Genomic DNA, 57,671 nt, shown 5'->3' on the forward strand with positions numbered 1-57,671 from the left:
CGAGAGTCTGGGAGGTCTCCGCGGTCACGACGCCTCTCCCTCTTTTTCGGTGAGCGGCGGTGACTCTCACGGGGTGGAGCGTCGCCGGTCCCACGGCAACGCACGGAGAGGCCGCCGGTAGCGGCCATGGCACCGGCTGCGCTCCCGCGGCGGCGCTGCCACGGAGCGTATCGATGCGGGGACATTAGCGAGCGGGTCCGCTCAGCGGAAGAGCTCGTCCAGAATCCGGGCGCCTACTGCCGGTTTATGCCGTTTTTCGTTCGAGAGCGGTGTCAATTCGTGATCTCCTGACCCCTCGAAACTCCTCTCGCCCCTTTAGCCTGAGCACGTTCAAAAACTTATGGACGGCAGCCCCTAAACGGCGGTCCAGGCCGCCGTTCAAGCGGCTGCGCAGAGGAGAAAAGCACCAATGAAGCTCAAGCGCATGGCCGTTGTCGCCGCCGCCGCGGTGGTCGGTCCGACGGTTTTGATGACCACCCCCGCGATGGCCGACGAGGCCCGCGAAACGGCGGTCACGACCCCGGACTCGGCCCCGAAGGACGACACGGCCTCCGCGCCGCAGAACCCCGAGGCCCCGGCGGCGGACACCGCCGCGGCGCCGCAGCCGGCCCCGGCCGCGCAGCCGAAGCAGGCGCCCGCGCCGGCGCCGGCCCCCGCGCAGCCGAAGTCGCAGCCCCAGCCGAAGACCCAGCCGCAGGCGCCGGCACCCTCCCTCCACGACGGGGCCGAGGAGGACGGCGACTTCGACCTCGACCTCGACGAGCAGTGGCGCGGCGGCCCGGACCTCACGATCCAGGGCGTCCCGAAGTCCTTCACGCCCGGCGCCGCGCTCACCCCCCTCAAGGTGACGGTCGACGCCGGCGACGAGAAGGCCGACGTCAAGGACTACGTCCTCGGCATCGGCGTCAGCGACTTCGACGGCACCCTGAAGAAGAAGCAGGTCAAGGCCGAGGTGCGCGGCGCGGATGGCACCTGGAAGCCGGCCAAGGCCGTCAGCCTGGGCTTCGACACCAACACCATCGAGATCCAGTTCGCCCCGACCACCATCAAGGCGGGCACGACCCGCACGTTCGAGCTGCGCATCGGCTTCACCGCCGACACCCCGGACGCCACCATCGAGGTCTACGGCTACGGCGAGGGCAAGGACGCGGCCGGCCGGGTCATCTCCCCGTACGCGTTCCACCAGGCGGACATCGGCGCGGGCTCGGAGCACGACGAAGAGGGCGAGCACAACGCGGTCGAGGGCCCGCGGATGACCCTGGACGGGGTGCCCGCCGCCGGTTTCAAGGCGGGCGGGGACTGGCAGAACCTCACCCTCACCCTGGACAACACCAGGCTCGGCCCCGTCGACGAGTACCTCGTGGCGATCGTGATGGGCCGCCCGATGGGCTACGGCTCGTCCGTGAACGCCTCGCAGGTCCAGGTCCAGGTCAAGGACGGCAAGGGCTGGCACGACATCGAGCTCGGCGGGTCCGACGAGGTCCTGGGCGGCGACCTGGGCACGTACGCGTTCAAGGCGGGCGAGAAGAAGACCGTCGAGCTGCGCATCAAGTTCGCGGCCGACGCCCCGGCGGGCCGCTTCCACATCGGGTCGTTCGGCTACGCGCCGACGGAGGACCCGGAGGGCGACTTCGTGTCGTCCATGTCGGCCAACCACAAGACCAAGATCCTCGCGGCCGACCCCACCACGGGCGGCGGCACGGGCGGCGACACCGAAACCGGCACCGGCACGGGCACGGGCACCGGCACCGGCACCGGCACCGGCACCGGCACGGAGAACACCGGAACCGGAACCGGAACCGGAACCGGCAACACCCCGGCCCCGAACGGCGGCGGCGCCACCCCGATCGGGAACACCGGCGGCCGGCTCGCCGAGACCGGCGCCGACGCCGCCACCAGCTGGGCGCTCGGCGCGGGCGGGGTCGCCCTCGCCATGGGCGCGGCGCTCGTCGCCGGCACCGGCCGCCGCCGTCGCCCGACCGCCTAACGCACGCGAGTACACACGTACGAGGACGGGGTCCGTGCGAACCTCCGCACGGACCCCGTCCCCACCTCGTACGAACCGTCAGGTCAGCGCATGCGGGTGGCCCACTCCTGCACCTTCTTGATGCGCTCCCGCAGCTGCCCGGCCGTCGCCTCGGCGCTCGGCGGCCCGCCGCACACCCGGCGCAGCTCGGTGTGGATCACCCCGTGCGGCTTGCCGCTCTGGTGGACGTACGCCCCCACCATCGTGTTCAGCGACTTCCGCAGCTCCAGCAGCTCCTTGTGCGAGACCACCGGCCGCCGGTCCGCCGGCAGCTCCAGCAGGTCCGCCTGATCGTCCGGCTTGCGGCGGCTGTGCGCGATCTGCCGCGACTGCCGCTTCTGGAGCAGCATCTGCACCTGGTCCGGCTCCAGCAGCCCGGGGATGCCGAGGTAGTCCTGCTCCTCCTCGCTGCCGGGGTGCGCCTGCATGCCGAACTCGGCGCCGTCGTAGAGCACCCGGTCGAAGACGGCGTCGGACTCCAGCGCCTCGAAGGACATCTGCTCGTCCTCGCCGGTGTCCTCGTCCTCCAGCTTGTTCGCCTCGTCCATTTCCTTCTCGGACTCGGCGTACGGGTCTTCCTCGCCCTGCTTCTTCGGCTTGTCGAGGACGTGGTCGCGCTCGACTTCCATCTCATTGGCGAAACCGAGGAGATACGGAATTGTCGGAAGAAACACCGATGCGGTCTCGCCGCGCCTGCGGGAACGCACAAATCGCCCGACAGCCTGTGCAAAGAACAAAGGCGTGGAAATGGTGGTGGCATAAACCCCCACCGCGAGCCTCGGCACGTCGACGCCCTCGGACACCATGCGGACCGCGACCATCCAGCGGTCGTCGTTGGCGCTGAAGTCGTCGATCCGCTTCGAGGCGCCGGTGTCGTCGGAGAGCACGACCGTGGCCTTGGTCCCGGTGATCTCCCGGATCAGCTTCGCGTACGCGCGCGCCGAGTCCTGGTCGGAGGCGATGACGAGGCCGCCGGCGTCCGGGATGCCCTTGCGGACCTCGGTCAGCCGCTGGTCGGCGGCGCGCAGCACGTTCGGCATCCAGTCGCCGCGCGCGTCCAGCGCCGTGCGCCAGGCCTGCGAGATGGCGTCCTTGGTCATCGGCTCGCCGAGCCGGGCGGCGATCTCGTCGCCCGCCTTGGTGCGCCAGCGCATGTTGCCGCTGTAGGACAGGAAGATCACGGGCCGGACGACGCCGTCGCCGAGGGCGTTCCCGTAGCCGTAGGTGTAGTCGGCGGAGGACCGCCGGATCCCGTCGTTCCCTTCCTCGTACGTCACGAAGGGAATGGGATTGGTGTCGGACCGGAAGGGCGTACCGGTCAGCGCCAGGCGGCGGGTCGCCGGGTCGAAGGCTTCCAGGCAGGCCTCGCCCCAGGACTTCGAGTCACCGGCGTGGTGGATCTCGTCGAGGATCACGAGGGTCTTGCGCTGCTCGCAGCGGTTGCGGTGCAGCATCGGCCGCACCCCGACGCCCGCGTACGTCACGGCGACCCCGTGGTACTCCTTGCTCAGCGGACCCGCGGAGTACTCCGGGTCCAGCCGGATGCCTATCCGGGCTGCGGCTTCCGCCCACTGCTTCTTGAGGTGCTCGGTCGGCGCGACGACCGTCACCTGCTGGACGACGTGATGGTGCAGCAGCCAGGACGCCAGGGTGAGCGCGAAGGTGGTCTTTCCGGCTCCGGGCGTCGCGACGGCCAGGAAGTCGCGCGGCTGGGTCTCCAGGTACCGGTCCAGCGCACCCTGCTGCCAGGCACGGAGCTTGCTGGCGGTACCCCAGGGCGCGCGGCCGGGGAAGGCGGGTGAGAGGTGGTGGGAGGCGGTAGTAGTCACGGTCTCCGGTTCGGGCTCTCGGCGGCGGTCGTACGTAGGACAACCGGGCCACCCTACCGGTGCCCGCCGACCCCTCGCGGAGGGACAGGCCCGTGACCTCGGCGGGTGCGGCGAGGGTCACACGCGGCGCGGCCGCTCGGCGATCCGCGCGACGCCCGCGTCGGCTCCGGAGGCCACGCCGATGACCAGCTCGTGGGCGGTGTCCTGATCAACTCCCCCGAGATCCACGGCGTTCACGGCGAGGAAGGTGGCGGCGGCGAGCCGGGCGGTGCGCTGGTCGCCGCCGACGAGGGGGTGGTTCCCGGCGATCGCGTGCGGCAGCGCGGCCGCCCGCTCGTACGGGTCCTGATACGCCGGCGGCCTCCGGTCAGGCGGCCGGTTCGCGTTCGTGCAGCCGCGTCGCCACCCACGCCCCCACCAGCGCCACGCAGGCCATCGGCAGGAACACCACCACGAACGCCCCGGGGTGCGACACCCCGCCCCCGCCCTCGAAGGCATGGGCGGCGCCCACCGCCCCGCCCCCCAACGCGGCGAACGCCGCCCCGCCGCCCGCCAGCAGCACCACGTTCGCCAGCGCGTCCGAAATCTGCAGCGCGGCGGAATTGGCCCCCGCCTCCTCCGGCGCGGACAACTGCATCAGCAGCACGCTCGTGGACCCGATCACCAGCCCCATCCCCAGGCACCCCACCGCCCAGGCCAGCGCCAGCGTCCACACCGGCACCGACTCGATCAGCACCGCCGGCGCCCCCGCGATCGCCACCGTCACCATGAGCATGCCCAGCACCATCAGCCGCCCCCGGTACGGTTCCACCCGCCCCTGCGACTGGATCCACGACCCCAGCGCCCACGTCACCCCGCCCAGCGCCAGCGAGAACCCGGCCAGCGTCGGGCTCAGCCCCCGCTGGGTTACCAGCATCAGCGGTACGAAGGTCTCCGCCGCGATGAACGACCCCGCCGCGACCCCGCGCAGCAGCACCACCGACGGCAGCCCGCGCCGCGCCCGGTACGTCCCGCGCGGCAGCAGCCCCAGTACGGCCGGCACCAGCAGCGCCGCGCCCACGACGCCCGGCACCAGCGACAGCCAGCGCAGGTCCTGCGCCGCGTACTGGAGCAGGCCCGCCCCGATCGAGATCCCGAGCGCCAGCCGGATCCGCCGCCGGTCGAAGGCCTCGGCCGGGGCGTCCGGATCGACCGGCCCGGACGCGCTCCGCCGTATCGCCGGCAGCGCCACCACCAGCGGCACGACCACCAGTACGGGGATCCCGAGGAACACCCAGCGCCACCCGAGGTGCTCGGTGACCGTCCCGGAGGCCAGCGGTCCGACGATCGACGGCACCACCCAGCTCGCGGCGAAGGCCGCCATGATCGCGGGGCGCAGCCGTTCCTCGTAGGCCCGGCTCACCACCACGTACAGCGCGACGATGACCAGCCCGCCGCCGAACCCCTGCACGGCCCGGCCGAGTACGAACACCCACATGGCGCCGGCGGTCCCGGAGCACACCAGTCCGGCGGCGAAGGCCCCGATCCCGACGGTCAGCGGCCGCAGCGGCCCTTGCCGGTCGGCCCACTGGCCCGCCAGGACCATCCCGAAGAGGCTCGTCGTGAAGTAGGCGGAGAAGGCGAAGGCGTAGAGCCCGATCCCCTCCAGCTCCCGGGCGGCGACGGGCATGGCCGTACCCACCGCCGTCGCCTCGAAGGCGATGAGGAAGACGACGGAGATGATCCCGAAGCTGAGCGTCCGGTACGCGGCGCCCATGATCCCGCCCTCGGGCGAGGCCGGGGCCGGGACGGGGACCGGTGCGGTTCTCTGGGGGGCGCGGGGCTCAAGGGCACTCATCGCCCCAGCGTAAGGTGCGTAGCCCGCTCGCGACCCTGTCACTTGGGCGGATTCCGCCTCGGCCCTCAGCCCTAGGTCTGTGAACGGGGCATGGCAGTCACGTTGCGGAGGCGGCGTCCCTCTTCCCCACCCTCGGCGGGCCCTCGTACGGTCATGCACATCACCACCACACAGCCGTGTGCCCGAGTGGTTGAGGGACTCGCCTGCAAAGCGGGTTACGCCGGTTCGATTCCGGTCACGGCTTCGCGGCGGGCCGCTCAGGGGAAGGCGCACCCCTGAGCGGCCTTCGCCATTTGTCAGGAGACCCGCTGACGCCGGGTCCGATGCCGGGGAGCCCCGCGCCGGCGGAGCCGGTCCAGGAGTGCGTCGACCGGCTTCTCGCAGCCGGTCACCGACTCTTACTCGGCCTCTTGCGCCTTCACCCCGTGGAGACCGCCGCCGACGGCCGGATCGGGAGCCGGTTGACGGGGCGGCCCGTCGCCGCGCGGACCGCCGAGGCGACGGCCGCCGGGGTGGTCACCACCGGGACCGCGCTGGCCGCCTTCGCGCCGAACGGGGCCACCACGTCGCGCTCCTCGACCAGCTTGACGATGCGGACCGCCGGGGCGTCCAGCGACGTCGGCAGGGCGTAGCCCGTCAGGTCCGGGTGGCGGACCAGGCCCGAGACCGAGCGGAGGTTCTCCGTCAGCGCCGCGCCCACGCCCTGGGTGACGCCCGCTTCGATACGGGCCTCCAGCTGCCGGGGGTTGAGGATGCGGCCCACGTCCTGCGCCACGGCCAGTTCGACCACGCGCACCGAGCCCAGCTCGACGTCCACGTCCACCACCGCGCGGATCGCGCAGAACGCCAGGCCGACGAACGCGTCGCCCTGGCCGTCCCCGTCCAGCGGTTCCGTCGGGTGCGGGCGGCACTGGGCCGTCGCCCAGAGTTCCTTGCCCGCCATGGCCTCCGCGACCGTCGTGGAGAAGGCCCCGTCGTACGACGTGATGCGGCCGTCCTGGATCTGGAGGAGCTCCGTGGACATGCCGAGCTTGTGCGCCATCGGCTGGAGGAGCTGCGTACGGACCATCTTCGCGGCCCGCTCGACCGCGCCGCCCGAGACCCACGTGTGCCGGCCGTGCGCCGACGGGCCCGCCGGCGGCTGGTCGGTGTCGACCGGGGCCGTCACCACCTCGTCCACGCCCAGGATCTCCTGGACGATCTGGCGGGCGAGCGTCGAGAAGCCCTGCCCGGTGTCGACCGCCGCGCAGATGACCGTCGCGGAGCCGTCGACCACCTTCACGGTGGCGGTGGCCACCTCGTCCGTGCCTTCGGCGCCGAGCATGTGGACCATGCCGACCCCGTACCCGACCCCGCGCCGCACCGCGCCGGGCTCGCCCGCGCCCTCGGGGCCGCCGGGCAGCAGCCACTCGTCCTCCGGGGTGTCCTTGGGGAGGGAGGGCAGCGGGTAGTCGCGTACCGAACGCAGCAGTTCCGCGACCGGCGCCGGGCAGGTGACCGTCTGGCCGGTCGGGAGCAGGTCGCCGGTGGCCAGCACGTTGCGCATGCGCAGTTCGGCGCCGTCGATGCCGAGGGCGGCGGCGAGTTTGTCCATCTGGCCCTCGTACGCGGCGCAGACCTGCATAGCGCCCTCGCCCCGGACGTGGCCCGACGGCGGGTTGTTCGTACGGACCGCCCAGCCTTCGACGAACGCGTGCGGGACGACGTACGGGCCGCAGGCGAAGGCAACGGCCGCCGCCAGGGACTCGGACGAGGCGTCGGCGTAGGCGCCCGCGTCCATCAGGATCTGGGCCTCCACCTTGACCAGCCGGCCCTCGGCGTCCGCGTGGTGGCGGTAGCGCAGCAGCGTCGGGTGGCGGTGGGCGTGGCCGAGGAAGGACTCCTCGCGGGTGGCGGCCAGCTTGACCGGGCAGCCGGTGCGCAGCGCGAGCAGGCCCAGCGGCAGCTGGAAGGCGGCGTCCTCGCGGTCGGCCGTGGCGCCCGGAACGCCGGTGACGACGACGCGGACCCGGTCCGGTTCGAGTCCGAAGCAGGCGGCCGCGAGGTCGCGGTCGGTGTGCGGGTCGGTGGAGGCGGTGTAGATCTCCACGCCCCCGTCGGGCCGTGGCACGGCCAGTCCGGCCTCGGCGCCGATGGGTGCGGGGTCCTGGCGGCCGATCCGGTACAGGCCCTCGACGACGACCTCGCCGGTCGCCTCCGGGTCGCCGTAGCGGAGCGGAATGTGCCGGATCAGGTTGCCGTCGGGGTGCAGGGGCGGGGCGCCGAAGGCCTGCTCGGGGTCGGTGACGGCGTCCAGCAGCTCGTACTCGACCGCGATGGCGGCGGCGGCGAGCCGGGCCGTGTCGGGGTGGTCGGCGGCGACGGCGGCGATGGGCTCGCCGTGGTGGCGGACCACGTCGTGCGCGAACACCGGCCGGTCGGCGATGCGGCGGCCGTGCGTGGTGGCGCCGGGGACGTCGGCGTGGGTGACGACGGCGCGGACGCCGGGCATCTCGGCGGCGGCCGAGGTGTCGATGGACAGGATCCGGGCGTGGGCGTGCGGGGAGCGCAGCACCGCGGCCCAGAGCAGGCCCTCGGCCCACAGGTCGGCGGCGTAGGGGAAGGTTCCCTCGCTCTTGGCGCGGGCGTCGACGGAGGGCACGGAGGCCCCGATTCCGCGCGGAACGCCCTGCTCCTCGGCTTCGTCGACGGGGGCGGCGCCGGAGGCCGTCACCGTCGCGGTGGCCGTGCCGGCGGTCGCCGTGGCCGCGTCGTGCCCGCTCACGCCATGCCTCCGTTGTGCTGAATCCCGTGGGTCCCGTGCGTCCCATGGGCCCCGTTGGCCCCGTGGATCCCGCCCTCGCCGGGCGGTGCCTGGTGTGGGATGCGCGGCTCGGTGCCCGAGGCCGCGGCTTCGGCGTTGGCGTCGGCGTCGGCCGCCGTGGCCTCGCGCTCGGCGACGACCTCGCGGACGGCGTCGATGACCCCGGTGTAGCCGGAGCAGCGGCAGAGGTTGCCGCACAACGCCTGACGGGTCTCCAGCTCGCTCGGGGCGTGGTTGCCCTCCAGCAGGTCGTGGATGGTCATCGCCATGCCCGGTACGCAGAATCCGCACTGCACCGCACCCGACCTGCACAACGCCTGCTGCACGTCCGAGAGTTCCCCGTCCGTCGCGAGACCCTCGACGGTGCGGACCTCGCTCCCGGCGGCGGTCGCGGCCGGAACCAGGCAGGAGGCGACGAGCCGGCCGTCGACCTGCACGGCGCAGGCGCCGCACTCGCCCTGCGAGCAGCCGTCCTTGGCGCCGGCGAGGCCGAGGCGCTCGCGCAGCACGTAGAGCAGCGACTCCCCGATCCAGGCGCCGGTGACGGGCCGGTCGGCGCCGTTGACGCGCAGCACGTACGACGCCGACGGGTGCTCGTGATGGGCGACGGGCGCCGTCACTTCTTCGTCGTACGTCGGATCCTGCGCCGGGAAACCTCCGGCGCTGCCCGCGTCCGGGGTCGTCTCCGCGCCGGCGGGGACGTCCCCGGTCGGCGTGGGCGACTCCGCGTCTTCGGCGAAGGCGTGGCCGGATCCCGTGAACCCGTGCTCACCGCGCTCGGCGGCCACCGCGGCCCCGGCCGGCGCACCGGCCTCGGCCCCGGCAGCCTCGGCCTCGAACCCGGCGGGCTCGAACCCGGCGGCCTCGAACCCCGCGGCCTCCGCCGCCACGGGCTCACCCCCGGCCGGCTCACCGACACCGGCCCCGACCAGCGGCTCCGGCTCGGGCTCGGGCCCCGGCCCGGGCTCCGGCTCGGCAGCCGCCTCCGCGGCCACCTCCGCGAACCCGTGCCCGCCCGCGAACGCGGCCTCGGCCGGCGCCGGCTCGGCAGCCTCGGCAGGCATCTCCGCGTACCCGTGTCCGCCCGCGAACGCGGCAGCCGGGCCGGCCGCCGCCTCGCCCCGGGATGCGGTCGCTCTGCCAAGACCGGCGCCGCCGCCGCGCCATGGGCGGCCTCGATGTCGTGCGGGGCCGGGTGCACCGGCTCGCCCTCGGGCAGCGTGCCCACGCCCGGGCCGCCCAGCACGCGCGGGCCCCGGGGCGGGGCGCCCGCGCCGTGGCCGCCGAACCCCCGCGCGGCGTCGGCGAGCCCCGGCAGTACGCCCGAGGTCAGCGACAGGTCGCCCTCGGCCGCACCCGGCTGCCCGGCCGCGTAGCCGCGCGCCTCCTCGTACCCGCGGGCGTCCTCGTACCCGGTGTGGCCGGTCGCCCAGGGGGCCGCCGCGCCGCCCGGCAGTGTCGCCGGGGCCTGGCTCCAGTCGGCGTCCAGGGCGCCGTTGCCCGTCACCGACGCCGGCATCGCCCACTGCCCGGTCGCGTGCGACTGCGACTGGGCCTGCGCCTCGTAGGACTCGTACCCCTGCTCCTGCGGCTCGTGCGTCGCCTCGGGGAAGCGCCACTCCGCGGTCGCGCCCAGGTCGTGCTCGGCCTCGCCGCCCTGGGCGGCCGGTTCCGCGAACGCCGCCGAAACCGACGGCGGCAGCGGGATCGAGGCCGGGATCGGCCCGCCGACCGGCGCGGGCGAAGGCGCGGGCGAAGGCTCTGCCCCGGCCTCCGGCCACTGCACCGGCATCGTCCAGGTGCCCGTCGCCGACGGGTCCGTGGTGGCGGTCCCGAGCGGCACGATCATCGGCGGCGGCACGTACCCGTGCCCGGGGGCCGCCAGCGGCTCCCCGGTGCCGAAGGCGCCCAGCATGTCCTCCGGAAGCTTCACGAAGGCCGTCGCGTCGGAGTCGTACTCGCCGCCGTGCGGCACCGGCTCCCAGCCCCAGGCGGGTTCGGCCTGCCCCGTGGGCCCGCTGCCACCGCTCATGTTCCCGATCTCGTTCTCACTCATGAGGTCAGTGCCCTCCCCAGGGCCCTCCGTGCCAGCACGGCGACCGTCCGCCGCAGATGCAGTACGCCGGGGGCCACCGGCTCCCCCTGGTCGGGTACGCAGGCGGCCGCGACGTACTCCCCGAAGGCCTCCAGCGCCTCGGGGGCCAGGCTCCGCTCCCCGTCCCAGTCGATCAACGAGGCCACCCACTGCTCGGCTTCGAGCGGCCGCAGCGGCATCGGGGCGACCGCGCCGATCGCGCAGCGCACACCCCGGCGCGCGGGGTCGAGCACGAGCCCCACGGACGCCACCGCGCGCCCCGGCCCCGTACGGCCCGTGGCCTTCAGGAACACCTGCGGGGCGTGAAGCAGCGGCACCCGTACGAAGCCGATCAGCTCGCCCGGCCGCAGCATGTCGCGCCCGGCCAGCAGGTGCGACACCGGGATCTCCCGGCTGGAGGTGCCGGCGGACCCCGCCGTGCCGGGCTCGCCCGGACCGACGATGACCAGCACGGCCTCCAGCGCCGCCAGCACCGGCAGCGCGTCCCCGGTCGGCGCCGCCGTGGCGATGTTGCCGCCGAGCGTGCCGGCGTTGCGGATCTGCGGCGGGCCCGCGGCCCGCGCGGCCGCCGCCAGGGCGGGGATCAGGGCGGCGAAGTCCGGCCGGCCCATCCGCGCGTGGGTGAGGCCGGCGCCGAGCAGGGCGTGGCCGTCCTGGTACTGCCAGCCCCGGATCTCGTTGATCCGGCCGAGGCCGACGAGTGCGGCGGGCCGCAGCAGCCCCGCGTTGACGGCGGCCATGAGGTCGGTGCCGCCCGCGACGGGCACGGCGGCGGGCATGGCGGTGAGCGCCGCCACGGCCTCGTCGAGCGAGGCCGGGAGCGTCACGGACTGCGCCGCTTGCGAGGCCTGCGGGCCTTGGGGCCCCTGAGGTGAATCCGGTGCGTGCAGTGCATGCGGTGCGTGCGTGGTCAACCCAGCTGCCCCTTCCCGATGTCCCGGTCCCGGCGCTCACGCCTGTCCGCCGTACGGTACGTGCTCACCGCCGGGACGTGGCAACTCTGGCACATCTTCCGCACCGCCCGGCGCGAGGGTCGGCCGGTCGCCCCCGAAGGGGTCACACCCGGCCCACCTCGGCACATCGCGCCCGATTTCCCCCGTATGAACCGAAATCGAGAAAGAGTTCCAGAGACTGTCGAAGAGTTCCGCTTGCCGGAGTCACACGATCGGGGGCTCCCCCTCGATCGGGCGTCCGAGCACCCCGGGCCGACGCTGCCACGGCAACGGACCGCCGGGACGCCGGTAGTCGACGCCGAGCGCGTCCAGCCGTGCGCGGTGCCCCGCCATCCGCGTCTCGAAGCCGGCCCAGTCCCGCTCGGCGGATTCCGGAAGCCGCGACCAGACCACCTCCGCGAACGCGGCCAGCCGCGGGAACACCTGGTAGTCCACCCGGCCCTGGTTTTCCGTCACCTCGGTCCACACGTTGGCCTGAGCCCCCAGGACATGGGCCGCGGCCTGCGGCGACAGCTTCGGCGGCACCGGCTCGAAGCGGTACACGTCCTCCAGCGAGCGCACGTACCCGATCGGCATCGGCTCGTCGGGGCCGCCCGCCTGACGGTGGTCCAGGTACACCTGCTGCTCGGGGCACATCACCACGTCGTGGCCCGCCTCGGCCGCCGCGATCCCGCCCGCGTACCCGCGCCAGGACGACACGGCCGCGCCCGGCGCCAGTCCGCCCTCCAGGATCTCGTCCCAGCCGATCAGCCGCCGCCCGCGCGCCGACAGCCACGCGTCGAAGTGCCGGATGAACCAGGACTGGAGCCCGTCCTCGCCGTCCACCCCCAGCTCCCGGATCCGCTCCTGCGCGGCCGCCGAGGCCCGCCACTGCGCTTTGGGGCATTCGTCCCCGCCCACGTGCACGAACGGCGAGACCTCGACGGGGAACAGCTCCAGCAGCTCCTCGAAGACCCCCTCGTAGAACCGCAGTACAGCCTCGGTCGGCGCGAGCACGTTCTCGTTGACGCCCCAGTCGTCCCACACCCCCAGCGCGGCGGTGTCCACGACATCGGTGTTCCCGAGCTCCGGGTACGCGGCGATCGCGGCCTGCGAGTGCCCCGGTACGTCGATCTCCGGGACTACCCGGACGTGCCGCTCGGCGGCGTACGCGACGATCTCGCGGATGTCGTCCTGGGTGTAGAAGCCGCCGTGCGGGGTCTCGTTCCACAGCGGCGAGGCCCGGTGGCCCCAGCGGCTGCGCGGCCGCCAGGCGCCGACCTCGGTGAGCCTCGGGTGGCGCTTGATCTCCACCCGCCAGCCCTGGTCGTCCGTCAGGTGCAGGTGCAGCACGTTGAGCTTGTGCGCGGCGAGCAGGTCGATGTAGCGCAGCACGCCGTCCTTGGGCATGAAGTGCCGTGCGACGTCCAGCATCAGGCCGCGCCACCCGAAGCGGGGGCCGTCGACGACCGTGCCGTGCGGGAGGCTCCACACCCGGCCGGGCAGCGGCGCCTTGCGGTAGGCGTCGGCCCCGAGCAGCTGACGCAGCGTCTGGGCGCCCCAGAACAGTCCGGCGGCGGACGCGCCGGCGAGCTCCACGCCGCCCTCGTCGATCGTGAGGGCGTAGCCCTCGGGCCCGCCCGTCCCCGCGGCGTCCGGGTCCAGGCGCAGCCGTATGTCGCCCACCGCTCCCGGCCCGGCCTCCGGCAGCCCCCACCCTGTGGCGGCCCCGAGCTCGCGGCGCAGCCAGCGCGCGGTGCCGGCGGCCGCGGTCCCGGCGGCGAGGACGGGCTCGGGCCCGAACACGTAGGGCGCCGCGTCCGGGCGCAGGGCGGTGGTCCGGGGCAGGGGGATCAGGTCCATGCGTCAGCCCTTCGCGACAGCGTGTTGCACCCTGCGCAACAGCGGTTCCACAGAGCGCTCGTTGCCGCCGACCCTAGTACGGAGCGGGCCCCCGGGGTACGCAGAAGGCCCCCGGGGCGCGCGGGTGCGCACCTCGGGGGCCTCGACGTCTCGGCGTCCGGGTCCGGCGAAGTCGGGCCGGGAGGACCTACTTGTCCTTGCCGCCCTTGTCCTTGTCGCCGCCGGCGCCCATGGACTCGTAGATCTCCTTGCACATGGGGCAGACCGGGTACTTCTTCGGGTCCCGGCCCGGGACCCACACCTTGCCGCAGAGCGCGACGACGGGGGTGCCCCCGAGCGCGCTCTCCATGATCTTGTCCTTCTGGACGTAGTGGGCGAAGCGCTCGTGGTCGCCGTCGCCGTGGGACACCTGCGGCGTCGGCTCTACGAGGGTCCCCGTACCAGTCCCGCGCTCGGGCTCAAGAGTGCTCATAAAACCCAGGGTACCGACCCCCGCCGGGGTCAGTTGAGCGACGGGTCGTCCGGATAGGTCGCGACCATGGCGAGCTCGCTGCGCTGGCGGCGCAGGACCGCCCGCCACAGGCGCTCGGGATCCGGGAAGGAGATGTCCCCGGGCTCCGACTCCACCACGTACCAGGCGCCGTCGCCGAGCTCGTCCTCCAGTTGGCCGGGGCCCCATCCGGAGTAGCCCGCGAAGATGCGCAGCGAGCCCAGGGCCGCCGCCAGCAGTTCCGGCGGGGCCTCCAGGTCGACGAGGCCGATCGCCCCGTGCACCCGGCGCCAGCCGAGGGGACCTTCCTCGCCCGGGATCACGGCGATGCCGAGGGCGGAGTCCAGGGCCACCGGGCCGCCCTGGAAGACCACGCCCGGATCGCCGGCCAGCGTGGCCCACGGCAGCAGGATGTCGCCGACGCCCACGGGGGTCGGCCTGTTGAGGACCACGCCGAGGGAGCCCTGCTCGTCGTGGTCGAGCAGCAGCACCACCGCGCGGTCGAAGTTCGGGTCCGCGAGGGCTGGGGTGGCCACGAGCAGCCGCCCTGTGAGGGAGGACACCTCGGTCATGCCGACATGATCTCGCACATTCGCCCTTCAGGGGGAGCGGGCGGCGAGATCCAATCGTCCGCAGCTCAGGGCGCACGGCAGCAGACGGGAGCGCGCGCCCGCGACGCGGGCGGAACGCGACACTCCGCCACCTGGCGGGCACTCAGGGTGTTGTGTCTCATTCATGACAGTCATACGGGCGCGTTGGCCTTACAAATAGGGGGGTTGCGCCCCTTACCCTTTTCCCTGGCCCCCTGCCCACCCTCCTCTGGCTTCGCCGGGGGAGCCCCTCTCCGGAACGCGAGATTCATGACCGGCACAGACAGAGACGACGTACTGCTTGTCCATGGCGGTACCCCGCTCGAGGGCGAGATCCGTGTCCGCGGTGCGAAGAACCTCGTGCCCAAGGCCATGGTCGCCGCTCTGCTCGGCAGCGAACCCAGCCGCCTGCGCAATGTCCCCGACATCCGCGACGTGCGGGTCGTGCGCGGTCTGCTCCAGCTGCACGGTGTCACCGTGCGCCCCGGCGAGGAGCCGGGCGAGCTGGTGCTCGACCCCACCCACGTCGAGAGCGCGAACGTCGCCGACATCGACGCCCACGCGGGTTCTTCCCGGATCCCGATCCTGTTCTGCGGCCCGCTGCTGCACCGCCTCGGCCACGCCTTCATCCCGGGCCTCGGCGGCTGCGACATCGGCGGCCGGCCGATCGACTTCCACTTCGACGTGCTCCGCCAGTTCGGCGCGACCATCGAGAAGCGCGAAGGCGGCCAGTACCTGGAGGCCCCGCAGCGGCTGCGCGGCTGCAAGATCCGCCTGCCGTACCCGTCCGTCGGTTCGACCGAGCAGGTGCTGCTGACGGCCGTTCTGGCCGAGGGCGTGACCGAGCTCAGCAACGCCGCGGTGGAGCCGGAGATCGAGGACCTCATCTGCGTACTGCAGAAGATGGGCGCGATCATCTCCATGGACACCGACCGGACCATCCGGATCACCGGTGTGGACCGCCTCGGCGGGTACAACCACAAGGCGCTCCCGGACCGTCTGGAGGCCGCGTCCTGGGCTTCCGCGGCCCTGGCGACCGGCGGCAACATCTACGTGCGCGGCGCCCAGCAGCGCTCCATGATGACCTTCCTGAACACGTTCCGCCGCGTCGGCGGCGCGTTCGAGATCGACGACGAGGGCATCCGCTTCTGGCACCCGGGCGGCGCGCTCAACGCGATCGCCCTGGAGACGGACGTGCACCCCGGTTTCCAGACCGACTGGCAGCAGCCGCTGGTCGTCGCCCTGACGCAGGCCACGGGCCTGTCGATCGTCCACGAGACGGTCTACGAGTCGCGGCTCGGCTTCACCTCGGCGCTCAACCAGATGGGTGCGCACATCCAGCTGTACCGGGAGTGCCTGGGCGGCTCGGCGTGCCGGTTCGGCCAGCGCAACTTCCTGCACTCGGCGGTCGTCTCCGGCCCGACGAAGCTGCAGGGCGCCGACCTGGTCATCCCCGACCTGCGCGGCGGGTTCTCGTACCTGATCGCGGCGCTGGCCGCCGAGGGCACCTCGCGCGTCCACGGCATCGACCTGATCAACCGCGGCTACGAGAACTTCATGGAGAAGCTCGTCGAGCTGGGCGCGAAGGTCGAGCTCCCCAACGGCGACCTCGTCTGACACCGCGTGACCGGGGGCCCCGCGAGGGGCCCCCGGGACGCCAGAAGGGCGGCCACCCCACCGGGTGGCCGCCCTTCCGTTTCGCTGCGTACTAACGCGGCGGGACTACTTGCCCTTGGCGGCTTCCTTGAGCTTGGAGCCCGCGGAGACCTTCACGCTGAAGCCGGCCGGGATCTGGATGGGGTCGCCGGTCTGCGGGTTGCGCGCGGTGCGAGCGGCACGGTGGGTGCGCTCGAAGGTCAGGAAGCCGGGGATGGTGACCTTCTCGTCGCCCTTGGCGACGACCTCACCGATGGTCTCGGCGAGGGCGGCCAGAACGGCGTCGGCGTCCTTGCGGGTCACCTCGGCGCGCTCGGACAGAGCGGCCACCAGCTCACTGCGGTTCATGTTGTACTCCCGTGTTCAACTTGCCTTAGAGGCGTGAGATCGAAGCCGATGCTGCCAGGGCCCTCGGACAGTCCCCGGACCCGGGTCTGACGTCAGACCCTCTCGCCCGGTTACGCATCCTGCCCCCACCAGCGGCGGGAAAGCCAATCCGGCACCCGACAGGGTCACACGAAAAGCGCCACAGTCACGCCGCGGTGACGCTCCGTCCGCACCAGGGGTTCCGGTGGATGCGGACCGCGGGCCACGCGGGCATCCCCGCAACCCTAGAGGGGGCTTGGCGGGCCCGCATCTCGCGACGCGCCGGAGAAGGCACGTGGGGGCCGTCACAGTCCCCGTCGCGACGACCGCGACGGCCGTGATCGTCACACGTCGTCACGGCCGCTGCGGCATACGGGTCCTAGGCGGGGGTGGCGGCCTTGCGGACGGCACCGGCGACGGCGCCCGCGACCTTGTCGTTGAAGACGGACGGGATGATGTAGTTCGCGTTGAGCTCGTCCTCGCCGACGACGTCCGCCAGCGCGCTCGCGGCGGCCAGCATCATGTCCGTGTTCACGGTGCGGGACTGAGCGTCCAGCAGGCCGCGGAAGACACCCGGGAAGACCAGCACGTTGTTGATCTGGTTCGGGAAGTCCGAGCGCCCGGTGGCCACGACGGCGGCCGTCTGACGGGCCACGGCCGGGTCGACCTCGGGGTCCGGGTTCGCGAGCGCGAACACGATCGCACCGTCCGCCATGGCGGCGACGTCCTCGCCGGAGAGCACGTTGGGGGCGGAGACGCCGATGAACACGTCTGCGCCGACCACGGCCTCCTTCAAGGTGCCCGTGTAGCCCTCGGGGTTGGTGTTGTCGGCGATCCAGCGCAGCGGGGAGTCGGCGGCCGCGTCGACGAGGTCGGGGCGGTCCGCGTGCACGACACCGTGGATGTCGGCGCTGACGGCGTTCTTCACGCCGGCCGCGAGGAGCAGCTTGAGGATGGCCGTACCGGCCGCGCCGGCGCCCGACATGACGACCTTGACGTCCCCAACTGCCTTGCCCACGACGCGCAGTGCGTTGGTGAGGGCCGCGAGGACGACGATGGCGGTGCCGTGCTGGTCGTCGTGGAAGACGGGGATGTCGAGGGCCTCGCGCAGGCGGGCCTCGATCTCGAAGCAGCGCGGCGCGGAGATGTCCTCCAGGTTGATGCCGGCGAAGCCCGGGGCGATCGCCTTGACGATCTCGACGATGGCGTCGGTGTCCTGGGTGTCCAGGCAGATCGGCCACGCGTCGATGCCGGCGAAGCGCTTGAAGAGGGCCGCCTTGCCCTCCATGACGGGCAGCGCGGCCATCGGGCCGATGTTGCCGAGGCCGAGCACGGCGGAGCCGTCCGTCACGACTGCGACGGAGTTGCGCTTGATGGTGAGGCGGCGCGCGTCCTCGGGGTTCTCGGCGATCGCCATGCACACGCGGGCCACGCCCGGGGTGTAGATCATCGAGAGGTCGTCACGGTTGCGGATGGGGTGCTTGGACGCCATCTCGATCTTGCCGCCGAGGTGCATCAGGAAGGTTCGGTCGGAGACCTTGCCGAGGCTGACGCCCTCGATGCCGCGCAGCTTCTCGACGATCTCGTCGGCGTGCGCGGTGGAGGTCGCGGCGATGGTGACGTCGATACGGAGCTTCTCGTGGCCGGAGGCGGTCACGTCGAGGCCGGTGACCGACCCGCCGGAGGACTCGACGGCGGTGGTGAGCTGGGAGACCGCGGTTCCGCTCGCGGGCACTTCCAGGCGGACCGTCATCGAGTACGAGACGCTGGGCGCCGTTGCCATGGCCGTGTTCCTCTTCTGTCCCTGGTTTTTCTGTACATACGGGGACCTGTCACACGGTGGGTGTGGCAGGGCCTGTTGTCCGATCGTCCCACCTACCAGCCAGTACAAGGTAACCAGCTACAAATTTCGGAAAGACACTTCCACCATACGAGATTTGATCGGGTGGCGGAAGCCTCTGAGGCCGAATCCGGCCACGCAAAACAGGTCTGCCCCCTCTGTTTCCACAGAGGGGGCAGACCTGTTGATACGACTATGACACCGACCCGCCATGCTCGCCTCGCGGCAAGTGGTCGCTCTAAGCGACGAAGGTTGGGCCCGGGGGCTTGGATCGAGTCGGTGCCTCACCCAGGCTAACAAAGGATCGCCGGATGCGATCCCCCTCCGGGGAGTTGACCTCGTCTCACCACGCCGTTGGCCCATCGCCCGGCCGGCGGCCCCGGACGGGAGCGCGCCCGCCGGGGCGGAGTCGGCCTACGGGTGGAGCAGGGCCGGGACGCCGTCCGGGGTGGGGGTGTCCTTCGGGGTGGAGACGACCGTCAGTTGCTGCGTCGCGCGCGTGAGCGCCACGTACAGGACGCGCAGGCCCGCCGGGGACTCGTCGGCGATCTCGGCCGGGGAGACGACCACCGTGGCGTCGTACTCCAGGCCCTTCGCCTCCAGGCTGCCCAGCGCCACCGCCCGTTCCCCCAGGTCCGCCAGCCAGCCCGCGGCCTCCGCCCGCCGGTCCATGGCCACGACCACGCCCACCGTGCCGTCCACCTGCGCCAGCAGCCGCCGGGTCTCCTCCCGCACGGTCTCCCGCAGGTCCTGCGCCACCGCCGTGAACCTCGGCAGCAGCCCCGTCGAGCGCACCGCCGTCGGCGGCTCCATCCCGGGCATCGCCAGCCGCAGCACCCGCGAGGCGACCTCCGCGACCTCCGCCGGGTTGCGGTAGTTCACCGTCAGGGTGAACCGGCGCCGCGGCCGCGTCCCCAGCGCCTCGTCACGCGCCGCCGCCGCCTCGTCCGGGTCCGTCCACGAGGACTGCGCCGGGTCGCCGACGACCGTCCAGGTGCCGTGCCGGCCCCGGCGGCCGACCATCCGCCACTGCATCGGCGTCAGGTCCTGCGCCTCGTCCACGATGACGTGCGCGTACTCGGTGCGCTCCGCCGCGATCCGCTCGGCCCGCTCCCACTGGGTCTCCTCGCGGGTCGGCATCAGCTCCTCCAGCCCCGTGAGCTGGTCCAGCGGGTCGAACTCCCGCTTCCGCTTCGGCCGCGCCGGGGCACCCAGCAGCTGCTGGAGCTCGTCCAGCAGCGCCACGTCGTGCACCGACAGCGGCCCCTTGCCGTCCGTGCCCACCCGGCGCAGCGAGCGCGCCAGCTGCCGCGTCTCGCGCGGGTTCAGGTCCCGGCGCGACCAGCGCCCGAGCTTGCGCTCGTCGGCCATCGCGGCCAGCACCCCGCGCGGGGTGAGCTCCGGCCACCAGGCGTTCAGGAAGCCGATGAAGGCGTCCTCGGTGGAGATGTCCTCGTCGAACGCGGAGCGCAGCTCGGCGGCCAGCTCCGGGTCGCTGTGCCGGCCGGCCTGCCCCGACTTGGCGTACAGGGCGTCCAGCAGCAGCTTGCGGGCGCGCGGGCGCAGCAGGTTCACCGGCGTGGTGGCGCCGAGCACGTTCTGCCGGATCCGGTTCAGCTCGTCGGCCTCCAGCTCCTGTCGCCGCCCGAAGGCGACCACGCGCAGCCGGTCCGGGGCGGGGCCGCCCGCGTTGCCGAGCTCCAGGGCGCCCCGTACCGCCTTGCGCAGCACCTTCAGCATCCGCGAGGAGCCCTTGATCCGGGCCACGGCCGGATCGTCGTACGTGGTCGCCTCGGCGCCGTCGACCAGCGAGCCGAGTGCCCGGATGGCGACCTGGCCCTCCTCGCCCAGCGAGGGCAGCACGCCCTCGGTGTACGCGACGAGCAGCGGCGTCGGGGAGACGATCAGGATGCCGCCGGAGTAGCGGCGGCGGTCCTGGTAGAGCAGGTAGGCGGCGCGGTGCAGGGCGACGGCGGTCTTGCCGGTGCCCGGCCCGCCCGCGACCTCGGCCACGGACGCGGCGGGGGCCCGGATGACCAGGTCCTGCTCGGCCTGGATGGAGGAGACGATGTCCCGCATCGAGTGCGTACGGGCCCGCCCGAGCGCGGCCATCAGGGCGCCGTCGCCGATGGCGGGCAGCTCCCGGCCGTTCAGCGTGGCGGTGACCTCGGGGCGCATCAGGTCGTCCTCGACGCCGAGCACCTTGCGGCCCTTGGAGCGGATGACGCGGCGGCGCACGACGCGGCCGGGGTCCTTGGGCGTGGAGCGGTAGAACGGCGCGGCGGCCGGGGCGCGCCAGTCGATGACGAGCGGCGCGTAGTCCGTGTCGAGTACGCCGATGCGCCCGATGTGCAGGGTTTCGGCGATCTCGGCCGTGAGGTCGGGGCGGATCGCGTCGTCGGCGGGTTCGATGGAGGTGAACGCGCCGTCGGCGCCGCGTTCGCCGTCCTTGCCGCGGACCAGGTCGATCCGGCCGAAGAGGAAGTCCTCGAACTCGTTGTTCAACCGGTTCAGGTGGATACCGGCACGGAAGACCTGCGCGTCGCGTTCCGCGAGCGCGCCGGGCGTGCCGACCTGGCCGCGTTTGGCGGCATCGTTCAGCAGGAACTCGGCCTCGTGGATCTTCTCCTCAAGGCGGCGGTACACCTGGTCCAGGTGCGTCTGCTCGACCGCGATCTCCCGATCGCGGACGGAATCCGCCGTGCTGTCGACAGCGGCATTCTGCGCGGCCACCAAGGCCCCCTTCTGACGTGCATGGGCGACCGTCAACCGTACGCGAACCTGGGCCCTGTCCGCACGCCCGTTCCGCGACCGTCCCACGCGTCGATCATGCCGGGTCCGCGCCGATCGGCAAGAGGGCCTCCACCGTCCGGCGAGCGGACCTACGCCGACCCGGCCGCCAGGACCCGGCGCCGGTGCCGGGCCACCCGCTCCCGGTTGCCGCACAGCTCGCTGGAGCACCAGCGGCGCCGGTGCCCGCGCGAGGTGTCCAGGTAGACGCGGGCGCAGCCGTCGCCCTCGCAGGCCCGCAGCAGCGCCCGGTCGCCCGGATCGGTGAGCAGTTCGACGGCGTCCCGGGCGACGGCCGCGAGCAGCCCGGCGCATTCCACTCCGCCGCACAGTTCCCGTACGAGGTGACCTTGCTGGTCCCGTACGGCGCACAGCCCCGGCGGCGGGCCGGCGGCCGGGCCGTTGACCCGGGCCAGGGCGGCCGCGGTGCCCGGGGAGGGGGCGCCGGCGTCGAGTTCCGCCCGTACGAGGGTCTCCACGTCGTGGCGCAGCGCCCGGAAGGCGTCCACCCAGTCGGGTCCCATCCGCGCCAGCGGCGTCCGGTCGGGCACCAGCCCGGCTCCGGTGAGCCACAGCCGCAGCTCGTCGGTGTCCCGGATCCCCTCATGGGGAGCGGAGGTGGCCACCAGGTCCAGGCAGACCCGCCCGGAGTCGAACCACATGCCCGTCACCGCCTCGGTTGGCTATGGGTGCCTTCAGAGTGCCCCCGGGCCGGGCGTTGCGGAACCCCCCGTGCGGGGGCCTAGCGGGGCGGCGGGTTGTCGTGGAGCAGCCGCTGGAAGAGGCGGTGGTCGCGCCAGGCGCCGTTGATGTGGAGGAAACGGGGCGCGAGCCCGTACTCCTCGAAGCCGGCCTTGGCCAGGACGCGCTGCGAGGCCGCGTTCTCGACGATGGTCCCGGCCTCGACGCGGTGCAGGCCGACCTCGTCGCGGGCGATCCGGCAGACCTCCTCCACGGCGGCGGTGGCCAGGCCCTTGCCGGCCCAGGCCCGGTCGACCCAGTAGCCGACGCCGCCGCTGCGGAAGGGGCCGAGCGCGATGCTCCCGAGGTTGATCGCCCCGACGGGCACGTCCCCGGCGACGAGCACGTACGGCCGGACCCGCCCGCCGTCCCGCTCGTCGAGCAACGCCTCGACCCGGGCGCGCTGCCCCGCCTCGGTGTAGAACTCCTCGGCCCGGTACGGCTCGTACGGCGCCATGTACGCCCGGTTCCGCTCCAGTACGTCGGCCAGCCCGGCGGCGTCGTCAACCGTGACGCCCCTCATCTCCACCCCATCGATGATCACCGGGGCACGCTAACGAACCCTCCGCACCAGATCCAGCCCCGCCAACCCCAGCCCGCCAACCCCAGCCCCGCCGGCGTTTGAGGCGCGGGGGTCCGGGGGCGGAGCCCCCCGCAACGGCGCCGCACCCACCCAGGCGCCGTCGGCACTTGAGGCGCGGGGCCCGCCCCGGGCCCGGTGCGGAGCCCCCGGGGCCCGGGCGCGGCCCGCCGCGGCTACCTCACCGCCGCGCAGTCCCCGGCGTCCAGCGACAGCCGGTACCCCCGCTTGACCACCGTCTGGATCAGCTTCGGCGCCCCCAGCGCCACCCGCAGCCGGGCCATCGCCGTCTCGACCGCGTGCTCGTCGCGCCCCGCGCCCGGCAGCACGCGCAGCAGCTCGGCGCGCCCCACCACCCATCCCGGCCGCCGGGCCAGCGCCCGCAGCAGGGCCATCCCGGCCGGCGGCACCGGCCGCAGCTCCGCGTCGACCAGCACCGCGTGCCCGCGGATCTCCAGCCGCCGCCCGGCCACCGGCAGCACCCGGGCCCGCCCGGGCAGTTCCTGGCAGAGCAGCTGCACCAGCGGCCCGAGCCGGAACCGTTCCGGCTGGACGGTGGCCACCCCGTGCCCCTGGAGCGGCAGCGCGGTGACGGGCCCGACGCAGGCGCTGAGCACGTCCCCCCGCAGGGCGCCCAGCACGGCGTCCCGTACGCCCCGCTCCTCGGCCCGGGCCAGCAGCGAGGCCGCCGCCGGGGCCGAGGTGAAGCTGACCGCGTCCACCGACCCGGCGGCGACCGCGTCAAGCAGCCGGTCCAGCGGCGCGAGGTCCTCCGGCGGCATCCACCGGTACACCGGCACCACGACCACCTCGGCCCCGCCCTCCCGCAGCGCCTCGACGAACCCGGGCAGCGGCTCCCCGTGCAGCTGGAGCGCGACGCGCCGCCCGGCGACCCCGCCGGCGAGCAGCCGGTCCAGCACCTCGCCGAGGGACTCCGACTGCGGGGACCAGTCCTCGACGAGCCCCGCGGCCCGTACGGCCCCCTTCACCTTCGGCCCGCGCACCAGCAGTTCGGCGTCGCGCAGCCGGCTCAGCAGCTCCTCGCCGATCCCCCACCCCTCGGCGGCCTCGATCCACCCCCGGAACCCGATGGCCGTGGTGGCGACGACCGCGCAGGGCGGGTTGTCGATGAGCTCCTTGGTGGCGGCGAGCAGCTCGGTGTCGTCGGCCAGCGGCACGATCCGCAGCGCGGGCGCGTGCAGCACCTGGGCGCCGCGCCGCCGCAGCAGCGCGATGAGGTCGTCGGCGCGGCGGGCGGCGGTGACCCCGACGGTGAATCCCGCCAGCGGTCCCGTCCCGTTCCCGGCGCCGGCGTTCGGACCGGTCGGGGCGTCGGGCCGTGGTCCGGTGTGCGTGTGGTCGTCCATCGTGACCTGCCTTGCCAGTGGGTCGGTATCGCGGGGGCTGGAACGGAGCCTGCCAACAGGCCGTGTCAGGCTCGGTTCCGCCGCATTTCGGCGTCGTTAACCGCCGTTACACCGAGGTGAGCTGGGGTTTCGCCGCCGCGCCCGCCGCCGGGGCGATCACGGCCGCGGGGCGCCGAAGGTATACCGCCCATGTCACCGCGCAGCACACGGCGTAGAAGGCGAGGAAGGTGACGAACGCGGCCGTTCCGGTGCCGGAGCTCAAGAAGGCCTCCCGGAACACCAGGTTGATGCCGAGTCCGCCGAGCGCGCCGACGGCGCCGATCAGTCCCATCGCGGCGCCGGACAGCCGGCGCCCGTAGGCGGCCGCGGCCTCGCCGTCCATGCCGCGGGCGAGCGCCTTGGCCTGGAAGATGCCGGGGATCATCTTGTACGTGGAGCCGTTGCCGAGCCCGCTCAGCGCGAACAGGGCCACGAAGCCGATGAGGAACACCGGCAGGGACTCCCGTACCGAGGCCAGGACGACCACCCCGGTCGCCGCGGCCATCGCCACGAACGTGCCGAGGGTGATGCGCGCCCCGCCGAAGCGGTCGGCGAGCGCCCCGCCCACGGGCCGGATCAGCGAGCCGAGCAGAGGCCCGATGAAGGTCAGCGAGGCGGCCTGGAGCGGGGTGCGCCCGAACTGCGTCTGGAGGACCAGTCCGAAGGCGAAGCTGTAGCCGATGAAGGACCCGAAGGTGCCGATGTACAGGAACGCCATGATCCAGGTGTGGGCGTCCCGTACGGCCTCGCGCACCGCGCCGGTGTCGTTGCTCACGGGGGCCAGGTTGTCCATGCGCACGAGGGCCAGCGCGGCCGCGATCACGATCAGCGGGACGTACGCGGCCAGCAGCAGCCGCGGGTGTCCGGCCCCGGCGGTCCCGATGATCAGCAGCGCGACGAGCTGCACCACGGGCACGCCGATGTTCCCGCCGCCCGCGTTGAGGCCGAGCGCCCAGCCCTTCTTGCGCAGCGGGAAGAAGGCGTTGATGTTGGTCATGGAGGAGGCGAAGTTGCCGCCGCCCACGCCGGTCAGCGCGGCCACCGCGAGGAAGGTGCCGTAGGAGGTGCCGGGCTCCATGACCACCAGCGCGGCCACGGTCGGCGCGAGCAGCAGCAGCGCGCTGACGACGGTCCAGTTGCGCCCGCCGAACCGGGCGACGGCGAAGGTGTAGGGCACCCGGACCAGGGCGCCGACGAAGGTGGCGGTCGCGATCAGGAAGAACTTGCCGGCCGGGTCGATGCCGTACTGGGGGCCCATGAAGAGCACCATCACCGACCACAGGGACCAGATGGAGAACCCGATGTGCTCGGAGAGCACGGAGTAGACGAGGTTGCGGCGGGCGATCCGCTCGCCCGACTCCCTCCAGAACACGTCGTCTTCGGGATCCCACCGCTCGATCCAGCGGCCCCCCTTGCGCGGTGCGGTCGTACCGGTCATCACACGCCTCCACTGCTGTCTCGTCCGTGGTGACGATCCTAGGAACGGCGCGTTTCGGCCCCGGTCCCCGCCCGGTGACCGGCGCGAAACCTTGGACTCACCCCCGGTCGGCGACGGGTGTGAGCGCCGCCGGCAGCCAGCTCCCAGAGGGTGTTTCCAGCCAGCCCCGCTCGGCCGCGAGCCCGGCGGCGGCCTCGGCGAGCGCGTCCAGGCCGGGATGGGTGAACCCCTTGCGCCACACCATCGCCAGCGGTGACAGCGGCACGGGCCCGACCAGCGGTCGTTTCACGCTGCCCGGCATGTCGGGAAAGTCCACGGTCACGAGCACCGGGTTGCGGGTTTTGGCCATCACCCTGCGGAACTCCTCCTTGCCCACGGCGACGGGCGCGGGCGGCGCCGGCGCGATGCCCCGCCCGGCGAACAGTTCGCGGGCCAGCCCGGTCCACTCCAGGGTCCGCGGATTGCCGGCCCCGACGTACACGGTCTCCCCGGCGAGCGCGTCCAGCGGTACGTCCTCCAGCGCGGCCAGCGGATGCCCCTCGGGCAGCAGGACGGCGAGCGGCTCGTACCGTACGGGCCGGTACGCGAGCCGGGCCCGCAGACCCGCGTCCAGCCCGGCGGCGTACCCGAAGGACACGTCGAGGCGCCCGGCGGCGATCTCCCGGGCGGCGTGGGTGAGCCCGCTCTCGAACCGGGCCATCAGCTCGCACCCCGGGGCCAGTTCCCGGGCCCGCTCCAGCACGGCGCGTCCGCTGCTCGGGCCGTCGGTGTTCAGGTCGACGAGCAGCGCCCGGGGCCCGCCGAAGGCGGCGGCGAGCTCCTCGTGGGCCAGCAGCACCCGCCGGGCCGGCGGCAGCAGCCGCTCCCCGTCGGCGGTCAGCTCGACGGCGCGGGTGGTGCGTACGAAGAGCGCCGCGCCCAGCATCTGTTCGAGGCGCCGGACGTCCCTGCTGAGGGCCTGCTGGGCGACGTACAACCGGGCGGCGGCCCGGGTGAAGTGCAACTCCTCGGCCACGGCGACGAACCCGCGCAGCAGGCGGGGTTCCACATCACGGGGTATCACGCACGGAGACTAACAACAGGAGGCGGTCAATCACCGGGGAACAGGTGTTGGACGCCGGCCCGGCCCGCCCCGGAGCCTTGATCCATGCCCGCAGCTCCCGCAGCCCCCGCCACTCCCGCGACCCGCCTCATGGCCGTCACCGGCTCCACGCTCGTCCTCGCCGACCTGCCGCGCCCGACCCGCACGCCGCACCCGCCGCGGCGCGCCCGCCGGTCCGCCGTCGCCCCGTACCGGAGCCTGTTCGCCCTCCCCGGCACCCGCGCCTTCACCGCCGGGAACCTGATCGCCCGCCTCCCCATGGGCATGTTCGGGATCAGCGCGGTCATGATGATCGCCGGGCAGCGCGGCTCGTACGCCCTCGCCGGCGCCGTCACCGCGACCGGGCTGGCCGCCACCGCGGTCGTCGCGCCCTGGACGGCCCGGCTCATCGACCGCCACGGCCAGGCCCGGATCGCCGTCCCGGCCACCCTGATCGCGGTCCTCGGCTCGCTCTCGCTCGTCCTGTGCGTCGCCCGCGACGCCCCGGCGTGGACCCTGTTCGCCTCGTACGCGGCGACCGCGACGACCCCCAACATCGGCGGCATGTCCCGGGCCCGCTGGACCCTGCTGCTGCGCGGCTCCCCCGGCGCGCACCACACCGCGATGTCCTTCGAACAGGCCGCCGACGAACTCTGCTTCATGCTCGGCCCGGTCCTCGCGGCGTTCCTGTGCACCGCCGTCTTCCCGGAGGCGGGCACCCTGACCGGCGCGCTGCTGCTCCTGACCGGCATGCTGATCTTCACCTCGCAGCGCGCGACGGAGCCGGCGCCGTCGGGCACCCCGGCGACCCGGCAGCCGTCCCCGCTGCGGCCGCTCCTTCCCCTCCTGGCCCTCTTCGGCTGCCTGGGCGTGCTCTTCGGCTCGATGGAGGTCACCTCGATCGCCCACCTCGACGCGCGGGGCCTGGGCGCCGCCTCCGGCCCGGTACTGGCCCTCCAGGCGGCCGGCTCCTGCGCGGCCGGCCTGCTCTACGGCACCCGGCGTCCGCGCGGCCTGCGGACCTGCCTGCTCGCGATGGCCGCCGCGATGACCCTGCCGTGGGCGGCCGCGGCCACCGGCTCGCTCCCGCTGCTCGCCGGCGCGCTGCTGCTGGCGGGCATGGCGACGGCCCCGACGATGGTCACCGCCATGTCCGAGGTCCACGCCCTCGCCCCGGAGGGCCGCCTCAACGAGTCCATGACCCTGGCCGTGACCGCCATCCTCACCGGCATCGCCGCCGGCTCCGCCACCGCCGGCGCCGCCGTCGACCACCTCGGTCCCACGATCCCCTACGCCCTGCCGGCGGCCGCGGCCCTCCTGGCCCTCGCGGCTCTCGCGGCCCGCTTGACCCGTTCACCGGGATCGGCCGGCCCGGGCCACTGACGCCGCGGTCCGGACATGACGAAGGCCCCGCAGCCTTGAGGCTGCGGGGCCTTCGCCCACATGGGATGAGTGGAGATGGCGGGAATCGAACCCGCGTCCAACGGTGCAGAAGCAGGGCTTCTCCGAGCGCAGTCCGCTACGAGTTTCTCGGCCCCGGAGATCACACGGACAAGTCTCCGACGGGCTCAGTCACTGTTTGATTTCCCTCCAACCCCCGTGACCGGGGCTAGAGGTTTAGATCCCTAGTTGACGCCAGGATCCGGACCGGGACCACTTCCGGGCTGACGCTCCTCACAGAGGCTTCAGCTCACTGTTATTAGGCAGCGAGGGTGAAGCGGGAGTTATCGCTCTTGGAGTTGGCGATTATTTTTTGCGACATGTGGTTAGCGAGATCATTGCCGCTTCCTCGGCTCGCTTCCCCTGCATCGACATCCGCTGTCGAAACCGATCATCCCCATGTTGTTTTTTCAAAGTGCTCCACCCCGGGGGGTGGTGCGCTGACGCCATGGTACGCGAAGTGGACCACGGGATGCCAGGAGATTACAGCTGACCGCGCTCCTTGCGCTTCACGGCCGAGATCACCCGGTTCGTCTCGCGCGTGTCCTGCTTCTCGCGCAGGGCCTGGCGCTTGTCGTACTCCTTCTTGCCCTTCGCCAGCGCGATCTCGACCTTCGCCCGGCCGTCCTTGAAGTACAGCGAGAGCGGCACGATCGTGTTGCCCGTCTCGCCGGTCTTCGAGTCCAGCTTGTCGATCTCCTCGCGGTGCAGGAGGAGCTTGCGCTTGCGGCGGGCGCTGTGGTTGGTCCAGGTGCCCTGGCTGTACTCCGGCACGTGCACGTTGTAGAGCCAGGCCTCGCCGCTCTCCACCGACACGAAGCCGTCCACCAGCGAGGCACGGCCCTGGCGCAGGGACTTGACCTCGGTACCCGTGAGCACGAGGCCGCACTCGTAGGTGTCGATGATCGTGTAGTCGTGCCGCGCCTTCTTGTTCTGGGCGATCAGCTTGCGCCCTTTTTCCTTAGCCATAGTGCGGTCATTTTCGCACTACGGACCCACCCCGAGGCCACCCAATACCGTGCGGGCCCGTTCCTCGGCCCGCTCGTCGGCCGCCAGGTCCGGGGTGATGCCGCCGCCGTCCAGGCTGCGGCCCGCCGGCGTGCGGTACGTGCCCACCGTCAGCTCCGCCACCGAGCCGTCCGGGAGCCGCGTCGGCATCTGCACCGAGCCCTTGCCGAAGGTCCGGGTCCCGACGGTCACCGCCCGGCCGCGGTCCTGGAGGGCGCCCGTCACCAGTTCGGCCGCGCTCATCGTGCCGCCGTCGACCAGCGCCACCAAGGGCCGCGCGGTGTCCCCGCCGCGGGCCGCGTACAGGGCGCGCTCGGTTCCCCGTACGTCGTACGTCGCCACGAGCCCGCCGTCGAGGAAGGCGGAGGCGGCCGTCACCGCCTCGGTGACCAGCCCGCCCGGGTTGCCGCGCAGGTCCAGCATCAGCCGGGCGTCGGCCGGGGCCGCGCGGACGGCCGCGCGGACGCGTTCGCCGGAGCCGCGGGTGAAGGAGGCGACCTTGATGACGGTGATCCCGCCGGGGAGCTCCCGTACGGTCACGGGCTCGGCGCGCAGCTGTTCGCGCCGGACGGTCTCGCTGTAGTCGGCGCCGTCCCGGCTGAGGCACAAGGCGGCCGGGGTGCCGGCCGCCCCCCGCAGCAGGGCCACCACCTCGGCGACGGGCAGGCCGGTGACGGAGTGGCCGTCGACGCCGAGCAGCCGGTCCCCGGCGCGCAGTCCGGCGCGGGCGGCGGGCCCGCCGGGCTGGACGCGTTCGATCTCGATGCGGCCGGCGCGGCCGCGCTCGACCCACAGCCCGACGCCGGTCCAGCGGCCGTCGAGGTCCTCGGCGAAGGCGGCGTACTCGCCCTGGTCGTAGACGGTGCCCCAGCGGTCGCCGCTGCGGCTGACCACCTCCTGGGCCGCTTTCTTGCCCGACTTGCCCTCGGCGACGGCCTCGGCGGCGGCGCGGGCGACGGCTTCCCGGTCGGCGGTGCCGACCGCGCGGGGCGACGGGGAGGCGGAACTTCCCGGGGGCGCGGAGGTTAACCCCCCGGCGTCCGTGGCGCCGGCGCGGTCCCAGCAGCCGGTGCCCGCGGCGGTGGCGACGGCCGCGACGAAGGCCAACGTCAAGACGGCCCCGCGACGCAGGTCGCGGGGCCGGAGACAGAAGGCGGGCAGTCCCGGCATGGCGCCGAGTCTAGGACAAGCCCCGCGCCGGTACGGATGGTTGACCGGACCGCGCACGGGGCGCTTGTCACACCTTCAGGTACTTGCGCAACGCGACGAACGCCGCCAGGGAGGGCATCAGCACCCCGATGACCAGCACCAGCGGGAGCTTGGTGAGGACGGAGTCCCAGCCGATGAAGTTGATCAGCTCCATCTTCGAGCGCAGCGAGGCTCCGTGGTCGATCACGAAGTACTGGCCGGCGCCGAGCATGCCGCAGGCGAACACGGCGCCGATGAGGCCGGCGAACGCGGCCTCCATGATGAACGGGACCTGGATGTAGAAGCTGGAGGCGCCGACGAGCCGCATGATCCCGGTCTCGCGGCGGCGGCTGAACGCCGAGACGCGGACCGTGTTGACGATCAGCAGCAGCGCCACCACCAGCATGATCAGCATGATGCCGAGGGCCGCCCAGTTGAGGTAGCCGAGCATCGAGAAGAGGTCGTCGAGCTGGTTGTGCTGGTCCTCGACGGACTGGACGCCGTCGCGGCCCGCGAACGAGCTGGTGATGACCTTGTACTTCTCCGGCTGCTTGAGCTTCACCCGGAAGGAGTCGGGCATCTGGTCCGGGGTGATCACCGAGGCCAGGGCGGTGTGGCCGAAGCGCTCCTTGTAGTGCTTGTAGGCCTCGTCCGAGGATTCGTAGTGGACCGTCGCGACGAGGTCCATCGCCTTGAGGTCGGTCTCGATGGACTTCTTCTGCTCGGCGGTCACCGCGCCCTTGGAACAGACCGCGCTCGCGGCCGCGGCGGCGGCGTCCGTCCCGTTCTTGGCGTCGGCGCTGTCCTTCGCGTCGGCCTCGTTGCAGAGGTAGATCGAGACGTTGACCTTGTCGTACCAGTACCCCTTCATCGCGCTCACCTGGTCGCGCATGAGCAGGGAGCCACCGAACAGGGCCAGCGACAGGGCGACGGAGATGATGACCGCGAAGGTCATCGTGAGATTGCGACGGAGACCGACGCCGATCTCCGACATGACGAACTGGGCGCGCATCGCGTCTCAGGTGCCTTTCAGTGCTGGTAGCCGTAGACGCCGCGCGACTGGTCGCGGACGAGACGGCCCTGTTCGAGTTCGATGACGCGCTTGCGCATCTGGTCCACGATCTGCTGGTCGTGCGTCGCCATGATCACGGTGGTGCCGGTCCGGTTGATCCGGTCCAGCAGCTTCATGATCCCGACGGAGGTCTGCGGGTCGAGGTTTCCGGTGGGCTCGTCCGCGATCAGCAGGGCCGGGCGGTTGACGAAGGCGCGGGCGATGGCGACGCGCTGCTGCTCACCGCCGGAGAGCTCGCCGGGCATCCGCTCCTCCTTGCCGCCGAGGCCGACCAGCTCCAGGACCTGCGGGACGGCCTTGCGGATCTCGCCTCTCGGCTTGCCGATGACCTCCTGCGCGAAGGCGACGTTCTCGGCCACGGTCTTGTTGGGGAGGAGGCGGAAATCCTGGAACACGGTCCCCAGCTGGCGCCGCATGTGCGGGACCTTCCAGTTGGAGAGCTTGGCGAGGTCCTTGCCCAGCACGTGCACCTGGCCGTGGCTCGCCCGTTCCTCGCGCAGCACGAGCCGCAGGAAGGTGGACTTGCCGGAGCCGGAGGAGCCGACCAGGAAGACGAACTCGCCCTTCGCGATGTCCAGGGAGACATCTCTGAGTGCGGGACGGTTCTGCTTCGGGTAGGACTTGGAGACGCTGTCGAATCGGATCACGGGTGCACCACGGTCGCCGGGAGTAGGTGTGCGTGACCCTACGCGAACGGGCGGGCGGTGGGGACCCGGCGTCCGGAGTTGCCCGATATATCCCCCGGTCCCGGAGGGGCCCGATCGTGATTGCCCGGACGGGCCGCGCCGAATGTCGTGGGAGCTGGCACAGTGGTAGGGGGAACGGTCTCGTTCCCGAAGCCGTTAGGTGTACGAGGGGACGAGAGGAGGAGCGCATGACGTATGACCGGCTCGTGTGCGCGAACTGCGCCGCACCCGTCAGCCAGGGCCGCTGCCCGGTGTGCCGGGCGAACAGGGAGCGCCTCCAGCAGGAGGGTCCCTTCGCAGGCCTGAACCCCATGGCGCTCATCGTGCTTCTGGTGGTGCTGGTGGCCGCGCTGGCGCTGGTGGCCCAGCAGACCGCCTAGGAAGCGCGCAGGACGCGACAGGACGCGAAGAAGGGCCCGGACACCGCGCGGTGTCCGGGCCCTTCTCACATGCGCGTGCGCGTGTTACGCGGTCTGCTGTTACGCGGTCTGCTCCTGCTGCTTGCGCCAGCGGATGCCGGCCTCCAGGAAGCCGTCGATCTCGCCGTCGAGCACCGCCTGCGGGTTGCCGACCTCGAACTCCGTCCGCAGGTCCTTGACCATCTGGTACGGGTGCAGGACGTAGGACCGCATCTGGTTGCCCCAGGAGCTGCCGCCGTCCTTGAGGGCGTCCATCCTGGCCTGCTCCTCCTGGCGGCGCCGCTCCAGCAGCTTGGCCTGGAGGACGTTCATGGCGCTGGCCTTGTTCTGGATCTGCGAGCGCTCGTTCTGGCAGGAGACGACGATGCCGGTCGGGATGTGCGTGATGCGCACCGCCGAGTCGGTCGTGTTGACGCCCTGGCCGCCGGGGCCGGAGGCGCGGTACACGTCGATGCGCAGCTCGGTCTCGTCGATCTCGACGTGGTCGCTGGTCTCGACGACCGGCAGCACCTCGACGCCCGCGAAGGAGGTCTGGCGGCGGCCCTGGTTGTCGAAGGGCGAGATGCGCACGAGGCGGTGGGTGCCCTGCTCGACGGAGAGGGTGCCGTACGCGTACGGGGCCTTGACCACGAAGGTGGTCGACTTGATGCCGGCCTCTTCCGCGTACGAGGTCTCGTACACCTCGGTCGGGTAGCCGTGGCGCTCGGCCCAGCGCAGGTACATGCGCTGGAGGCGCTCGGCGAAGTCGGAGGCGTCGACGCCGCCGGCCTCGGCGCGGATGTTGACCAGGGCCTCGCGCTCGGCGTACTCGCCGGAGAGCAGGGTCCGGACCTCCATCTCGTCCAGCGCCTTGCGCACGGAGGTCAGCTCGGTCTCCGCCTCCGCGAGGGTGTCCGCGTCGTCCATTTCCTGGGCGAGCTCGAACAGCACCGCGAGGTCGTCGATGCGGCCGCGCAGGGTCTCGGCCTTGCGGACCTCGGCCTGGAGGTGCGAAAGCTTGCTCGTGATCTTCTGGGCGGCCTCCGGGTCGTCCCACAGGGACGGCGCGGCGGCCTGCTCCTCGAGCACGGCGATATCTGCCCTCAGCTTGTCGAGGTCCAGGACGGCCTCGATCGACCCCATGGTCGAGGAGAGGGACTTGAGCTCTTCGGAAACATCGACGACTGCCACGGGTCCAGCGTAGCCGGTCCCCGGACGGCCCTGTCCGGCCAGGCCGGGCTCGGCCCGTTCTGACGGGCGCACGTACGGGCGTACCCTCCTCGTATGACTGTTCTGCTCGTGAAGCGCCGCCATGTGGACCACATGCGTGTCACGACCACGAGCTGTCTGCCGCCGGACCGAGCACGAGCCTGATCCACCCGATCCGACTTGGTCCTGTACGCGGCCGCGCGGCCTCCGGCGCCATCCCTGCCGGCGGCCCTCTCCACCCGCTGTCCCGACAACCCCGGGAACAGGACCCCGTGACATCCGAAACGGAGCCGTCATGCCGTCCGCGCACTCCCTCCCCGTCCTCGACCTCTCCCGAGCCGACGATCCCGCCGAGCGGGCCGACTTCCTGAAGCAGCTGCACGCGGCCGCCCGGGACAGCGGTTTCCTGCACCTCACCGGCCATGGCGTCAGCGCCGCCGAGACTGCCCGAATCCTGGACCTGACCAGGGCTTTCTTCGCGCTTCCGGAGGCCGACCGGCTGGCCGTGAGCAATCTCAACTCCCCGCACTTTCGCGGGTACACCCGGATAGGCCACGAGCTGACGGGCGGCGCCTCCGACTGGCGCGACCAGCTGGACGTCGGCGCGGAGCGGCCGGCTCCGGTGGTGGGGCCGCAGGACCCGCCGTACCTGTGGCTGGAGGGTCCGAACCAGTGGCCGGCGGCGCTGCCGGAGCTGCGGACAGCAGTGCTGGAGTGGCAGTCCCGGCTGGCGGCGGTGGCGCACCGGCTGCTGCGGGAGCTGCTGACCTCGATCGGCGCCCCGGCGGACTTCTTCGACGAGGCCTTCGCGGACCGGCCGCACCTGCACACGAAGCTGATCCGGTACCCGGGGTCCGCCCCTTCCGGCGCCGACCAGGGCGTGGGCGCCCACAAGGACTACGGATTCCTGACTCTGCTGCTCCAGGACTCGGTGGGCGGGCTCCAGGTGGTCCGGGACGGGGCGTACGTGGACGTGCCGCCGATGCCGGGGGCTTTCGTGGTCAACCTGGGCGAGCTGCTGGAGATCGCCACGGAGGGGTACCTGACGGCAACGGACCACCGGGTGGTGAGCCCGCCGGGGGCGGTGGAGCGGTACTCGGTGCCGTTCTTCTACAACCCGCGCCTGGACGCGGTCGTGGAGACCGTGCCGGGCGACTACCTGCGCTCGGCGCCCGGGGTCGCCCACGACGCGTCGAACCCCCTCCACGCCGAGTACGGCCGCAACGAGCTCAAGGGCTGGGTCCGCGCCCACCCGTCGGTGGCCCGCCGCTGGCACCCGGAACTCCTGGAGTCCTGACCCCGGGTCCGGTACGCGGGCGCGCCGGCGCTGGAGCACCCGCCCTCGCCGGCGTTCGGGGCGCGGCTCCGGGCAGAGCCCGGGAAGCGGAGCAGGGGCGGGGCGGGGGGCAGCTGCGCGCAGCGGCTACGGCCGGGCCGGGGCGGAGTTCTTGCCGTCCTGGGACGGCGGCGGGGCCTGGTCCCCGGAGGTGGCGAGCCAGCTGCCCACGCCCACCGCCGCTGCCAGCGCGACGGCGGCGGCCGACAGCGCCAGCCGCCGCTTGCGCACGGTCTCGGCCCGGTGCCGCGCCGACCCCGGCCGGTGCCCGCCGGCGGGCCTCGGCACCCGCGCCGTCCCCAGTGCGCCGCCCGCCAGCTCGTCCGGCGCCGGCACCCGCATCGAGGTGTGCGTGTCCCGGTTCGAGTCCGTCGCGGACCCCGGCACCAGCGGGACCACGCCCCGCCGCCGCACCGGGCCGTCCACGACCGGTTCCTCCGGCTCCGCCGCCTCCGGCTCGTCCGGCTCGTCCACGTCCAGCGGCGGCATCCCCGCCAGCAGCGGCAGCAGCTCCCGCAGCCGCGCCGACAGCTCCGAGGCCCGCAGCCGCGACGCCGGGGCCTTCGCCAGGCACTGGACCATCAGCTGCCACAGCTCGTCGGGGATGCCGGGCAGGGGGACGACCGTCTCGGTCACGTGCCGGCGCAGCACCGCCCCCGGGTGTCCCCCGCCGAAGGGGGTGAACCCCGCCAGCAGCTCGTACAGCACCGTGGCCAGCGCGTATATGTCCACCGCCGCGCGCGGGGGCAGCCCCTCCACGATCTCCGGCGCCAGATAGTCCGGCGTGCCGATGATCCGGGTCGTCGGCGCGGTGGCGCGGCCGCCGGAGGCCCGACGGGGCGAGTCGATCAGTTTGGCGACGCCGAAGTCGGTCAGCAGCGCCGGGTGCGCGCCCCCCGGCCCGAGCGGGCCCTGCATGTCCAGCAGGACGTTCTCCGGCTTGACGTCCCGGTGCACCACCCCGGCCGCGTGCGCGGCCGCCAGCGCGTCCGCGACGTCCGCGACGATGGCCACGGCCGCCTCGGGAGCCAGCCGCCGCTCGCGGTCGAGCCGCGTACGCAGGTCCGTACCGCGCACCAGGTCCATGACGAGGGCGAGGTCGTTGCCGTCGACGACGAGATCGCGGACGGACACGACGTGCGGGTGCTCCAGGCCGAGCAGCGCGCTGCGCTCCTGGACGAACCGTCCCACCAGCTCCTGGTCGGACGCGAGGTCCTCGCGCAGGAGTTTGACGGCGACGGGCCCGTCCGGCCCCTCGCCCAGCCACACCGTGCCCGCGCTGCCGCGCCCCAGGATCTGGTGCGCGGTGTACCGGCTGCCGATCTTCCGTGCCACGACTGCTCCCTCAGCGGCTGGCGTACGTGCCAAAGCTACGCGGCCGAATGGGGGTTGTAGGCCAGCAGGGGCCCGGATTCGCGGCGACCTTCACTTCTGCGGGCGAAATCACGTCCCAGATGTCGACAAATCCACGAACTCGGCGCTACGGGCCCGGGATCCGCTCAGGGCTGGGTGCCTTCGGCGGACTTCCCGATCGAGCCGAACCAGTCGTAGACGTCACCGATCCAGGTGCCGACCTGGTCCCACCAGCCCTTGCCGGTGCCGATCCACTCCTGGAGCGGGGTGAGCTCCCAGACGAGCCAGCCTGTCACGAAGGCGATCACGATCAGGACCAGGCAGCCCTTGAGGCAGCCGAGGCCGGGGATCCGCACCGGGTTGGCGCTGCGGCGGCGCGGCTCGCGCGGAGCGCGCTGCTGCGGCGGCGGGCTCTGCGGGGGCTGCTGCTGGGGTGCCTGCGGCTGGCGGTACTGGGGCTGCTGCGGCTGCTGGTACGGCTGGGGCTGGCGCTGCTGCGGCTGCTGGTAGTGCTGCGGAGGCGGCGGGGCGTACTGCTGCTGAGGAGGCTGCTGGTACTGCTGGGGCTGCTGATACTGCTGCTGCGGCGGGCCCTGGCGGTACTGCGGGGGCTGCTGCGGGCGCTGCTGCGGCGGCGGGGGCGCCTGCCGCTGGGGGCGCCGGCGCAGCGGGTCCTCGCTCGGGTCGAGGTATTGCATCTGCGTCTGCTCGTTGCGGTCGCGGGCGGCCCGCATCTGCGACTGCCACGGGTGCGGCGCGTCCGGCTGCTGTACGGGGGGCATGACCGAGGTCGGGTCCGGCCCGGCCGCCCCGGTGCTGGGCAGCACGGTGGTCGCGTCGGCGCCGCCGACCGGCGGGAGCACGCTGGTCATGGCGTTCGGGTCGTACGCCCCCATCTGCGCGGCCGCCACCGCGTCCGACAGGGCCGCGGCCGCGCCCGGGGTCTGCGGGACCGGCGCGGGCGAGGGGTCGGGCGCGAGCAGCGCGCCGACGCCGAGGGCGGCCTCGACCTGCTCCGGCGAGGAGTGCACGCCGATGCCGGAGGCGACGACGCGCAGGCCGCGGGCCAGGCTCTCGGCGCTCGGGCGCTCGCCCGGCTCCTTGCGCAGGCAGCGCTCGATGACGGTCCACAACGGCTCGGGCAGCGTGGACGGGCGCTGCGGCTCCTCGCTGAGATGGCGGTGGAGCACTTCGAGCGCGGTGCCGCCGGCGAACGGCGGGCGGCCGGTGACCAGCTCGTAGAGCAGGATGCCGGCGCCGTAGATGTCGACTGCGGAGGTCTGCGGGCGGCCCTCGGCGGACTCGGGCGCGACGTAGGAGGGGGTGCCGACGAACTCGTGGGTGCGGGTCAGACCCGGGGAGTCGGCGAGGCGGGCGATACCGAAGTCGGTGAGCATCGGCTTCATCTGGCCGCCGCGCTCGTCGAGCAGGACGTTGGCGGGCTTCAGGTCGCGGTGGACCACGCCGTCGGCGTGGCTGGCGGCGAGCGCGTCCGCGATCTGGGCGGTCAGCAGGGCCGCGGCGACGGGCGTGAAGGGGCCGTTCTGCCGGATGTACTTGTGCAGGTCCGGGCCGTCGATCAGGTCCATGACCAGGGCGAGGAGATCGCCCTCGACGACGAGGTCGCGGGTGCGCACGATGTTGGGGTGCGTCAGGCGCAGCAGGACGGAGCGCTCGCGCAGGAAGCGCATCACGATGTCCGGGTCCTGGGCCAGCTCCTCCTTGAGGACCTTGATGGCCACGGTCTCGCCGGGCTGGCCGGCGACGGCCGCCTCCGCACCGGCGGTCTCACGCTGGCGGGCACGCCAGACAGTGCCCGTGGCGCCGCGCCCGAGCGGCTCCTCGAGCAGGTACTTGCTGCCGACTGGCCGCACGTCTCGCGCTCCCTGCTGTCGTCCTGCGGTGGTTCGCATTCCGGGTCGTTCCCCGGGTCGCCCCCGGGTCGTTCTCCCGGTTCTTTTTCCGGCCCACTCTAGGGGGTGTCCCGGGAGAAGACGCGGGTCGCCGAAGGTTGGTTGCCGTACATATGCACGAAGGGTGAGGTTCGCGGCGTATGCCGGGGGCGATTTTCCTCGGCTTGCTGACTGAAATTGTGCGACGACTGGACGGGCCCGCGACCGATCAAGATCATTTCTTGGCGGGTGCCGGGCGTGTTGTCCGCGACAGGTGCGAGGATGCACCCGTACGGAACGACGGGGACGGGAGCCCTGCCTTCCGGGCAGACCTGACCGGACGACGCGCCGTGCCGGGTGGGGGGTGATCGGGCGGCGCCATGCCCCTGTCGTCCCCCTGCCGGGCGCACGCACCGCGCAGAAGGGACCGCTGACGGCGATGCAGATCCGGCTGACCGTCCTTGGGTCGCGCAGCGGCCACCAGACCGCGACCTCGCCGACGAGCTGCGACGTGCTCGTCACCGCGCCCGCCGGGACCGCGCTCGCCGCGGTGGCCTCCGGGCTGGCGGCGACCGTCGGCGGACCCGACACCGGGGGCACGGTCGTGCTGTACGCCGGAGCGGAGCGGCTCGACCCGCAGCGCCGGGTGCTGGGTGAGCCGCCGCTGGTGGACGGGGCGGTGCTGGCGCTGCACGGGCCGGTGCCGGACGTCCTGCCGGACGCGGAGGAGGGCCTGGGGGCGCCCCAACTGCACGTGGTGGCGGGGCCGGACGCGGGTGGGGTGCACCTGCTGCACCCGGGGTCGGTGCGGATCGGGCGCTCCGCGGACGCGGACGTGCCGCTGGACGACCCGGACGTGTCGCGGGCGCACTGCGCGGTGACGGTGATGCCGGACGGCCGGGTGGCCGTGGCGGACCTGAACTCCACGAACGGGACGACACTGGACGGCGTGGCCGTCGGGGAACGGGCGGTCGCGGTCGCGCCGGGGGCGCTGCTGCGGGTCGGCGAGTCCACCCTGCGCCTGTCCGCCGGCGCGGGCGCCCCCCTCCCGGTCACCCCGGACCAGGAGGGCCACCTCTCGATCCCCCCGGCCGCCTCCGCCGACGACGCCGCGGCGGGCGACAACCGGCCCGGCCCCGCCACCGCCGACGGCTCCACGGGGCGCGGCCCCGGCGCGGGCGGCCCCGCCGTCGGCGCGTGGCCGGCCGCACCCGGCTCGGCCCCGGGCGGGCCCGCGGGGCGCGGTGTTGCCGCCACGGGTTCCGGCCCGCAGGGTCTGTTCCCCCACCCCGCCCCTTCCCGAACCGGGGGCTCCGCCCCCGACCCCACTCCGCACCCCGGCGCCCCCGGCGCGGGCCGGCCCGCCGCACCCGGCGCCGCCGGCACGGGCCGGAGCGGCGCGCCCGCTTCCGCGGGGGCGCAGGGTCACCGCACCCCCGCCCCCGGCCAGGGCGGCGCGCCCGCTTCCGCGGCGGCGCAGGGATCCGGCGCGCGCCAGGGCGGCGGGGCCGGTTCCGGTGCGCCACGGGGGCATCGAGCCCCCGGCCTCGAACAGGGCGGCGCGCCGCGCGACCCGGGTTACGGCGGGCAGCAGTCCGGCGGCCCCCGGCCCGGTGCTGCCGGGCCGGAGGCCGAACGGCGGCGGCGGAGGGGGATCGGGGCCTGGGCCCGGAAGTGGGTGCGGGGGGAGGAGGGCGGCGAGGGAGCGGCCGGGGCCGTGGTGGTCGCGGCACGGCCGGACGTGGATGATCCCGCCGCGCTGCTGCTCGCCGCGCTCGGCCCCACGCGGCGGCTCTGGTCCCGCCCGCCCGGGGCGCTCGACGTCGGTCTCGGCGCCGGCAGCCGGGTCGCGCTCCGGGACGTCGGCGGCCTCGGCATCGCCGGGCCCCGCGCCCGCCTCACCGGCGTCGCCCGCTCCGTCATCGCCCAGCTCGCCGGGCTGCACGCCCCCGCGCAGCTGGAGATCGTGCTGATCAGCACCGACCGCGTCCGCGCCCTCGCCGACCGGCGGCGCGACTGGGGCTGGCTCGGCTGGTTGCCGCACGTCCGCCCCGCGCACGGCCAGGACTGCCGGCTGCTGCTCGCGTACGACCGCGATCAGGCCGCCGCCCGCGCGGGCGAGCTGACCCGCCGGCTCGACGACAGTCACCTCGGCGCCGGCTGGGCCACCGCCGACCGGGACGCCGTCCGGCAGGCCGCCGCCGCGTACGAAGGCCCGTACACCCTCGTCGTCCTCGACGGCGACCCCGGCACCGGCGCGCTCCGGGACGTCACCGCCCGGCTCGCCACCCACGGCCCGGCCGTCGGCATCCACCTGCTCTGCCTCGCCGACGCGCCCGCCGCGACCCCGGCCTCGCCCGTCGCCGACACGTACGAGACGGCCTGCGCGAGCATCCCCGCCTTCCGGGACTGCGGCGCGGCCGCCCTGCTCAGCGGGGACGTGGCCACGACCGTACGGACCTTCTCGGTCGGCGGCGGCAAGCCGCTCCCGCCCGGCGAGACGGCCACCGCCGACGCCGTCTCCGCCGCCTGGGCCGAGCGGTTCGCCCGCGCCCTCGCTCCCCTGCGGGCCGACGCCACCCACGCGCGGCCCTCCCGTACCGTCACCGCCGCGGCCCTCCCGCAGACCGCCCGGCTGCTGGACGAGCTGGGGCTGGCCCGGGCCACCCCCGCGTCCCTGATGGCCCGTTGGGCGGCCGCGACCGACCAGGGCCAAGACGTCGGCGGCCTCGTCGAGATCGTCCTCGGCGCCGGCCGCCGCGGCCCCGTCGGCGCCGAGCTGGTGCACGACGGCCCGCACCTGCTCATCGAGGGCCCGGCCGGCAGCGGCCGTACCGAACTGCTGCGTTCCGTCGCCGCTTCCCTCGCCGCGGCGGCCCGCCCCGACCGGCTGGGCCTCGTCCTCCTCGACGGCGCCGGCGGCGAGCGCGGCGACGGGCTCCAGCCCTGCACCGATCTCCCGCACGTCGCCACGCACCTCGTGGCCTCCGACCCCGTCCGCATGCGGGAGTTCGCCCAGGCCCTCGGCGCCGAGCTCAAGCGCCGCGCGGAGCTCCTCGACGGCGTGCCGTTCACCGAGTGGCACGCCCGCCACGAGGTCGGCGACCGGATGGTCGCGCCCCGCCGGCCCACCCCCGGCGAACTGCGCGGCGATCTCGAACCCCAGCGCACCGGCACGCTCCGGCTGCGCGCCTCCGCGATCCGTACGGACCCGCCCGCCGGCCCGAGCCCGCTGCCCCGCCTGGTGGTCCTCGTCGACGACCTGGACGCACTGGTCGCGCCCGGCCTCGGCAGCATGGGCCGGCCAGCCGCCGGTTCGGTGGTCCGCGCCCTGGAGGCGGTGGCCCGCGACGGCGCCCGGCTCGGCGTGCACCTGGTGGCCACCAGCGCCCGCCCGGACCGGACGGCCGACACCGAGCTGGCCCGGCTGACGGCGCTGCGGGTCGAGCTCGACGCCCCCGACCAGCCGGGCCCCGGCCGCGGCCGGCTGCGCCACGCGGACGGCACCGCCGTCCCGTTCCAGGGCGGCCGCGTCACCGGGCGGATCCCGCGCACCGCGACGCTGCGGCCGACCGTGGTCCCGGTGGAGTGGGAGCGGATGGGTGACCCGCCGGCCCGCCGCCCGGTGCGCGAGCTGGGCAACGGCCCGACCGACCTGGCGCTGCTGGCCAGCGCCCTGGACCGGGCCTCGCACCTGGTGTCGGCGATACCCGTGCTGTTCCCGCCCGCCCCGTAAGCCGTCGCGACACGGCGACGCGGTATTGCGGGGGCGCACGGCTCGGCGTAGACCTTGTGGCACGGGACACACCACGGGCAGCACACAGGCATCGGGGGCGTAACCATGCGCGGTCGGCACGGCACGAGCCATACGAACAGCGACACGGGCCACACACCCACCACGAGCCGGCGCCGCGCCAAACGGCGTACGAGGGCCCGCGCCCGGGCCCGCACCTGGGCGGCCCTCGCCGCCGCGGGCGCGCTCGCGCTCACCGGCTGCGGCGACGGCGACAAGAAGGCCGACCCGCCCGCCGGGGCGACCCAGTCCGCCCCGCGGGTGGAATTACCGAAACTGTCCGGCGAGAAGCTGGAGGTCGCGGCGGTCTGGACGGGCCCGGAGCAGGAGAACTTCACGAAGGTCCTCAAGGAGTTCGAGAAGCGGACGGGCGCCACCGTCACGTTCGTCCCCGCCCAGGACCCGATCGTCACCTTCCTCGGCACGAAGATCGCGGGCGGCGCCCCGCCGGACGTCGCGCTGCTCCCGCAGGTCGGCGCGCTGGTCTCGGCGGTGAAGAACAAGTGGGCGCAGCCGGTGGGACCGCAGGCGCAGGCGCAGCTGAACGCGAACTACGGCGACGGCTGGAAGAAGCTGGGCGCGGTCGACGGCACCCAGTACGGCGTGTATTACAAGGCCGCCAACAAGTCGCTGGTCTGGTACAACGCGAAGGCGTTCGAGGCGGCGGGCGTCCAGCCCCCCAAGACGTGGAAGGAGCTGCTGGAGGTGGCCGACACGCTGTCCGCCTCCGGCACCCCGGCGGTGTCGGTGGCCGGTGCGGACGGCTGGACCCTGACGGACTGGTTCGAGAACGTCTACCTCTCGCAGGCGGGTCCGCAGAAGTACGACCAGTTGGCCAAGCACGAGATCAAGTGGACGGACGACAGCGTCAGGCAGGCGCTGACCACGCTCGGCGAGCTGTTCGGCCGCAAGGACTTCCTGGCCGGCGGTCAGAGCGGGGCGCTGGCCACCGAGTTCCCCAAGTCGGTGACGCAGACCTTCACCGGCGGCGACCGGCCGGCGGCCGCGATGGTCTTCGAGGGCGATTTCGTGGCGGTCAACATCGGGCAGACGGAGGCGAAGGTGGGCGAGGACGCCCTGGTCTTCCCGTTCCCGGCGGTCGGCGCCAAGGCGCCCGTGGTCTCGGGCGGTGACGTGGCGGTCGCGCTGAAGCCGTCGAAGGGCGCGCAGGCACTGCTGACGTTCCTGGCGTCGCCGGACGCGGCGGAGATCCAGGCGCGCGAGGGCGGGTTCGTCTCCCCGAACCGGGCGGTCGATCCGGGCGCGTACCCGAACCCCATCCAGCGGGACATCGCGAAGGCGCTGATCGCGGCGGGCGACGACTTCCGCTTCGACATGTCGGACCAGGCCCCGGCGGGCTTCGGCGGGACCCCGGGCGCGGGCGAGTGGAAGGCGCTCCAGGACTTCCTGGCGAATCCGTCGGACGTGGCGGGCGCGCAGGCGAAGCTGGAGGCGGAAGCGGCCAAGGCCTACGGGGGCTGATCCGGTGGCGGCCACGGCACCCTCGAAGTCCGCCGAGGCCCGGCGCCGCCGCCTGGTCGCGGCGGCGTTCCTGCTCCCGGCGCTCGTCCTGCTCGGCGCGCTCGTCGTCCAGCCCATCGGCTACTCGGTGTACCGGAGCCTGTTCGACCGTTCCGGCGGCAGCTTCGTCGGCGGGGACAACTACGTGGAGATCCTGCGCGACGACACGATCCGTACGGCCCTGCGGAACACGGCGCTGTGGGTGGTGCTGGCGCCGACCACGGCGACGGCCCTCGGCCTGATCTTCGCGGTGCTGACCGAACGGGTGCGCTGGGGCACGGCGTTCAAGCTGCTGGTGTTCATGCCGATGGCGATCTCGATGCTGGCGGCGGGCATCATCTTCCGGCTCGTCTACGACCACGATCCCCACCGGGGTGTCGCCAACGCGGTCTGGGTCGGGGTGCACGACACCTTCGCGGAGTCCTCGGCGTTCCCGAAGGCCCGCCCGGGGCGGGACTCCCCGCTGGTCCCGGCCGAGGGGGGCGCGTACGTGACACGCGATCCCGTACGGGTGGGCGTGCCGGTGGCGCTGCCGCTGGTCGGCGTCGCCCCGGAGGCGCTGCCCGAGGGGACCCGTACGGCGAAGGCGGCCGGCGCCGAGCCCGGCAAGGTCACCGGTACGGCCTGGCAGGACTTCACCCGGGGCGGCGGCGGCCGTACGAACTCGGTCGACCCCACCGAGTCCGCGTACGCCGGGATGCGGATCGAGGCGGTCAAGGGCGGCGAGGTCGTCGACTCGGCGACGGCCCGCGCCGACGGCACCTTCACGCTGTCCGCGAAGGCCGACGGGGCGCTGCTGCGGCTGCCCGCGTCGAACTTCCGGGAGGCGTACGCGGGGGTGGAGTGGCTCGGTGCGACGCTGGTCACCCCGGCGGTCATCGGGGCGTACGTGTGGATGTGGGCCGGGTTCGCGATGGTGCTGATCGGGGCCGGGCTGGCGGCCGTGCCGAGGGAGCTGCTGGAGGCGGCGCGGGTGGACGGGGCGAACGAGTGGCAGGTGTTCCGCCGGATCACGGTGCCGCTGCTGGCGCCCGTCCTGGCGGTGGTGCTGGTCACCCTGGTCATCAACGTGATGAAGATCTTCGACCTGGTCTTCGTGATCGCGCCGGGCGCGGTGCAGGACGACGCGAACGTGCTGGCGTTCCAGCTGTACCGCACCTCGTTCGGGACGAACGCGGACCCGGGGCTGGGGAGCGCGATCGCGGTGCTGCTGCTGGCGCTGGTGGTGCCGGTCATGCTCTACAACATCCGCCGGATGCGCCGGGAGGCCCGCCGATGAGCGCCGTACGGGGTCTGGCATCGCGGGCGGGCGGCGGGGCGCTGCGGATCTTCCTGGTCCTGGCGGGCCTGTTCTGGCTGCTGCCCACGCTCGGCCTGCTGATCTCCTCGTTCCTCTCCCCCACCGAGCTGAACGAAGGGGGCTGGTGGGAGGCGCTGACGGCGCCGTCGAGGCTGACGGCCGACAACTACGAGCGGCTGCTGGCCAATGACACCATCACGGGTTCGCTGCTGAGCACGGTGGCGATCGCGGTGCCGGCGACGCTGCTGGTTCTCACCCTGGGCGCGTTCGCCGGATACGCCTTCGCGTGGCTGGAGTTCCCGGGCCGGGACTGGCTGTTCCTGATCGTCGTGGGGCTGCTGGTGGTTCCCGTCCAGGTGGCCCTGATCCCGGTGTCCGAACTCTTCGGCACCATCGGCCTGTTCGAGACGACGGCCGGGGTGGTCCTGTTCCACACCGCGTTCGGGCTGCCCTTCGCGGTGTTCCTGCTGCGGAACTTCTTCGCGGAGATCCCGCGCGAGCTGCTGGAGGCGGCCCGGCTCGACGGGGCGGGCGAACTGCGGCTGTTCGCACGGGTGGTGCTGCCGCTGGGCGGTCCGGCGATCGCCTCGCTCGGCATCTTCCAGTTCCTGTGGGTGTGGAACGACATGCTGGTGGCGCTGGTCTTCGCGGATTCGGCGAATCCGCCGATCACGGTGGCGCTCCAGCAGCAGGTCCGGCAGTTCGGCAACAACATCGACGTACTGGCGCCGGGCGCGTTCTTGTCGATGGTCGTCCCGCTGGTCGTCTTCTTCGCCTTCCAGCGGCAGTTCGCCTCGGGGGTGATGGCCGGCGCGATCAAGTAGCGATCGGGCAGCGCCGGAAACCGTTCCGTGATCACGGGGTTGACGTGCGATGTTGACGCTGTGTAACTCGAATGCCACACCGCGCGTAACCCGATCACCACGCCCGGGGTTGCTGGGAAATATGCCCGCGCCGACCCCTGGATGTGCCGTGCCCCGGTTCAGCGTCATCGTGCCCGCGTACAAGGTTCAGGCGTACCTCCAGGAGAGTCTGGACTCGGTCCTGACCCAGTCGTACGCGGATCTGGAACTGATCGCGGTCGACGACGCGTCCCCGGACGCCTGCGGTTCGATCATCGACGACTACGCGGCCCGCGACCCCCGGGTCACGGGCGTGCACCTGGCGCACAACCTGGGGCTCGGGCCGGCCCGCAACACGGGGCTGGCCCGGGCCACCGGCGACTACCTGATCTTCCTCGACGGTGACGACGTCCTCGCCCCGGGCGCCCTGCAGGCCATCACCGACCGGCTCAAGGCCACCGGCTCCCCCGACGTCCTGGTCTACGACTACGCGCGCACCTTCTGGACCGGCGAGACCATCCGCAACAGCCTCGCGCACCGCCTCTGCGAGGACGGCCCGGCCAGCTTCCGCCTCACCGACCGCCCGGCCCTGCTCGGCATGCTGATGGTGGTGTGGAACAAGGCGTACCGCCGCGAGTACGTGGAGCGCGAGGGCCTCGAATTCCCGCCCGGCCTCTACGAGGACACCCCCTGGACCTATCCCGCGTTGCTGGCGGCGGAGTCCGTGGCCGTCCTGGACCGCATCTGCGTCCACTACCGCCAGCGCCGGACCGGCTCGATCCTGACCACCTCCACCCGCCGCCACCTCGACATCTTCGACCAGTACGACCGGGTCTTCGGCTACCTCACCACCCGCCCCGAACTGGAGCGCTGGCGCCCGGCGGTGCACCGCCGGATGGCCGAGCACTTCTGCGCCCTGTACGCCGATCCGCGCCGCCTCCCGCGCGCGAGCCGGGCGGAGTTCTTCCGCCGGGCGTCCCTGCTGCTGCGGCGCTACCGGGCGCCGGGCACGCGGTCGCCGCTGCCCTCGCCGGCCCGGACGGACCGGGTGCGGCACGCCCTGATGCGGCTGGGACTGCGGCGTACGTACCGGGTGCTGTCGGCCGCCCGCGCGGGCGCGCTGGCGGCGGGCCGGGCGGGGGTGTCCGCCGGGCGGGGGCTGCGGGAGGCGGCGCTGCGCCTGCACTACCGGCTCCAGCGGCTGCTGCCGCTGCGGCCGGAGCTGGCGGTGTTCACCGCGTACTGGCACGGCGGCTACGCCTGCAATCCGGCGGCGATCGAGGCCAAGCTGCGCGAGCTCGCCCCGCGGATGCGGACGGCGTGGATCTGCGACCCGGCCCACGCGGGCACGCTGCCCCCGGAGACGGCCATGCTCCGCCCGGGCTCGGCCGCGTACTGGACGGCGCTCGCGCGGGCCACGTACCTGGTGACCAACGTCAACTTCGACCGCGCGCTGGTCAAGCGGCCGGGGCAGATCCTGGTGCAGACCCAGCACGGCACCCCGCTCAAGCGGGTCGGCCTCGACCTCCAGGACCGCCCGGCGGCGGCGCCGTCGACGGACTTCGCGGGGCTGCTGCGCGGCGCCGACCAGTGGGACTTCCTGCTGTCGGCGAACCGCCACTCGACGCTGGTGTGGGAGAAGGCGATCCCGTCCTCGTACACGACGCTGGAGTACGGCTACCCGCGCAACGACGTCTTCCACAGCGCCACCCGGGGCGACGTCCAGGAGCTGCGCGAACGCCTCGGCGTTCCGGCCGGCTCGACGGTGATCCTGTACGCCCCGACGCACCGCGACTACCGGCGCAGCCGGCCTGAGCACCTGGACTTCGAGCGGGTGCTGCGCGATCTGGGGCCGCGCTTCACGATCCTGACGCGGACGCACCTCACGTACGCGGACACCGTCTCGCCGCACGAGGCGCGGCCGCGGCTCATCGACGTCTCCGGGTACCAGTCGGTGGAGGAACTCTGCCTGGCCTCGGACGCGTTGGTCACGGACTACTCGTCCCTGATGTTCGACTACGCCGCGCTGGACCGGCCGATCGTGATCCACGCCGACGACTGGGAGGCGTACGAGGCCTCCCGGGGCACCTACTTCGACCTGCGGGCCTGCCCGCCGGGGGCGATCGCCCGCACCGAGGACGAGCTGGTGGACATCTTCGCCACGGGCCACTGGCAGGGCTCCCGCTCGGCGCAGCTGCGCGCCGCGTTCCGGGCCCGGTTCTGCTCCCACGACGACGGCCACGCGGCCGAACGCGTGGTCCGCCGCGTCTTCCTCGGCCAGACCAACCCGATCCCGGCGGTGATCCCGCTCGAAGACCGCCACCCGGCGCCGGTCGCCCCGCCGGCCCCGCCGGCCGCCCCGGAACCGACCCTGGCCCGTCTCTCGTCGAGCCTGTGGCCGTAGGGCGGCCGCCTTACGAGGGGTGCGCCAGGCCCGCGACGACCGAGCGGGCCAGGTCGTCCAGGTAGGACGCCGGGACGGGTTCGCGGACGACGACCTGGCGCCAGTACAGCGGCCCGATCGCCAGGTCGAGGGCGCGGGAGGCGTCCACCGAGGCCGGGAGCTCGCCGCGCGCGACCGCGTCGGAGATGATGCCCTCCGCCATCCGGCGCTCCCCGTCCAGCAGGGCGCCGCGCACCGCGTCCGCGATCTCCGGGTTCCGGGCCGCCTCGACCAGCAGGTCGGGGATGACCGCGGAGGCCACCGGGTGCCGCAGGACGTGTGACATGACCTCCAGCAGGGCGCGTACGTCCCCGTAGAGCGAGCCCGTGGCGGGCACCGGGAGCCCGTCCACCGCGAAGACCGCCACCAGGTCCAGCACCAGGTGCAGTTTCGACTTCCAGCGCCGGTACACGGCCGTCTTGCCGACCCCGGCGCGCCGCGCGATGCCCTCGATCGACATACGGGAGAACCCGACCGCGGCCAGTTCCTCCAGCACGGCCGCCCGGATCGCCTCGGTCACGTCCTCGCGCAGGACGGCGGCCCCGGCAGGGGCGCGGCGGGACGGGGCGGCGGCGGGATCCGTGGTCATGCACCGAGCATAGCGGCGCACGCCGCCACCCACCCGTCACGACGATACGGTTGCGTTCCGACGCGTCGGCCCCTAATCTCGCCGTAGCGACGATACGGACCCGTTCCATCGCAAGAAAGGGGCGACGCCCCGTGCCCGTGACCCCTGCGCCCGTGACCCCCGTGCCGGTGACCACGGCACCCGTGACCACCGCGCCCACCCGGCCCGCGAACTCGGCGGACCTCGCGGCCCTGGCGGCCACCCACGGCCTGACCGTCAGCGGCGCCCGCCCGTCCCTCCCCCGCTACCTCGCCGAGCTCTGGGGCCGCCGCCACTTCGTGGCCGCGTACGCCACCGCCCGCATGCACGCCACGTACAGCACGGCCCGGCTCGGCCAGCTGTGGCACCTGGTGACGCCGCTGCTGAACGCCGCCGTCTACTACTTCATCTTCGGCGTCGTCATGAACGCCAGCCACGACGTCCCCGACTACGTCCCGTTCCTGATCACCGGCGTCTTCGTCTGGGACTTCATCGGCAGCTCCGTCAACGCCGGCACCCGCGCCATCCACGGCAACCTCGGCCTGGTCCGCGCCCTGCACTTCCCCCGCGCCAGCCTGCCGGTCTCCACCGTCGTCCAGCTCTTCCAGCAGCTGCTCGTCACCATGGGCACCCTGGTCGCCCTGCTGCTCGCCCTCGGCCAGACCCCGGGCCCCGCCTGGCTGCTGACACTGCCGACCCTCTTCCTGACGGCCGTCTTCTGCGCGGGCTGCGCCCTGGTCATGGCCCGGATCGGCAGCAAGCACCCGGACGTCAGCCAGCTGATGCCGTTCGTCCTGCGCACCTGGATGTACTCCTCGGGCGTCATGTGGTCCATCGACAAGGTGCTGGGGCGGGACGACCTGCCGCACTGGGTGACACTCGCGCTCAAGGCCAACCCGGCCGCCGTCTACATCGACCTGATGCGGTTCTCGCTGATCGACACCTTCACCGCCCACTCGCTCCCGCACCACGTGTGGCCGCTCGCCGTCGGCTGGGCGCTGCTCGCGGGCATCGGCGGGTTCGTCTATTTCTGGAAGGCCGAGGAGGAGTACGGCCGTGGCTGAACCCACCGTCATCGCCGACGACGTCCACGTCGTCTACAAGGTCCACGCCGGCGGCCGCAAGGGCGGCGCCACCGCCGCCCTCAGCCGGATCTTCTCCCGCCGCCCCGCCCCGGGCGTGCGCGAGGTCCACGCCGTCAAGGGCGTCAGCTTCACCGCGTACAAGGGCGAGGCCATCGGCCTCGTCGGGACGAACGGCTCCGGCAAGTCCACCCTGCTCAAGGCCATCGCCGGCCTTCAGCCGGTGGCCGGCGGCCGGGTCTACTCGCAGGGCCGGCCCTCACTGCTCGGGGTGAACGCCGCGCTGATGAACGACCTGTCCGGCGAGCGCAACGTCGTCCTGGGCGGCCTCGCGATGGGCATGACCCGCCATCAGATCCGCGAGCGCTACCAGGGCATCGTCGACTTCTCCGGCATCAACGAGAAGGGCGACTTCATCTCGCTGCCCATGCGGACGTACTCCTCGGGCATGGGCGCCCGGCTGCGCTTCTCGATCGCCGCCGCCAAGGACCACGACGTCCTGATGATCGACGAGGCCCTCGCCACCGGCGACGCCGCCTTCCAGCGGCGCAGCCGGAAGCGCATCGAGGAACTCCGCGAGCACGCCGGCACCGTCTTCCTCGTCAGCCACGGCATCGGCACGGTCCGCGCGACCTGCGACCGGGCGATCTGGCTGGAGGCGGGGGTGCTGCGGATGGACGGCCCCTCGGCCGAGGTCTGCGACGCGTACGAGGCCTTCACCCGCCGCGCGTAGAGCCGCGCGGGCGCCGGCCGGGGTCAGCCGGTCAGGGCGCCACCTTGCAGGCGGTCACCGCGGTCCCGTTGGTCACACCGCCCGAGGTCAGGCCGCTCACGCACCGCGCGTGGTCGCCGCCCGAGCCGGTGGAACACGCCATCCGGACGTAGGCGGGGGCCTCGCCGCCCTGGAGCTCCCGCTCGACGGCGTTGATGCAGGCCGAGACGTCCGCGTGGGCGGCGGGGGCCGTGAAGGCCACGCCACCGAGGGCGAGGGTCAGGCCGGTGAGGGCTCCTGCGATACGGGTCGACGTGCGCATGGGACGCACCTGCTCTCCGGGTTCGCCGCGGCCGGGACCTGGATGTACCGGATCCGCGTGGGCTTCCCCTCCCTCGTTCGACGCTAGAGCAGCGCCCTGCCGCACGCACCCGCTGGCGCTCACGCCGAAGGGGCGCCCGGGATCGGAGAACGATCCCGGGCGCCCCTTCCGGTGGCCTACGGGGCGACTAGCTGTGCGCCCGCAGGAGCGAGCGCATCGTCCGCATCGCCACGGACAGGTTCGCCAGGTCGAAGTCGTCCGACCCCTGGATCTCGTCCAGGGTCGTCCGGGCCCGGCCGATGATCGCCGCGTTCTTCTCCTCCCACGCCTTGAAGCGCTCCTCGGGAGTCGACTCCCCGTTGCCCACCGCCAGCACGTCGGCGGTCAGCGCCGCGTGCGCCGCGAACAGGTCCTCGCGGATGGAGGCGCGGGCCATGGACTGCCAGCGGTCGGACCGCGGCAGCTCGATGATCCGGTCCATCAGCTGGGTGATGTCCAGGCGGTCGGCGAGGTCGTAGTAGACCTCCGCGACAGCCAGCGCGTCGACGCCGGTGCGGTCCGAGATCGCCACGATGTCGAGCGTCGGGAAGGCCGAGGAGAACCCGGCGACCTTGGCCGCCAGCTCCTCCGGCACGCCCTCGCCGGTCAGTTCGTCGAGGATCGACTGGTACCACTCCAGGTCGGCGCCGCGCACCAGCTTGGGCAGTTCGTCCCAGACCTGGCTCACCCGGTCGCTGAAGAGCTCGATCGTCTCGGTGATCTCCAGCGGCTGCGGCCGGTTGTTGAGCAGCCAGCGGGTGCCGCGCTCGACCAGGCGCCGCGAGTGCAGCCGCACCCGGGTCTGGACGTCGGCCGCGACCTTGTTGTCGAGCGCCTCGACCGCGTCCCACACCTCGGCCAGTCCGAAGATCTCGCGGGCCGCGAGCTGCGCGCGGACGATCTCCTCCGTGGAGGCCCCGGTCTCCTCGCGCAGGCGGTGCAGGAAGGTCGAACCGCCGGTGTTGACGGTGTCGTTGACCAGCAGCGTGGTGATGATCTCGCGGCGCAGCGCGTGCGCGTCGATCTGGTCCTGGAACTTCTCGTTCAGGGCGCCGGGGAAGTACGCGTGCAGCAGGCGGCGCAGGTACGGGTCGTCCGGCAGGTCGGTGGCGATGAGCTCGTCCGCCACCGTGATCTTGGTGTAGGCGAACAGGACGGCCAGCTCCGGCTGGGTCATGCCCTTGCCGTTGTTGAGCAGTTCGCGGATCTGCCGGTCGCTGGGCAGGAACTCCAGGTTCCGGTCCAGTCGTCCGGCCCGCTCCAGGCGGCGCATGAAGCGCTGCTGGGCGTGCAGCAGGCTGGGCGCCTGGGCCACCGCGTTGGCCAGGGCGGTGTTCTGCGCGTAGTTGTTGCGCAGGACCAGGTGACCGACCTCGTCGGTCATCTCGGCCAGCAGCTTGTTGCGCTGCTTGACCGTCATGTCGCCTTCGGTGACCAGCGCGTTCAGCAGGATCTTGATGTTCACCTCGTGGTCGGAGGTGTCCACGCCCGCGCTGTTGTCGATGGCGTCGGTGTTGACCTTGCCGCCCTCGCCGCCGGCCCCGGTGCGGGCGAACTCGATGCGGCCGAGCTGGGTCAGACCCAGGTTGCCGCCCTCGCCGATGACCTTGGCGCGGACGTCGGCGCCGTTGACGCGGATGGCGTCGTTGGCCTTGTCGCCGACGTCGGCGTGCGTCTCGGCCGTGGCCTTGACGTACGTGCCGATGCCGCCGTTCCAGACCAGGTCCACGGGGGCCTGGAGGATGGTCTGCATCAGCTCGGCCGGGGTCATCTTGGTGACGCCGGCCTCGATCCCGAGGGCCGCGCGCATCTGCGCGTTGACCGGGATGGCCTTGGCGGTACGCGGGTGGATCCCGCCGCCGGCGGAGAGCAGCGCGGTGTCGTAGTCGGCCCACGAGGAGCGCGGCAGCTCGAACAGGCGGCGGCGCTCGGCGTACGAGGTCGCGGCGTCCGGCGTCGGGTCGATGAAGATGTGCCGGTGGTCGAAGGCGGCGACCAGGCGGATGTGCTCGGAGAGCAGCATGCCGTTGCCGAAGACGTCACCGGACATGTCGCCGACGCCGACGACCGTGAAGTCCTGGGCCTGCGTGTCGTGGCCGAGCTCGCGGAAGTGCCGCTTGACGGACTCCCACGCGCCGCGGGCGGTGATGCCCATGCCCTTGTGGTCGTAGCCGGCCGAGCCGCCGGAGGCGAACGCGTCGCCGAGCCAGAAGCCGTACGCCTCGGCGACACCGTTGGCGATGTCGGAGAAGGTCGCGGTGCCCTTGTCGGCGGCGACGACGAGGTAGGTGTCGTCCTCGTCGTGGCGGACGACGCCCTTCGGCGGCACGACCTCGCCGCCGACCATGTTGTCGGTGATGTCGAGCAGCGCCGAGATGAAGATCTTGTACGAGGCGATGCCCTCGGCGAGCCAGGCGTCGCGGTCCACCGACGGGTCCGGCAGGTTCTTGGCGACGAAGCCGCCCTTGGCGCCGACCGGCACGATGACGGTGTTCTTGACCATCTGCGCCTTGACCAGGCCGAGGATCTCCGTACGGAAGTCCTCGCGGCGGTCGGACCAGCGCAGGCCGCCTCGGGCGACCTTGCCGAAGCGCAGGTGCACGCCCTCGACGCGCGGCGAGTACACCCAGATCTCGAACGCGGGGCGCGGCGCCGGCAGGTCCGGGATGGCCTGCGGGTCGAACTTCATCGACACGTAGGCGTGCTGCTCGCCCGCGGCGTTCTGCTGGAAGAAGTTGGTCCGCAGGGTCGCCTTGATGAGGGTGAGGAAGGAGCGCAGGATGCGGTCCTCGTCGAGCGAGGCGACCTGGTCCAGGGCCCCGTCCAGCTCCTCCAGCATGGCGTCGACGAGCTCGCTGCCGGCGGACTGGCGGCCGGGCGACATCCGGGCCTCGAAGAGCGAGACCAGCAGCCGGGTGGTGTGGACGTTGTTGCGGAGGGTGTCCTCCATGTAGTCCTGGCTGAAGGTGGAGCCGGCCTGGCGCATGTACTTCGCGTACGCGCGCAGGACGACGGCCTGCCGCCAGGTCAGCCCGGCGCTGAGCACCAGGGTGTTGAAGTTGTCGTTCTCGGCCTGCCCGGTCCACACGGCCGCGAACGCGTTCTGGAAGCGCTCGCGGGCGTCGTCGCCGAGGTAGCTGTCGCCGTTCCCGGCGGGGGTGTGGATCCGCAGGCCGAAGTCGTAGATCCACGCGTTCGTACGGTCGCTGCACCGCAGCTCGTACGGGCGCTCGTCGGTGACCTCGACGCCGAGGCGCTGCAGGACCGGCAGCACGGCGGACAGGGAGACCTGCTCGCCCTGGCGGTAGATCTTGAAGCGGCGCTCGCCGGGGCCCGCGCCGACCGGCTCGTAGAGGGAGAGGTCGAAGTCGCGGTCGCTCGCGGAGAGCTTCTCCAGGCGGACCAGGTCGGCGACGGCGGAGCGCGACGAGTGGTCGGCCTTGTAGCCCTCGGAGAAGGAGCCGCCGTACTTGCGCAGCAGCTCGGCGGCGTGCTCCTCGCCGGTCTCGGCGATGAGGGCCTCGGAGAACCCGTCGGACCAGGAGCGGGCGGCCTCCACCAGGCGCCCCTCCAGCCGCTCGACGTCGCCGTCGGTGAGCGCGGGCAGCTCGGTGCCCGGCTCGACGCGGACGACGAAGTGGATGCGGGAGAGGATCGACTCGGTGTTCCAGGCGGTGAAGTCGACGCTGCTGCCGTCGAGCTCCTCCTTCAGGATGTCCATCAGGCGCAGCCGGACGCCGGTGGTGAACCGGTCGCGGGGCAGGTAGACGAGGGCCGAGTAGTAGCGGCCGTACTCGTCCTGGCGCAGGTACAGCCGCAGCCGGCGGCGCTCCTGGAGGTACAGGACGGAGGTGACGATGGCCTGGAGCTGGTCGACCGGGGTCTGGAACAGCTCGTCGCGCGGGTAGGTCTCCAGGATCTGGAGCAGGTCGCGGCCGTCGTGGCTGGCCGGCGAGAAGCCGGCCCGCTCCAGGACGTCGGCGACCTTGCGGCGGATCACCGGGACGCGGCGCACCGACTCGGTGTACGCGGCGGAGGAGAACAGGCCGAGGAAGCGGCGCTCGCCGACGACGTTGCCGTCGGCGTCGAACTTCTTGACGCCCACGTAGTCGAGGTACGAGGGACGGTGCACGGTGGAGCGGCTGTTGGCCTTGGTCAGCACCAGCAGGCGGTGCTCGCGGGCCTTGGCGCGCGCGTCGGCGGGCAGCCGGTTGAAGGACGGCGAGACGGGGTGGCCGTCCTCCTTGCCGCTGTGCAGCGGGTCGGAGCGCAGGATGCCGAGGCCGGTGCCGGGCACGGCGGACAGGGCGTCGCCGTCGACGAGGTTGTACTCGCGGTAGCCGAGGAAGGTGAAGTGGTCGTCGGCGAGCCAGCGCAGCAGCTCACGGGCCTCTTCGAGCTCGTACTCGCGCAGGTCCGGGGCGGTCGGCTCCTGCGGAAGCCGGTCGGCGATGCGCAGCGCGGCGTCGCGCATCTTCTCCCAGTCCTCGACGGACTCGCGGACGTCGGACAGGACGCGCAGCAGGTCGGCGGTGATCTGCTTGAGGTCGGCGCGGTCGGTCTCGCGGTCGATTTCGACGTGGATCCACGACTCGACGAGGGAGTCGTGGGGGCGCGCGGTCTCGGGACCGTGCACGTCGCAGTCGGGGCCGAGGATCTCGATCAGCTTGCCGGTGACGTCACGGCGGACGACGACCTGCGGGTGGATCACGACGTGGATGCCGCGGCCCTGCCGGGAGAGCTCGTTGGTGACGGAGTCGACCAGGAAGGGCATGTCGTCGGTGACGACCTCGACGACCGAGTGGCTGGAGGTCCAGCCGTTCTCCTCGACCGTGGGGGTGTGCACGCGCACGTTCGCGGTGCCCTGCGGCCGCTTCTCGGCGAGCCGGTAGTGCGAGAGCGCTGCCCCGAACACGTCGACCGGGTCCCGGTCCAGCAGGTCCTCGGGGGCGGTGTGCAGGTAGTAGCGCTGGAGGTACGCGAGCACCGTGTCCCGGTCGGGACGCTCCCCCTGCTCGGACCCAGTCGGAAGTAGCCCCCCGGCCGGGCTGTTCTCAGCTACCCGGGCCGCCCGCGCGAGCAGCTCGGCCTTTGCTTCGTCCAGCTTGGTCTGCATGTCCTCTGGCTCCTGTCGCGCGCCATTGCGTGACGTAGGTGAAGGAAGGAATGACGTAGCGCCGCGAGGCGGGGTGTCCGTTCGGAATCGACGCTATGCCGTCGTGAGAGCCGCCGTGGAGGGAATCGGCCATGATCGGCGAGAGGTCCCGGCAGCGGGGATCAGCGAAGGCCCGGGCACGGTCGTGCGCCGGGCGCTGGCCGGAGGCGTCAATGCCCCCGATGACTATCGCGCTGATCACGGGTACCAGGCTATCTCGCCGGACCCCCTGCCCGTCACGGGCCGGAACTGTACAAAAGCAGGTGCACAAGTTTGACGATGTGCGCAGTGACGGCGGCGCCCGCTCGTGCCAGTCGTTATCCGGCCAGTTCGCGAGCAGTGCGGACGGCCTCCGCCAGCGAGTCCACCACGGGCACTCCGGCCGATTCCAGACTGGCCCGGCTGTGCGAACCACCCGTGTAGAGCACGGCCCGCGCACCCACGTGGGCGGCGGCGAGCGCGTCGTCCACGGCGTCTCCGATGAGGACCGTACGCAGGGCCGTCACGCCGGCCCCCTCCATGGCGGCCATATGGCGTACGAGGTGCCCCGCCTTGGTGGTGTGCGAGGGGCCCACCCGTCCGTCGACGCGGACGAAGTGCCCGTCGATGCCGTGCGTGCGCACCAGCGGTACGAGCTTGTCATGGGGCGCGAGCGACAGCAGCGACTGGGTGGCCCCGGCGCGGGACCAGTCCGCGAGCAGCTCCCGGGCGCCGTCGGCGAGCCCGGCGTCCTCGGCGGCCGCCCAGTAGTGCCGGTGGAAGGTCTCGTCCATGACGAGCCACTCCTCCTCGGTGGGGAGCCGGCCCATCAGACGCTCGTAGAACTTCGGCACCGGTACGACGTACAGGTCGCGGTACGTCTCCAGGCTGATCGGCGCGAAACCGAGCTCGGCGAAGGAGGCGTTCGTCGCCGCCATGACGGCGTCGATGTCGTGGAGCAGCGTGCCGTTCCAGTCCCAGACGATGTGCGGCCCGCCGGTGCGGGGACGGCTGACCGTCCCGGTCACTATCTCGGTCACTTCAACAACCCCGGAATCTCCTGCACTCCGAACCAGAGCAGCTCGTGGTCCTCGGCCCCGTCCACGGTGAACCGCGCATCGTCATCCCCGCCGTCGGCGGCGTCAAGAGCCGCTGCGGCGGCCGTGACGTCCTCCCGGGCGTCCTCGGCGTCGACGTGCACGGCGGCGGCCACCTTCAGCCGTACGGCGGCCGCGAGGGTCACCTGACCGAGGGTGGCCTCGTCGAGGCCGGGGGTCGCGGTGGCGGCCTTGTCGTCGATGTCGACGGCGACCACGACCCGCTTGCGCGGCGCCTCGGCGTCCTGGGCGAGCAGCCGCAGCGAGGCGGCGGCGGCGCGGCTGAGGGCCGCGTACTCCAGCTCCTCGATGTCGTCCGAGACGTACCACTCCCGCAGCCCGGGCGTGACGGCGTACGCGCGGAGCGGGGCGGGCCCCAGCTCGCCCGCCTTGTGCGCCTCGGCGAGCCCGGGGAGGGTCAGGGGGACGTACACGCGCATGGCCGGCTGCTTTCGGTAGTCGGAAACGCCCTCAGGATACGACCGAAGCGCCAAAACCCCACGCCCCCAACCCCAACCGCACCGCCGTCACCGGGCAGCGGCCGGGGGCGGCCGCTTCAGGCATCGCGGCGCGCGGCCGGCTCCGTTCGGTGGCCGTGGCCGTCCCCCTTCGGGCTGCCGCGCGGCCGGGGGATCGCGTCACCCCCAGGCCTCGCGCAACGGCCACGGCGGCCCGGCACCCGGGGCCGGCCACCCGGATAGGTGAGTGCGGGCGGGCCCCGGGAGGGCCGGGCGGTGCCGTTGCGGAGCGTGTTCGCCGGGCCGTAGAAGATCCCCAACCAAGTTACCGCCCGGTACCGCCGCCGGGCCCGGCCCTCGGGGACGACCGCCATGA

42 protein-coding genes, 1 tRNA gene and 1 other RNA gene (2 of these 44 cut by a window edge) are annotated in these 57,671 nt (G+C 73.1%); 14 read left to right on the forward strand and 30 right to left on the reverse strand.

The window, feature by feature from the left end; genetic code table 11:
• Window positions 1-28: the 5' end (the start) of an IclR family transcriptional regulator gene (locus tag OG982_RS10370; protein ID WP_030158675.1), read on the reverse strand. 614 nt of this gene lie to the left of the window's left edge; the window shows 28 of its 642 coding nt (coding positions 1-28); it begins with the start codon at window positions 26-28; its stop codon lies off the left edge, out of view.
• A gap of 381 nt (window positions 29-409) precedes the next feature.
• Between OG982_RS10370 and OG982_RS10375 the strand changes: the two genes are divergently transcribed.
• The gene (locus OG982_RS10375) at window positions 410-1,987 is read left to right on the forward strand and encodes a hypothetical protein (RefSeq protein ID WP_266948378.1); all 1,578 of its coding nucleotides are present in this window, start codon (window positions 410-412) and stop codon (window positions 1,985-1,987) included.
• 83 nt (window positions 1,988-2,070) lie between these two features.
• Here the strand turns inward: OG982_RS10375 and OG982_RS10380 are convergent, their stop codons facing one another.
• Both OG982_RS10380 and OG982_RS10385 read right to left on the reverse strand, forming a co-directional pair.
• Window positions 2,071-3,855, reverse strand: a complete 1,785-nt coding sequence (locus OG982_RS10380) for a DEAD/DEAH box helicase (RefSeq protein ID WP_266787892.1) — start codon at window positions 3,853-3,855, stop codon at window positions 2,071-2,073.
• Between the two features lie 367 nt (window positions 3,856-4,222).
• Window positions 4,223-5,692, reverse strand: a complete 1,470-nt coding sequence (locus tag OG982_RS10385) for an MFS transporter (RefSeq protein ID WP_266787891.1) — start codon at window positions 5,690-5,692, stop codon at window positions 4,223-4,225.
• Window positions 5,693-5,864: 172 nt separating this feature from the next.
• On the opposite strand from OG982_RS10385, the gene OG982_RS10390 reads away from it, so the two are divergent.
• Window positions 5,865-5,936: transfer RNA gene (locus OG982_RS10390), tRNA-Cys, on the forward strand.
• A gap of 174 nt (window positions 5,937-6,110) precedes the next feature.
• On the opposite strand, the gene OG982_RS10395 is transcribed toward OG982_RS10390, so the two are convergent.
• The 6 genes from OG982_RS10395 to OG982_RS10420 form a co-directional block, all read right to left on the reverse strand.
• On the reverse strand, window positions 6,111-8,405 hold the full coding sequence (locus tag OG982_RS10395) for a xanthine dehydrogenase family protein molybdopterin-binding subunit (protein WP_266949880.1): 2,295 nt from the start codon (window positions 8,403-8,405) through the stop codon (window positions 6,111-6,113).
• A gap of 47 nt (window positions 8,406-8,452) precedes the next feature.
• Window positions 8,453-10,276 (reverse strand): (2Fe-2S)-binding protein, encoded by a 1,824-nt coding sequence (locus OG982_RS10400; RefSeq protein WP_266948380.1) that lies wholly within the window; start codon window positions 10,274-10,276, stop codon window positions 8,453-8,455.
• Between the two features lie 271 nt (window positions 10,277-10,547).
• Window positions 10,548-11,480, reverse strand: coding sequence for a xanthine dehydrogenase family protein subunit M (locus OG982_RS10405; protein ID WP_266792053.1), 933 nt, complete (start codon window positions 11,478-11,480; stop codon window positions 10,548-10,550).
• Between the two features lie 267 nt (window positions 11,481-11,747).
• Window positions 11,748-13,385 carry a beta-N-acetylhexosaminidase gene (locus OG982_RS10410; protein ID WP_266787889.1) on the reverse strand — a complete coding sequence of 546 codons (1,638 nt, stop codon included), beginning with the start codon at window positions 13,383-13,385 and terminating at the stop codon, window positions 11,748-11,750.
• Window positions 13,386-13,572: 187 nt separating this feature from the next.
• Entirely contained in the window at window positions 13,573-13,857 is a 285-nt protein-coding gene (locus OG982_RS10415) for a DUF3039 domain-containing protein (protein ID WP_053679372.1), read from the reverse strand.
• A 29-nt stretch (window positions 13,858-13,886) separates the two neighbouring features.
• A complete protein-coding gene (locus tag OG982_RS10420; protein ID WP_266787888.1) occupies window positions 13,887-14,447 on the reverse strand; it encodes a YqgE/AlgH family protein in 561 nt (186 codons plus the stop codon).
• A 288-nt stretch (window positions 14,448-14,735) separates the two neighbouring features.
• Between OG982_RS10420 and murA the strand changes: the two genes are divergently transcribed.
• Window positions 14,736-16,082: a UDP-N-acetylglucosamine 1-carboxyvinyltransferase gene (gene murA / locus OG982_RS10425; RefSeq protein WP_266787887.1), complete on the forward strand. Its 1,347-nt coding sequence runs from the start codon at window positions 14,736-14,738 to the stop codon at window positions 16,080-16,082.
• Window positions 16,083-16,187: 105 nt separating this feature from the next.
• On the opposite strand, the gene OG982_RS10430 is transcribed toward murA, so the two are convergent.
• The 8 genes from OG982_RS10430 to OG982_RS10465 form a co-directional block, all read right to left on the reverse strand.
• Entirely contained in the window at window positions 16,188-16,469 is a 282-nt protein-coding gene (locus OG982_RS10430) for an HU family DNA-binding protein (RefSeq protein ID WP_008743457.1), read from the reverse strand.
• A 397-nt stretch (window positions 16,470-16,866) separates the two neighbouring features.
• Window positions 16,867-18,270 (reverse strand): NAD-dependent malic enzyme, encoded by a 1,404-nt coding sequence (locus OG982_RS10435; RefSeq protein ID WP_266787886.1) that lies wholly within the window; start codon window positions 18,268-18,270, stop codon window positions 16,867-16,869.
• Window positions 18,271-18,741: 471 nt separating this feature from the next.
• Window positions 18,742-21,060, reverse strand: coding sequence for a UvrD-helicase domain-containing protein (locus tag OG982_RS10440; protein ID WP_266787885.1), 2,319 nt, complete (start codon window positions 21,058-21,060; stop codon window positions 18,742-18,744).
• A 149-nt stretch (window positions 21,061-21,209) separates the two neighbouring features.
• Window positions 21,210-21,779 carry an ABATE domain-containing protein gene (locus OG982_RS10445; RefSeq protein ID WP_266787884.1) on the reverse strand — a complete coding sequence of 190 codons (570 nt, stop codon included), beginning with the start codon at window positions 21,777-21,779 and terminating at the stop codon, window positions 21,210-21,212.
• Between the two features lie 80 nt (window positions 21,780-21,859).
• Window positions 21,860-22,381, reverse strand: coding sequence for a GNAT family N-acetyltransferase (locus OG982_RS10450; protein WP_266949881.1), 522 nt, complete (start codon window positions 22,379-22,381; stop codon window positions 21,860-21,862).
• A 233-nt stretch (window positions 22,382-22,614) separates the two neighbouring features.
• Complete coding sequence (locus OG982_RS10455) at window positions 22,615-23,805, reverse strand: uroporphyrinogen-III synthase (RefSeq protein ID WP_266787883.1); 1,191 nt, start codon at window positions 23,803-23,805, stop codon at window positions 22,615-22,617.
• 106 nt (window positions 23,806-23,911) lie between these two features.
• The gene (locus OG982_RS10460; protein WP_266948382.1) at window positions 23,912-25,282 is read right to left on the reverse strand and encodes a NarK/NasA family nitrate transporter; all 1,371 of its coding nucleotides are present in this window, start codon (window positions 25,280-25,282) and stop codon (window positions 23,912-23,914) included.
• A 97-nt stretch (window positions 25,283-25,379) separates the two neighbouring features.
• Window positions 25,380-26,345, reverse strand: a complete 966-nt coding sequence (locus tag OG982_RS10465) for a LysR family transcriptional regulator (RefSeq protein WP_266948384.1) — start codon at window positions 26,343-26,345, stop codon at window positions 25,380-25,382.
• An 84-nt stretch (window positions 26,346-26,429) separates the two neighbouring features.
• On the opposite strand from OG982_RS10465, the gene OG982_RS10470 reads away from it, so the two are divergent.
• Window positions 26,430-27,746, forward strand: a complete 1,317-nt coding sequence (locus tag OG982_RS10470) for an MFS transporter (RefSeq protein WP_266787880.1) — start codon at window positions 26,430-26,432, stop codon at window positions 27,744-27,746.
• A gap of 67 nt (window positions 27,747-27,813) precedes the next feature.
• On the opposite strand, the gene ssrA is transcribed toward OG982_RS10470, so the two are convergent.
• From ssrA to ftsE, 5 genes are all read right to left on the reverse strand, one after another.
• Window positions 27,814-28,202, reverse strand: a transfer-messenger RNA (tmRNA) gene (ssrA, locus tag OG982_RS10475).
• Between the two features lie 84 nt (window positions 28,203-28,286).
• Window positions 28,287-28,772, reverse strand: coding sequence for an SsrA-binding protein SmpB (smpB, locus tag OG982_RS10480; RefSeq protein ID WP_030161337.1), 486 nt, complete (start codon window positions 28,770-28,772; stop codon window positions 28,287-28,289).
• Between the two features lie 18 nt (window positions 28,773-28,790).
• Window positions 28,791-29,981 carry a S41 family peptidase gene (locus OG982_RS10485; RefSeq protein WP_266787879.1) on the reverse strand — a complete coding sequence of 397 codons (1,191 nt, stop codon included), beginning with the start codon at window positions 29,979-29,981 and terminating at the stop codon, window positions 28,791-28,793.
• 67 nt (window positions 29,982-30,048) lie between these two features.
• Window positions 30,049-31,011, reverse strand: a complete 963-nt coding sequence (gene ftsX, locus OG982_RS10490) for a permease-like cell division protein FtsX (RefSeq protein ID WP_266787878.1) — start codon at window positions 31,009-31,011, stop codon at window positions 30,049-30,051.
• A gap of 17 nt (window positions 31,012-31,028) precedes the next feature.
• On the reverse strand, window positions 31,029-31,718 hold the full coding sequence (ftsE, locus tag OG982_RS10495; RefSeq protein ID WP_266787877.1) for a cell division ATP-binding protein FtsE: 690 nt from the start codon (window positions 31,716-31,718) through the stop codon (window positions 31,029-31,031).
• Between the two features lie 227 nt (window positions 31,719-31,945).
• On the opposite strand from ftsE, the gene OG982_RS10500 reads away from it, so the two are divergent.
• On the forward strand, window positions 31,946-32,137 hold the full coding sequence (locus tag OG982_RS10500; RefSeq protein ID WP_054225180.1) for a hypothetical protein: 192 nt from the start codon (window positions 31,946-31,948) through the stop codon (window positions 32,135-32,137).
• A gap of 99 nt (window positions 32,138-32,236) precedes the next feature.
• On the opposite strand, the gene prfB is transcribed toward OG982_RS10500, so the two are convergent.
• The gene (gene prfB / locus OG982_RS10505) at window positions 32,237-33,346 is read right to left on the reverse strand and encodes a peptide chain release factor 2 (protein ID WP_266787876.1); all 1,110 of its coding nucleotides are present in this window, start codon (window positions 33,344-33,346) and stop codon (window positions 32,237-32,239) included.
• A gap of 313 nt (window positions 33,347-33,659) precedes the next feature.
• Here prfB and OG982_RS10510 point away from each other — a divergent pair, with 313 nt between their 5' ends.
• Entirely contained in the window at window positions 33,660-34,661 is a 1,002-nt protein-coding gene (locus OG982_RS10510) for an isopenicillin N synthase family oxygenase (RefSeq protein ID WP_266948386.1), read from the forward strand.
• Between the two features lie 126 nt (window positions 34,662-34,787).
• Here OG982_RS10510 and OG982_RS10515 read toward each other — a convergent pair whose 3' ends face one another.
• Window positions 34,788-36,035 (reverse strand): serine/threonine-protein kinase, encoded by a 1,248-nt coding sequence (locus OG982_RS10515; protein WP_266787874.1) that lies wholly within the window; start codon window positions 36,033-36,035, stop codon window positions 34,788-34,790.
• A 164-nt stretch (window positions 36,036-36,199) separates the two neighbouring features.
• Window positions 36,200-37,927 carry a serine/threonine-protein kinase gene (locus OG982_RS10520; RefSeq protein WP_266948388.1) on the reverse strand — a complete coding sequence of 576 codons (1,728 nt, stop codon included), beginning with the start codon at window positions 37,925-37,927 and terminating at the stop codon, window positions 36,200-36,202.
• Between the two features lie 457 nt (window positions 37,928-38,384).
• Here OG982_RS10520 and OG982_RS10525 point away from each other — a divergent pair, with 457 nt between their 5' ends.
• From OG982_RS10525 to OG982_RS10545, 5 genes are all read left to right on the forward strand, one after another.
• Complete coding sequence (locus tag OG982_RS10525) at window positions 38,385-41,681, forward strand: FtsK/SpoIIIE domain-containing protein (protein WP_266787872.1); 3,297 nt, start codon at window positions 38,385-38,387, stop codon at window positions 41,679-41,681.
• A 105-nt stretch (window positions 41,682-41,786) separates the two neighbouring features.
• Window positions 41,787-43,220 (forward strand): ABC transporter substrate-binding protein, encoded by a 1,434-nt coding sequence (locus OG982_RS10530; protein ID WP_266948390.1) that lies wholly within the window; start codon window positions 41,787-41,789, stop codon window positions 43,218-43,220.
• 4 nt (window positions 43,221-43,224) lie between these two features.
• Window positions 43,225-44,538 carry a carbohydrate ABC transporter permease gene (locus tag OG982_RS10535; protein ID WP_266948392.1) on the forward strand — a complete coding sequence of 438 codons (1,314 nt, stop codon included), beginning with the start codon at window positions 43,225-43,227 and terminating at the stop codon, window positions 44,536-44,538.
• Window positions 44,535-45,383, forward strand: a complete 849-nt coding sequence (locus OG982_RS10540) for a carbohydrate ABC transporter permease (RefSeq protein ID WP_266787869.1) — start codon at window positions 44,535-44,537, stop codon at window positions 45,381-45,383. The genes OG982_RS10535 and OG982_RS10540 overlap by 4 nt, the downstream gene beginning before the upstream one ends.
• A 148-nt stretch (window positions 45,384-45,531) precedes the next feature.
• A complete protein-coding gene (locus OG982_RS10545) occupies window positions 45,532-47,805 on the forward strand; it encodes a bifunctional glycosyltransferase family 2 protein/CDP-glycerol:glycerophosphate glycerophosphotransferase (protein ID WP_266787868.1) in 2,274 nt (757 codons plus the stop codon).
• Window positions 47,806-47,815: 10 nt separating this feature from the next.
• Here the strand turns inward: OG982_RS10545 and OG982_RS10550 are convergent, their stop codons facing one another.
• Window positions 47,816-48,433, reverse strand: coding sequence for a TetR/AcrR family transcriptional regulator (locus OG982_RS10550; RefSeq protein ID WP_266787867.1), 618 nt, complete (start codon window positions 48,431-48,433; stop codon window positions 47,816-47,818).
• A gap of 167 nt (window positions 48,434-48,600) precedes the next feature.
• On the opposite strand from OG982_RS10550, the gene OG982_RS10555 reads away from it, so the two are divergent.
• Complete coding sequence (locus OG982_RS10555; RefSeq protein ID WP_266948394.1) at window positions 48,601-49,515, forward strand: ABC transporter permease; 915 nt, start codon at window positions 48,601-48,603, stop codon at window positions 49,513-49,515.
• The gene (locus OG982_RS10560; protein ID WP_266787865.1) at window positions 49,508-50,266 is read left to right on the forward strand and encodes an ABC transporter ATP-binding protein; all 759 of its coding nucleotides are present in this window, start codon (window positions 49,508-49,510) and stop codon (window positions 50,264-50,266) included. The genes OG982_RS10555 and OG982_RS10560 overlap by 8 nt, the downstream gene beginning before the upstream one ends.
• Before the next feature lie 31 nt (window positions 50,267-50,297).
• Here OG982_RS10560 and OG982_RS10565 read toward each other — a convergent pair whose 3' ends face one another.
• From OG982_RS10565 to OG982_RS10580, 4 genes are all read right to left on the reverse strand, one after another.
• Complete coding sequence (locus tag OG982_RS10565) at window positions 50,298-50,567, reverse strand: hypothetical protein (RefSeq protein WP_266787864.1); 270 nt, start codon at window positions 50,565-50,567, stop codon at window positions 50,298-50,300.
• 187 nt (window positions 50,568-50,754) lie between these two features.
• Window positions 50,755-55,722 carry an NAD-glutamate dehydrogenase gene (locus OG982_RS10570; RefSeq protein ID WP_266787863.1) on the reverse strand — a complete coding sequence of 1,656 codons (4,968 nt, stop codon included), beginning with the start codon at window positions 55,720-55,722 and terminating at the stop codon, window positions 50,755-50,757.
• A 356-nt stretch (window positions 55,723-56,078) separates the two neighbouring features.
• The gene (locus OG982_RS10575; RefSeq protein ID WP_266787862.1) at window positions 56,079-56,780 is read right to left on the reverse strand and encodes an HAD family hydrolase; all 702 of its coding nucleotides are present in this window, start codon (window positions 56,778-56,780) and stop codon (window positions 56,079-56,081) included.
• Complete coding sequence (locus tag OG982_RS10580) at window positions 56,777-57,277, reverse strand: hypothetical protein (protein WP_266787861.1); 501 nt, start codon at window positions 57,275-57,277, stop codon at window positions 56,777-56,779. The genes OG982_RS10575 and OG982_RS10580 overlap by 4 nt, the downstream gene beginning before the upstream one ends.
• Before the next feature lie 390 nt (window positions 57,278-57,667).
• Between OG982_RS10580 and OG982_RS10585 the strand changes: the two genes are divergently transcribed.
• Window positions 57,668-57,671, forward strand: the 5' portion of a protein-coding gene (locus OG982_RS10585) for an Rv3235 family protein (protein ID WP_266787860.1). It continues 377 nt past the right edge of the window; only the first 4 of its 381 coding nucleotides appear in the window; the start codon lies at window positions 57,668-57,670; the stop codon falls past the right edge of the window.

Source organism: Streptomyces sp. NBC_01551, from assembly GCF_026339935.1.
Classification (GTDB): Bacteria; Actinomycetota; Actinomycetes; order Streptomycetales; family Streptomycetaceae; genus Streptomyces.

Bases quoted from the DNA above. Each gene is read 5' to 3' on its own strand.
- OG982_RS10565 (WP_266787864.1), bottom strand. From the start codon at position 50,567: ATGCGCACGTCGACCCGTATCGCAGGAGCCCTCACCGGCCTGACCCTC.
- OG982_RS10580 (WP_266787861.1), bottom strand. From the start codon at position 57,277: ATGCGCGTGTACGTCCCCCTGACCCTCCCCGGGCTCGCCGAGGCGCAC.
- OG982_RS10450 (WP_266949881.1), bottom strand. From the start codon at position 22,381: ATGAGGGGCGTCACGGTTGACGACGCCGCCGGGCTGGCCGACGTACTG.
- OG982_RS10375 (WP_266948378.1), top strand. From the start codon at position 410: ATGAAGCTCAAGCGCATGGCCGTTGTCGCCGCCGCCGCGGTGGTCGGT.
- OG982_RS10530 (WP_266948390.1), top strand. From the start codon at position 41,787: ATGCGCGGTCGGCACGGCACGAGCCATACGAACAGCGACACGGGCCAC.
- OG982_RS10500 (WP_054225180.1), top strand. From the start codon at position 31,946: ATGACGTATGACCGGCTCGTGTGCGCGAACTGCGCCGCACCCGTCAGC.
- OG982_RS10385 (WP_266787891.1), bottom strand. From the start codon at position 5,692: ATGAGTGCCCTTGAGCCCCGCGCCCCCCAGAGAACCGCACCGGTCCCC.
- OG982_RS10420 (WP_266787888.1), bottom strand. From the start codon at position 14,447: ATGACCGAGGTGTCCTCCCTCACAGGGCGGCTGCTCGTGGCCACCCCA.
- OG982_RS10410 (WP_266787889.1), bottom strand. From the start codon at position 13,385: ATGGACCTGATCCCCCTGCCCCGGACCACCGCCCTGCGCCCGGACGCG.
- OG982_RS10415 (WP_053679372.1), bottom strand. From the start codon at position 13,857: ATGAGCACTCTTGAGCCCGAGCGCGGGACTGGTACGGGGACCCTCGTA.
- OG982_RS10445 (WP_266787884.1), bottom strand. From the start codon at position 21,779: ATGTGGTTCGACTCCGGGCGGGTCTGCCTGGACCTGGTGGCCACCTCC.
- OG982_RS10460 (WP_266948382.1), bottom strand. From the start codon at position 25,282: ATGACCGGTACGACCGCACCGCGCAAGGGGGGCCGCTGGATCGAGCGG.
- OG982_RS10485 (WP_266787879.1), bottom strand. From the start codon at position 29,981: ATGCCGGGACTGCCCGCCTTCTGTCTCCGGCCCCGCGACCTGCGTCGC.
- OG982_RS10570 (WP_266787863.1), bottom strand. From the start codon at position 55,722: ATGCAGACCAAGCTGGACGAAGCAAAGGCCGAGCTGCTCGCGCGGGCG.
- OG982_RS10550 (WP_266787867.1), bottom strand. From the start codon at position 48,433: ATGACCACGGATCCCGCCGCCGCCCCGTCCCGCCGCGCCCCTGCCGGG.
- OG982_RS10430 (WP_008743457.1), bottom strand. From the start codon at position 16,469: ATGAACCGCAGTGAGCTGGTGGCCGCTCTGTCCGAGCGCGCCGAGGTG.
- smpB (WP_030161337.1), bottom strand. From the start codon at position 28,772: ATGGCTAAGGAAAAAGGGCGCAAGCTGATCGCCCAGAACAAGAAGGCG.
- murA (WP_266787887.1), top strand. From the start codon at position 14,736: ATGACCGGCACAGACAGAGACGACGTACTGCTTGTCCATGGCGGTACC.
- OG982_RS10525 (WP_266787872.1), top strand. From the start codon at position 38,385: ATGCAGATCCGGCTGACCGTCCTTGGGTCGCGCAGCGGCCACCAGACC.
- OG982_RS10435 (WP_266787886.1), bottom strand. From the start codon at position 18,270: ATGGCAACGGCGCCCAGCGTCTCGTACTCGATGACGGTCCGCCTGGAA.
- OG982_RS10455 (WP_266787883.1), bottom strand. From the start codon at position 23,805: ATGGACGACCACACGCACACCGGACCACGGCCCGACGCCCCGACCGGT.
- OG982_RS10470 (WP_266787880.1), top strand. From the start codon at position 26,430: ATGCCCGCAGCTCCCGCAGCCCCCGCCACTCCCGCGACCCGCCTCATG.
- OG982_RS10540 (WP_266787869.1), top strand. From the start codon at position 44,535: ATGAGCGCCGTACGGGGTCTGGCATCGCGGGCGGGCGGCGGGGCGCTG.
- ftsX (WP_266787878.1), bottom strand. From the start codon at position 31,011: ATGCGCGCCCAGTTCGTCATGTCGGAGATCGGCGTCGGTCTCCGTCGC.
- OG982_RS10510 (WP_266948386.1), top strand. From the start codon at position 33,660: ATGCCGTCCGCGCACTCCCTCCCCGTCCTCGACCTCTCCCGAGCCGAC.